Consider the following 54,109-nt stretch of genomic DNA (forward strand, 5'->3'; position numbering starts at 1 on the left):
TAAAGCCGGCAGCTCCCCGGGATTTAGAGGCTCCCGGAGGCTTTTTGTTTTTGTTTTTTGTCATGGGGCGCGTCAGCGGCCCAGCCAGTCGCCCCGGGGGCGGTATACCCCGGCGCCTTTTCACCCGCGATACCCGTTCACCACCAATACAAACATCTGGAGACAAGACATGAAACGCAGAACCCTTTGCAGCCTTGCGGGCGCAACGCTCCTGGCGCTGGCCGGCACGCTGGGCGCGGGCGGCGCCGCCGCGCAAACCAAACTCAAATGGGCGCACGTCTACGAGACGTCGGAGTCCTTTCACAAGCAGGCCGTCGGGGCCGCCGACGAAATCAAAAAGAAGACCAACGGCCGCTACATCGTCGAAGTCTTCCCGGCCTCGTCGCTGGGCAAGGAAACCGAAATCAACCAGGGCCTGACCCTGGGTACCGTGGACATCATCTACACCGGCGCCGCTTTTGCCGGCCGCGCCTACCCGCCGCTGTCCATCGCCGCCGCGCCTTTTGTGTTCCGCGACTACAACCACTTCCAGGCCTTCCGCAACGGGCCCATCTTCCAGGAACTGGCGCAAGGCTATGCGAGCAAGACGGGCGGCCAGCACATCGCGGGCTACACCTATTACGGCCTGCGCCACATGACCTCGAACAAGGCCATCTTCAAGCCCGAGGACATGAAGGGGCTCAAGCTGCGCGTGCCCGACGCGCCGCTGTTCGTGATGTTCCCCAAGGCGGTGGGCGCCAACCCGACGCCCATCGCGTTTGCCGAGGTCTACCTGGCGCTGCAGAACGGCACGGTCGACGCGCAGGAAAACCCGCTGCCCACCATCGAAGCCAAGAAGTTCTATGAAGTGCAGAAGTACATCACGCTGACGGGCCACATCACCGAATCGCTGGTCACCGCCGTGTCGGGCTCGGTCTGGTCCAAGCTCAGCGACGCCGACAAGAAAATCTTCGACCAGGTGCTGTGGGAAGCCTCCAGCCGCGCCAGCCAGGACATCGTCGATGCGGAAAACCGCCTGGTCGCCGAGTTCGAGAAAAAGGGCAAGACAGTCAACAAAGTCGACCGCGCGCCCTTCGCCGCAGCCGTGCTGCCTTCGCTGACCGCCGCCGATGCGCCCTGGCCCAAGAGCCTCTACGAACGCATCCAGGCCATCAAGTAAAAGCCAGCGAACAAGCGGGAGGGCTGCGCAGGTTGCCCTGCCCTCCCCATCCATTCGCCTTTATTTCCGCATCGCGTTCAGAAACCAGCAGCCGCTCACTTGCGGCCGGCACCCACATCTCGAACAAGACATGCCTCCACTTCAATCCCAACGGTTGCGCATCGCCGTCATAGGCGCGGGCCTCGGGTCCGCACCCCATTTCAGCAGCCTGCGGGACCTGGCCGGCGAAGCCGAGCTTGTGTGCGTCTACGGCCGCAGCGCCGAGCGGCTGGCGGGTGTGGAACTGCCGCCGGGCGCGCGCAAGACCGCGCGTCTGGAAGACATCCTCGAAGACACCAGCATCCAGGCCGTACTGGTGCTGACACCGCCCAACACGCACCTGGACCTCGTGCAGCGCGTTGCGCGCGCGGGCAAACACGTGCTGGTCGAAAAGCCGCTGGAGATCGACCTGAACCGCGCCAACGCGCTGGTGGAGGCTTGCGAGCAAGCCGGCGTCACGCTGGCCGTCATGCTGCAGCACCGCCTGCGCGAAGCGGCTGTGGCGCTGCGCGGATTGATTGTGTCGGGCGAACTGGGGCAGCTGGTAAGCGCCACCGCCGCCGTGCGCTGGTGGCGGCCGCAGAGTTATTACGACGAGCCCGGGCGCGGCACCCTGGCGCGGGATGGCGGCGGCGTGCTGATCACGCAGGCCATCCACACCCTGGACCTGCTGCTGAGCCTCATCGGCATGCCGGCGCGCGTGACGGGCGTCGCGAGTACCAGCTCAGTGCACCGCATGGAAGGCGAAGACACGGTGGCCGCACTGCTGCACTATGACAGCGGCGCGGTGGCCGTGGTGCAGGCCACGACGGCCGCCTACCCGGGCTTTCCCGAGCGCATCGAACTCAACTTCACGCGCGGCACGGCGACACTGGAAGGCGGCGAGATGCGGGCGGCGTTTCAGGACGGCCGGACCGTGAGCGCCGGCGCGCGCCAGGCCTCTGGCGGCGGCGCCGACCCGATGGCCTTCGACCACGCGGCGCATAGAACAGTGCTGCAGGATTTCATACGCGCGGTGAAAACCGGCACGGCGCCCGCTGTCACAGGGCGCTCGGCGCTGGGCGTGCAGCAGGTGATAGAAGCCGTCATGGCATCGTCACAGTCGGGCGGCACGGTGCCCCTGCATCCGGCGGCCCTGCTTCCCGTGATGTAAGGCGATAGTCCCTCGTCCAGACGTGGCGGGCATGTTCAGCTATAAAACTCGTAGCAGCCAGGAAATTGCGTTATATTTGGTTCCCGCCGATAGAGCTTTTTGCTTAATAAACACCTGTGACCGAATCGTGACCGAGGAGACGAGCTGATGAGTGCCAAAGAAAATGCAGCGGTAGGTCAACTACTTGAACTGCTGGAAGCACGCTATGCATTGCGCGTGCTGTGGGCTCTGAAGGACGGCCATCCCCAGACCTTTCGCCTCTTGCAAGACAGCGTCGGCAACATCACGCCCAACACCCTCAACACCCGCATCAAGGAATTGCGCGCCGCCGGCCTGATCGGCCATGGCAGCGACGGCTACATCGTCACCACATTGGGCGCCGACCTGCTCAAGCGCCTGAACGACCTGCAGGCCTTCGCCGGCAAATGGGTGATCAGCCAAACGAAAAAACCCAAGCCCTGAACAGCGGATTGGCCGGTTGTCCGTCCAGGCAAAAAAGAAGCGACCACCCCGGTCGCTTTTTTTATAGCCCGACCAGGCGCCCTAGTCCACCGCGGCGCCCGAACGTTTCACCGCATCACCCCACAGCGTCATGTTGCTCGCGATGTGTTTGGCGAGTTCTTCCGGCGTGCCGGGCGCGACTTCGGCGCCACGCGACTGCAGCTGTGCGCGCAACTCGGGATCGGCCAGCGCCTTGTGGATCGCCTCGTTCAAACGATTGACGATGGGGCGCGGTGTTCCGGCCGGCACAAAAATGGCGTCCCACGCGCTGACGTCGAATCCGGCCAGGCCGGACTCCGCGATGGTGGGCAGGTCGGGCCAGCCCGCGACCCGTGTGGCCGTCGTCACCGCCAGCGGCTTGACGCGGCCGCCCTTGGCCTGCGGCGCGGCATTGGGCATCACCTCGATCATCATGTCGATCTGCCCACCCATCAGGTCGGTCATGGCCTGCGCGCCGCCGCGATACGGAATGTGCACCACCGCCAGGCCCGCGCGCGATTTGTAGATCTCGCCGGCCAGGTGTGAGGTCGTGCCATTGCCGGCCGAGCCGAAGGTGTACTTGCCCGGATTGGCCTTGAGCAATTTGGTGAGCTCGGCCATGGAGTTGACCTGCAGCGTGGGCCGCACCACCACCATGGCCGCGATGCGCGTGAGCTGGGTCACGGGCTCGAAGTCGCGCACGCTGAACCCCGGCGATTTGTAGATCGCATGGTTGATGGCATGCGTGCCGTTGGTGCCGTAGAGCACGGTGTAGCCGTCGGCCGGCGACTTGGCCGCGGCCGCGCTGCCGACATTGCCGCCGGCGCCGCCCAGGTTTTCGACCACGATGGGCTGGCCCAACTCTTTGGCCGCGCGCAGCATGACCAGGCGAGCCAGCGTGTCACCGCCGCCGCCGGCTGGAAAGGGCACGATCAGCTTGATGGGCTTGTTGGGATAGGCCGCGGTTGGCTGGCCGTGGGCGGTGGGCGCGATCAGGGCTAAAGCAGCCGTCGCGGCAAGCAACATGCGGCGGGCTACGGCAACCGGCCGCAGGTGGGGAAAAGGCGAATTCATCGTGTCTCCTGGGGGAAGGGGGCATGCTCGATGGCATTTAAAATTCTTAGTGATCTTATTTTATTGCACGCAATAGCACCAACAATCCTCTAGTTAACCCTTATTAACCAAAATATTGCATGCAATAATCAATCAACTTTACATCTACCGCATGTCCTCACAGATCGACTACACCACAAATGAATTAAGGCGACAAATCCTCAGCGGCCAGGCGGCGCCCGGCGAGCGCATGGTGGAGCTGGAGCTTTCGGCCCAATTGGCCGTGTCGCGCACACCCATACGCATCGCGCTTGGCGAGCTTGAAAAGGAAGGCCTGTTGGAACGCCTGCCGACGCGCGGCTTTCGCGTGCGCCAGTTCAGTGTGGACGAGATCGCCAATGCGGTCGACGTGCGCGGCGTGCTCGAAGGCATGGCGGCACGGCAGACGGCCGAGCGCGGCCTCAGCCCCGACACCCGGGCCGAACTGCAGGCCTGCATTGATGAAGGCCGCTTGCTGCTGGAGAAAGCCGAGGCCGCCGGCCACGTGATCGACGCGGCCCGCTGGGTGCCCATGAACGCGCGCTTTCACACAGCGCTGGTAGAGGCCGCCGGCAACAGCACGCTGGCCTCGGCGCTGGCGCATGTCAGCAAGACCCCGATGGCCGGCGCCGGCGCGCTGAGCCTGAATGGCGCCTTGCCATTGCTGGAGTTCGGCTATATCCAGCGCGCCCAAAGCGACCATGAAGACGTGCTGGCCGCGCTGCTGGCCGGCGAAGGCGCACGCGCCGAAGCGCTGATGCGCGAGCACGCCCACCGCAGCCGCGACAACAAGCGCGAGCTGATGGCGCGCATGCAGAAACTTCCTGCGGCCTGAGCTTTTTGATCAACGCGGCCAGCGCGCCGCCCAGGGCTCCAGCGGCACTCGGGCCGCATTGCACACATAGCTGATCGCGTGGTACCAGCCGGCCAACATCAGCAGCTCAATCAGTTGCGGCGCCGACCAGAGCCCAGCCAGTTCCTGCCACAGCGCATCGCTGACCGTGCTGCTGTCGTGCAGCTCATCCACCAGCCGCAGCAACAGGCCGTCGCGCTGCTCCAGGCCCTGCCCGCCCGAGGCCGGGTCGGCAATCGCGGCGTTGTCGGCGTCGCTGAAACCCGCGGCCCGGCCGAAGGCGGTGACGTGCACGCCCCATTCATACTCCGCCCCGCAGCGCGCGCAGACGCGGTTGATCACCACCTCGCGGTCCCGCAGGGGCAGGCTGGCGCTGGAGCCGAGCAGGTAGCCGCCCCATGAGGGCATGCGCTCCAGCAGCCTGGGGTTGACGGCGAGCACCCGGAAAAGCGCCAGCACATTCGGCGCCGCGGGCGGCGTGATTTTCTTGAGGAGCTCATCCTGCTCGGGGGTGTAAGGCGGCTGCAGGGGCGCGATGCGGGGAAGAGGTGCTGTAGTTGCCGTGGTGTTTGTCATGGTGTCAAAGCTTTCGGGTGGATTGAGGGGATTCCAATCGCTACGGATTTCGTAGCGATTGCCCACTATATCGCTACGCATTCCGTAGCAATCGTCGCCGACACGACAGGCGCAGCCCCTACAATCCGGGGCATGACGTCCACGCTCCCCCTTCCCGGCAAACCGGTTCGCGGCTCCACCACGGGCAGGCCCGTGATGGCTCTGCTGGACCTGCTGGGCCGGCGCGGCACGCTGCGCCTGCTGTGGGAACTGCGTGATGGGCAGGCGCAAAGCTTCCGGCAATTGGCAGCAAATGCCGGAAACATGTCGCCTTCGGTCATGAACGACCGGCTCAAGGAGTTGCGCGAGGCGCGGCTTGTGGAACTCGCAAGCGGCGGCTACATCCTCACCGCCACGGGCAGCGGACTGCTGCACAAGCTCAAACCGCTCCACCAGTGGGCAGAAGAATGGGCCGCCCAGGACGCATAAGCCAATCCGGCCGCCGTACCTCGCGCTGCCAAAAATTTCGTAATCCAAACCGAAGCCCTTGTCTTGAAAAGGGCTTTGCCATCCCCAGTTGGGAACCTTACCAACACCAACCCTGTTGCTTCGCATGTCTGAAAACAAACAACCCGAACAAAATCAACCCCTTAGCGGCGAACCCAGCCCCGAGGAACTCGAAGCGGCGCAAGCCGCCAACGAGTTTGACGCGCTGACCGTGGCGCAGGCCGAAGTCGCCACCCTGCAGGCCAAAAACACCGAGCTGTCCGACAGCTACCTGCGCGCCAAGGCCGAGACCGAAAACGCCCGCCGCCGTGCCGACGAGGACGTGGCCAAGGCCCGCAAGTTCGCGCTCGAAAGCTTCGCCGAAAGCCTGCTGCCCGTGGCCGACAGCCTGGAAGCCGGCCTGGCCATCAAGGAAGCCACGCCCGAGCAGATCCGTGAAGGCGCCGAAGCCACGCTCAAGCAGCTCAAGAGCGCGCTCGAGCGCAACCGGGTCGTGGCAATCGACCCCGCCGCCGGCACCAAATTCGACCCCGCCCAGCACCAGGCCATCAGCATGGTGCCGGCCGACCAGGAAGCCAACACCGTGGTCAGCGTGCTGCAAAAAGGCTACCTGATCGCCGAGCGCGTACTGCGCCCCGCCCTGGTGACGGTGGCAGCCCCCAAATAATCCACAACAAACTGAATGCAAAACCATGTTGAGGCCCTTGAAGCCCACCAACTTACCCACAAGTTATCAACATAGTCGTTCACAGCGGCCAGGGGTCTGAAACCCCGGCCACCCCACTTTCAATCTTTCACGAATCAAAAAAGCAGGAGTAAATCATCATGGGAAGAATCATCGGCATTGACTTGGGCACCACCAACAGCTGCGTGTCCATCATGGAGGGCAACACGCCCCGCGTCATCGAGAACTCGGAAGGCGTGCGCACCACCCCTTCCATCGTCGCCTACCAGGAAGACGGCGAAGTGCTGGTCGGCGCATCCGCCAAGCGCCAGGCCGTGACCAACCCCAAGAACACGCTCTACGCCGTCAAGCGCCTGATCGGCCGCAAGTTCAGCGAAAAAGAAGTCCARAAGGACATCGCGCTGATGCCCTACGCCATCGTGGCCGCTGACAACGGCGACGCCTGGGTGGAAGTGCGCGGCAAGAAGATCTCGGCCCAGCAAGTCAGCGCCGACATCCTGCGCAAGATGAAGAAGACCGCCGAAGACTACCTCGGCGAACCCGTCACCGACGCCGTGATCACCGTGCCCGCCTACTTCAACGACGCACAGCGCCAGGCCACCAAGGACGCCGGCCGCATCGCCGGCCTCGAAGTCAAGCGCATCATCAACGAGCCCACCGCGGCAGCCCTGGCCTTCGGCCTGGACAAGCAGGAAAAGGGCGACCGCAAGATCGCCGTGTATGACCTGGGCGGCGGCACCTTCGACATCTCCATCATCGAGATCGCCGACGTCGACGGCGAAAAGCAGTTTGAAGTGCTGTCGACCAACGGCGACACCTTCCTGGGCGGCGAAGACTTCGACCAGCGCGTCATCGACTACATCGTGGCCGAGTTCAAGAAGGACAGCGGCATCGACCTGTCCAAGGACGTGGTCGCCCTGCAGCGCCTGAAAGACTCCGCCGAGAAGGCCAAGATCGAGCTGTCCAACAGCCCGCAGACCGAAGTCAACATTCCCTACATCGCGCACGACCCCGCGACCGGCCCCAAGCACCTGCTGGTCAAGCTGACCCGCGCCAAGCTCGAAAGCCTGGTCGACGAACTGATCGAGCGCACCATGGCCCCCTGCCGAATGGCCATGAAGGACGCCGGTGTCAGCGCGGCCGACATCCATGACGTGATCCTGGTCGGCGGCCAGACCCGCATGCCCAAGGTGCAGGAAAAGGTCAAAGAACTGTTCGGCAAGGAACCGCGCAAGGACGTGAACCCCGACGAAGCCGTCGCCGTGGGCGCCGCCATCCAGGGCCAGGTCCTGTCCGGCGACCGCACCGACGTGCTGCTGCTCGACGTCACCCCGCTGTCCCTGGGCATCGAAACCATGGGCGGCGTGATGACCAAGATGATCAAGAAGAACACGACCATCCCGACCAAGTTCGCACAGACCTTCTCAACCGCCGAAGACAACCAGCCGGCCGTGACCATCAAGGTATTCCAGGGCGAACGCGAAATCGCCTCGGGCAACAAGGCGCTGGGCGAGTTCAATCTCGAGGGCATTCCGCCGGCATCACGCGGCACGCCGCAGATTGAAGTGTCCTTCGACATCGACGCCAACGGCATCCTGCACGTGGGCGCCAAGGACAAGGGCACCGGCAAGGAAAACAAGATCACCATCAAGGCCAACTCGGGCCTGTCCGAAGCTGAAATCCAGCAGATGGTGAAAGACGCCGAGCTGAACGCCGAAGAAGACAAGAAGAAGGTCGAGTTCGTGACCGCCAAGAACAACGCCGAAGCCATGGTGCACAGCGTGAAGAAATCGCTGGGCGAATACGGCGACAAGCTCGAAGCCGGCGAGAAGGAAAAGATCGAGACTGCTATCAAGGACATGGAAGAGGCGCTCAAGGGCGACGACAAGGCCGCCATCGACGCCAAGAACACGGCCCTGATGGAAGCCAGCCAGAAACTCGGCGAAAAAATGTACGCCGACATGCAGGCTTCGCAGGCGGCAACCGGCGGTGACGCGGGCGCCGCGGGTGCCGCGCAGGCCGAGGCCAAGCCGGCAGACGACAATGTCGTGGACGCTGAGGTCAAGGAAGTCAAGAAGGGTTAAGGACCTGTTGGCAACAAGCCCTGCATTGGCGCGATAACTGCATGCACGCGCAGACGGCACAATCAGGTGCACAAGGCGGAAACCGGGAGCCATCCCGGCTTTCCGCTTTTGTACATCTGCCGATACCGCCAATGCCAGCGCCTGCCGGCTGACGCCGACCCGATCAACGACGAAGACCCTGAGCTGCCATGGCAACAAAAAAAGACTATTACGACACACTGGGCGTCCCCAAGAACGCCAGTGACGAGGACATCAAAAAAGCGTATCGCAAGCTCGCGATGAAGCACCACCCCGACCGCAACCAGGGGGATGCGTCCAAGGTCGCCGAGGAAAAATTCAAGGAGGCCAAAGAGGCCTACGAGATGCTCTCCGACGAGAACAAGCGCGCCGCCTACGACCAGTACGGCCACGCGGGCGTGGACCCCAACATGCGCGGCGGTCCCGGCGCGGAGGGCTTCGGCGGTTTTGCCGAGGCCTTCGGCGACATCTTCGGCGACGTGTTCGGCGGCCAGCGCGGCGGCGGCCAGCAGCGCGGCGGCCGCCAGGTCTACCGCGGCGGCGACCTCAGCTACGCCATGGAGATCACGCTCGAGGAAGCGGCCCACGGCAAAGAGGCACAGATCCGCATCCCGAGCTGGGACGACTGCAACACCTGCCACGGCAGCGGCGCCAAGCCCGGCACCAAGGTGGTGACCTGCACCACCTGCCACGGCCACGGCGTGGTGCAGATGCGCCAGGGCTTTTTCAGCGTGCAGCAGACCTGCCCGCAGTGCAAGGGCACGGGCAAGCTGATTCCCGAACCCTGCGTGACCTGCCACGGCGTGGGCAAGACCAAGAACAACAAGACGCTGGAAGTCAAGATCCCCGCGGGCATCGACGACGGCATGCGCATACGCTCCACCGGAAACGGCGAGCCCGGCACCAACGGCGGCCCGCCCGGCGACCTCTACATCGAGATTCGCCTGAAGAAGCACGACATCTTCGAGCGCGACGGCGACGACCTGCACTGCGCCGTGCCCATCAGCTTCACCACGGCGGCGCTGGGCGGCGAGATCGAAGTGCCGACACTGGCCGGCAAGGCCGCCATCGACATCCCCGAAGGCACCCAGGCCGCCAAGCAGTTCCGCCTGCGCGGCAAGGGCATCAAGGGCGTGCGCTCCAGCTACCCCGGCGACCTGTACTGCCACATCACGGTGGAAACGCCGGTCAAGCTTACCGAGCACCAGCGCAAGCTGCTCAAGGAGCTTGACGAGTCGCTGAAAAAAGGCGGCGCCAAGCATTCGCCGAGCGAAGAAGGCTGGGCCGACAAACTGAAGAGTTTCTTCAGCGCCTGATCGTGCGCACCCTTGCGCCCCCCGGGACTGCCAGTCTCGACGGGCCGCGCAAGGGGCGGCGATTCCTGAGGATATCGCCGCCCAGCCCTGTTACGAAGGCCCGCAGGGCTTCACGCGGAGCCCGCCACCTCCGTATAGCCCTTGCGCAGCTTCTCCGCGACCAGCTTCTGCACCTCGCGCTCCGCGCGCGACTCGCTGTCGAAACATTTGATCTGCGTCTGGCCCCGGGTATCGATGCGGCCATAGCAGACCACAACGTCCATTTCCTTTCGGCCTATCGACCAGAACTTGCGCGAGCCGCCCTCCGTGTGCTCGAACCGCCGCATCACCGGCCCACCGGAGGGGACTGAAGGCAGCGGCGAGGCAGCCGGCGCCGGTTCGCCGGCAAGCGCCAGCGCCACGGCTGGCAAAGCCTGTCCCTCGGCCGCGTCCGCCGGCGCCGCCGTGAGCGGCTGAAGGTCCGCCTCCGAATGCGCGCTGGACGGCCCATCACGCAGCGCCCGCTGAATCTGCTCGATCACGGCTTCGGGTTGGTGGAACCAGTCCTTCGAGAGAACCTGCACGGTGTGCCAGTTGAACGAACCGAGAATCCGCGGCCGCGAGACATAACGCTCATGCACGTCGCCGCTGCCGTACTGCGCCTCGGTGTCGACGAGCACACCCAGGCGATAAAGCCCGCTCTCGCCGTCGCGCAGCGCCAGCTCGCAGCGAAACCGCGACTGCCCCACATGCGTGTCCACCACATGCCCGCGCTCACGCAAGGCCTGCGCGAGCTGCTCGATGACATCCTCCGGCTGGCGCCGCCCGCCGAGCGCGCTGCGTGTCGCCGGGTTCATCGCCTCGAGCACGCTCTGCGCGAGCTGCGCCTGCCCGTGCGACAAATGCTCCGCATACCGGAGAAACTGCTTGAGTGCCGCGGCGCCATCGTTGTAATCGTTGGTGATCGACTCGTGCCGGATCGACGTGACGACCGCCATGTGGTGCCGCGCCCGGCTGAAGATCACGTTCAGGCGCTTCTCGCCGCCGCGCTGGTTGATCGGGCCGAAGTTCATCAGCATCTTGCGCGCAGGTGCCGGGCCCGGTCCGTAGCAAATGCTCAGGATGATGATGTCGCGCTCGTCGCCCTGCACATTTTCGAGGTTTTTGACAAAGAGTCCGCAGAACTGGTCGTCTTCCTCGCGGACATACTCGGCTTCGAGCCGCGCGGCGAAATCCGCGTCGACGGCGGACAAGGCCTCGAGCGCCGACTCGATCTCGCTCTGTTGCGCCTCGGAGAAAGCCACGATCCCGATGCTCGGATGTCCCTCCCGCGTGAGCAGCTCGCGCGTCATGCGCGCGATGTAGCCGGCCTCGTCGAGGTTGGAGCGCTCGGCGTACACGGCATCGGGCAGATGGTGAAAGCTGACCGGACGCGAAAGCAGCGCGGCCGCGCCGGCTTGCGCCACGTCCGCTGACGAGGTGTCACGCACGACCACATCCGACTGGCCCGCGGCGGTGTAGGCCCGGTCGGGAATCGTGTACAGGTTGCCGCCGTAAAACGCCGCGTTCGAGAAACCGATCAGTGATTCCGAGCGGCTGCGGTAGTGCCAGGCAAGCAGCGTCGCGGGCAGGTTGCGCGCGCCCTGGTTGAGCAGGCTGTCCGCGTCGAGCACGACCGAGAGCCGCTCGCCTTCGTCCCCATCCACCGAAATGCTTTCATCCTGCTCGTCCCGGTTCGAGGAGAAGAAGCTCGTGGGCGGCAGTTGCATCTCGTCGCCGACGATGATCACCTGCGGCGCGCGGTACAGCGCCGGCACCGCCTCCTCCACCGGAATCTGGCTGGCCTCATCGAAAATCACGACGTCAAAATCCTTGCCCGACATGGGCAAGGTGTCGGACACCGACAGCGGACTCATGAGCCAGATCGGCTTCATGTCGCGCACGACACGGCCGGTGTCGCCGCTCGCCAGTTCGCGAATGGACTTGTATCGCATCGTCTTGCCGAACTCATGCTCCAGTTCGCGGCGGCCGGCGGAGTACGACTTCTTGAACTGCTTGCCGCCCTCGTCGAGCTGCGAAGCCGCAAGCATCGAGCGCCGCACGTTCTCGCGAAAACGCTGGCGCACAAGCGCCCGGGCCACGTCGGCGTTGAGCTCCAGCAACTGCTTTTCGCCGAGGCCTATGCGTTCCGCATGGCGGGCCAGCGCGGCGGCGTCGAAGCGCGGCAGCCAGCGCTCCTTGCGGTAAATCCGCTCAAGGCTTTCGCGCGCGATGACGTACTCGATGCCGGCGGGCGGCAACGCGACGAGGTGCAAGGCGGCGGCGAACGCCGGGTTGGCGTCGGTCAACTCGCGCAGCAGCGGCAAGACTTCGGGCAGGCTGTCGGCGCACTCGCGCAGGTCGCGCACCAGCTCGCCGAGTCCGTCGAGCGGCAGGGCGTCGATGTCGCGCAGGGATGAAGCCAGCACCGAGCCGAGCCCGTCGATCTTCGCCACCAGGTCCGTGAGGCCTTCGGGTGAGATCCGCGAGCCGGTGGCTGCCAGCGCCTGCGAGAAACCGCGCAGCGACGCATGCGCCTGCATGTCCGTGCGCAGCGCCTGCAATTCATCGGCGTAGGTGTCGGCCTCGGGCGTGCCATAGTGCCCGGCGAAGCGGGCGCGAGCGGCATCCAGTTGCTCTGCCGCCTCATGCTCCTGGGAGAGCTCAGTCAACAGCCGCGCGAATTTCGGCTTCACCGCATGCGCGCTGAAGTCGTAGTGCGCGTTCAGCACACCGCGCAAGCGCCACCACGACGGCGAGAGCCAGCGCAGCGCGGAAGCTTCCTGCGCGCTCGCCTGGGCCAGCGCCTGCGCCGTATCGGCCGATGTGAGTTTGCGCCGCCAATTGACTGTCAGCGCCTGCGCCTGAGCGAGTTTCCGGGCATGCCCATTGATGCCGGCGCGTTCGCTCTCGAAGGCCTTAGCCGCGTCGCTTTGAGCATCCAGCAAGCCATGAAACGCGCTGTCGCCGAGCGCCGTCAAGCGGCGCGAAAAATCCGCCAGCCGCTTCAACGCCGCCCACTCGAGGCTTTCCGCCTCGGGCCATAGCGAAGCCAGCGCATCGGCAATCGCGTCGATCATCGGCTCGGCCGTGTCGACGAAGCGCAACACCGTGCCCAAAGGCTGCTCCGCACGCACCAGCCCGTCGCTCAGGCGCGCGAACACATGGTCCGCCAGCGCGGATACGCCAAAAACCTCCTGCAGCACCTGGCCGATTCGCAACGCCAGCCCGGCATGGGCCTGCCACGCCGCGTAGTCCGGCAGCGCCTCGGCGGCCGCGGCGGGCAGTTCGGCCGCGTACGGCGCGAGCGCCACCAGGCGCCGCAGCAGCGCATGCGCCGAGAGGCTTGCCGGATCGCCGCCCGAGCGCATCGCGGCGTCGAAACGTTCGAGTGCCGACAGATCCTCCTGCACCAGCTCCGCGACCCGCGCGCGCTGCCGCATCAGCTCCTCGGAGACATCGGCATTGGCGAGCCACTGCTCGTAGGTCTGCTTGAGGTCGAGCACAAAGCCCTTTTTGTCCGTCTGCGAGTCGTGGATCATGCAGCACAGCTCGTCGAGCCGTTGCTGCCGCAGCCGGTGGAACACCACGTCGATGGCGGCGCGCTTCTCGCAGACAAACAGCACGCGCTTGCCGCGCCCCACCTGGTCGGCGATGAGGTTGGTGATGGTCTGCGATTTTCCGGTGCCCGGCGGGCCCTGGATGATGTAGCTCTCGCCCGAGCGGGCCAGCGCGACGGCGGCCATCTGCGTCGCATCGGCGGGCACCACCGTCCAGCGGTCGGGCAGCGGAATCGGCTCGACGGGCCGGTCTTCCAGGGCGCGCGGCTTGAGCGAGAACACGCGCTTGAATGCTTCGTTGGCGATGTCGCCTTCGACCAGTGCGTTGTAGTCGCGCACCAGCGACATCTTCCGGTAGTTGAAGTTGCCCAGCGTCACCGAGGTGAGGTCAAGGTCCCATTCATAGGGATTGCCGGTACGCTCGCGCAGCGCGAAGGTCGTCCGTTCGTCCTCCCCGGCGGCGGCCGGCGCCACGTTAGGGTGGCGCGGAACCGGCGCGGCGCCGAGCGCATCGCGCAGCGGCAACGCGGCGGGCCGCACGCGTTCGTGGAAAAGCTTGAGCCCGAGCGGGCGGAAGTCGTCCTCGGCATAGCTGTAGTCGGTATCCAGCGCGGACGGCGCCGCGGCACGCGCGGGCACGTTGCGGCGCCGGCGGCGGAATTGTTCGAGCCGCTGGCGCGCCCGCTGGTGGATCAGTTCAATCTCCGGCTTGTCGACCAGGTTGAGCCGCACCCCCGGCTCGCTGGCCGCGATGCTGGCCTGCAGCGAGCGATGAAACGCCGCGAGGGCCTCATCGGTCAAATCCACGGTTTCGGGCAGCTCTATCCCATAGACCAGGCGCAGCTGGTGGCGCAGCACCGGGTTGACCTCCGCGTCCGGTGCTTGGGCCTGCAGCACGTACTGGTCGCGCACACCCTTCTTGCGCGTCAGCTCGACCGGCAACAGCAGGAGCGGGGACATGATGCGCTCGTCCTTCGCCTCCTTGAGGTTGTGCCAGCGAAAGAAAGCGAGCACCAGCGAAAGCTGCGAAAGGCCGAATTCGGTGCGGTCCCGGCGGTCCTCCTGCATGATGCGGTCGAGCGCGCTCGGCAAGTAAGGCTGGTCCTCGAAGCGCAGCCAGTTGGCCAGCAACACCTTGTCGCCGCCGCCGACGGCCGCGGCGAACTTTCCGCCCCAGACGCAGAGTTGGTCGAGCCGGATATTTTTCATGTCGACCACGAGCGGCACACTCGCGACCGTGAGGTTCACCGAAGACTGCGTCGGCCGGAAATGCAGCAGGCGGTTGCGCCGCGAAAGGTCGAACAGGCGGTCACGCAGGTGCGCCTGCACGGCGCGCTGCTGGCGCGCCTCGCCGGTCTGGCCCGCGAGCACCCGCACGATCGCCAGGTCCTGCGGTTGCTCGCGATAGGTTTCCAGGCGGGTGATCAGCGAGGCCAGGTCCTTGGCGCGCCGCCGCCGGTCGAGCTCCGTCATCTCGACGATGATGCTTGCGACCACCGGGTGCAGCCGAGGCTGGAGCTCGAACAGGTTGTTCCGGTGGCGCGCGAACGAGCGCACATCGTCCTCGTCGGTGAAGTCGAGGTCGCAGGAAAGGCTCGCGAGCACCTGCCCGAGGCAGAAGATGTCGGTGACGGCGTCGTGATGGCCCACCACCTGCTCCCAGCAACGGTAGCCCGGCAGGTACACCGGCCGGGTCAACGCTTCAGCCGTCGGCGCATTGGCGACGAGGAGGTCCTCGGACGTGTAATCGACCGGGTCCTGCGTGACGCGGCTTTCCCCGACCACTTGCAGCACGGAGGACACCGGTGCCTGCAACTTCTCCACGGCGTCGCGATGTTCGCGAGCGGCATGGCCTTGCGGGTCGCGCAGGCCCAGCGTGCCGACTTCACTTACCGCCACGCTGCGCGGGTCGCCCAGGTCGGCTATTTTTTCGTCGGCATGGAGGCCGGCGACTTCCCGAAACAGGGGCAGCACGAGCGCGAGCACGTCCTCGGTCTGGAGTCCGCCACGCGAGGCGCCCGCCTCGAGCAACTGGATAAAGGGGAGGTCATCCGACATGGTTTTTTTCGGTCTTGTCCAGCAGGGCACGCGCGCCCTGCCTGAGTTTGTTGATTTGCCGCTTCGGCATCCTGAGATCCTTCAGCATGCGTGCCTGCAGCTGGTCGCCGACCTTCCAGGCGTCGCCCAGTTCGAGCACCCAGGCGAGCGCGACATCTTCCATCGCGCGGTCGCTGGTGGCGATGTCGATCAACAAGGCGCTGACATAGCCGGCGCACCCCGGGGCCGCGGCCAGCTCCTGCGCGAGGGAGTCGTCCGCTTTGTCGTCAGCCCCGAAGTCGGGAAAAAACCTGCGCGCATGGGCCAGGGTGGCTTCGGTTCGCATCCAGGCCGGCCGCAGCATCGCCGCGAGCGCGCGGCGCGTGAGCGATTCGAGTTGCAACTGGGCAACCCAATCGGCCTGGTCCAGGCTCAGCGGGCCACGAAGCGCGGCATCGAGCCAGGATTCGGCCTGCGCATCGCCGCCGGCCCAAAGACCCAGCGCATGGGCGCGCAGAAAGGATTCAGGGTGGCTGGCCTGCGAAGACGCGGCCGACTCCCTGGCGACCACCTCGGCCGCTTGCGCGAGATAGCTCGCGCCGCTCACCGTGCTGAGGCCCGTCGCCGACTTCACGAGCGCGGCAACGGCCGCTTCGACCGAACCGCTCGCGACCACCGCGCCGCGGTCGGCATAGGCTTCGGTGAAAAGGCGGAACAGGCGGTTGGTCTGCAGTTGCGCGGGCGTCGCACCGGGGTGGGCGGCGGTCGCCTCGAGGACGCGGTCCGCCGCGTGGTAGATGCCGCCGTCTTCGCTCCAGAGCTTGTAATGCGCCAGCTCGTGTCCCAGCACCGCCTCGACCTCAGAGCCCGTGAGACGGTCGAGCAGCGGCCCGGAGAACACCACATGCGCCTCGCCGACCAGAAAGTAGAGGCAGGCATTGATCTGGCCGTCACTGCCCTGGTAGAGCGTGATCGGCACCTCGAGCCCGAGCCGGGCCGCCGCCGCGGTGGCGGCCTGGTGCAAGTCGGGGTAGGTGGCGGCGTCGAGGCGATAGGCCTGCTTGAGCAATTCTTCGCGGACCGCCTGGGCATGCTCTTCGCGCGACCTGGCGGAACGGGCCCAGGCCCAGACTTCCGGCTCGTGCGCCTTGAGGTAGCCGACCACCGCCTCATGGTAGGGAAGAGGCACGAGTGCGCCAGCTCCCGGCGAGATATTGATTGAACTCTCTTGCTGCATCCCTGACCTCCGTGGCTATTATTGCAGCAGAAGGGCTTCTTCAGCGCCCGATCCCCTCCTCCTTCAGACGCCAAAATACCGACCTGTTTGGGCTTTTTTGCCCAGATGAAGCGAGGCCGGTGTTGTTTTGCGAACGTCGCCGAACACCTTGTCACATGGATGTCGTCATCGCGTGCCTACGATCAGCCTTTTAACTCAGGGAAGCACCCATGACCGTATCGACCCGCAAGGCCTTCAACTTCAAGCAAGGCGCCTTGCTCGCCCTCATCTGCAGCAGCGTGCTGCTGGCCGCCTGCACCTCCTCGGGCACGCCCTCGCAAGCCGGCCTCTCCACACTCGACGGCAAGGCGCCCCTGGTCATCGCCCACCGCGGCGCTTCCGGCTATGTGCCGGAAGAAACACTGGAAGCCTATGTGCGCGCCATCGAGCTCGGCGCCGACGTGATCGAGATGGACTTGATCGTCTCCAAGGACGGCGTGCTGATGACGCGCCACGACCCCAACCTGGCCTTCAGCACCGACGTGGCCAAACACCCTGAATTCGCCTCGCGCAAAAAAACCATCAAGGTCGACGGCGAGACACAGACCGGCTGGTTCAGCGATGACTTCACGCTGGCGGAAATCCGCACCCTGGGCGCCATCTCGACCGATGCCGAGCGCCCCCAGCAGTTCAACGGCCAGTACAAGGTACCGACCTTCCAGGAAGTCGTGGACCTGGCCAAGGCCCAGTCCATCAAGACCGGCCGCAGCATCGCGATCTACCCCGAGACCAAGAACCCGACCTACTTCCGCGAACGCGGCCTGCCGATGGAAGACAAACTGATCGCCATCATCAACGCCGCCGGCTGGAACAGCAAGACCGCGCCCATCTACGTGCAGTCCTTCGAACCCGGCAGCCTCAAGTACATGAAGAGCAAGGGCCTGAACACGCGCCTGATCCAGCTGATCGACGGCGACGGCATAGACCCCAAAACCGGCCGCGTCACCTTTGCGCTGCCCAGCGACCGCCCCTATGACTGGACCATCGCCGGCGACAAACGTTTCTTCGACGCCATGGTCACGCCCGCAGGCCTGGCCGAGATCAAGACCTATGCCGACGGCATAGGCCCGTGGAAGCGCTACATCATCAGCACCAAGGGCACCATAGGCACCGACGGCAAGCAGGTCGACATCAACCGCGACGGCAAGCTCAACGATGCGGACTCCAACTCCCAGCCCGCCACCAGCCTGGTGGCCGATGCGCACAAGGCCGGCCTCTTCGTCCACCCCTTCACTTTCCGCAACGAGTCGCGCCGCCTGGCCACCGACTACCAGGGCGACCCCAAGGCCGAGTACCTGGCTTTCTACCGCGCCGGCGTGGACGGTGTGTTCACCGACTTCACCGATACCGCCATTGCCGCGCGCACGCAGTACCTGAAAGAAGCCGGCCGCTAAAAGCCTGCCGCGCTTTCAAGCAGCGCCAGTCGCCTGCGCTCTTTTCGGGGAGCCAGGCGGCTTTTTCATTCGGGCCGGCGCCCCGGGGTTTTCTCAAAATGAAACATCTTCCGGGCCGCGGGCGAAGGGACTGGCTTATAGTGCCTTACGCAGCGCGCAACGCCCTTTCGCCCACCCCTAACGCAAGCACCCGCACCATGAAAACCAAAGCCGCCGTCGCCTGGAAATCAGGCCAGCCCCTGACCATTGAAACCGTGGACCTGCAAGGCCCGAAATTCGGGGAGGTGCTGGTCGAGATCAAGGCCACCGGCATCTGCCACACCGACTACTACACGCTCTCGGGCGCCGACCCCGAAGGCATCTTCCCGGCCATCCTGGGCCACGAAGGCGCAGGCATCGTGGTCGACGTCGGTCCCGGCGTGACGACGCTCAAGAAGGGCGATCACGTCATTCCGCTCTACACGCCCGAATGCCGGCAGTGCAAGTTCTGCCTGTCGCGCAAGACCAATTTATGCCAGCTGATACGCGGCACGCAAGGCAAGGGCCTGATGCCCGACGCCACCAGCCGCTTCAGCCTGGATGGCAAGCCCATCTTCCACTACATGGGCACCTCCACTTTTAGCAACTACACCGTCGCGCCTGAAATCTCACTTGCCAAGATCCGYGAAGACGCGCCSTTCGACAAGGTCTGCTACATCGGCTGCGGCGTGACCACCGGCATAGGCGCRGTGMTCTTCACCGCCAAGGTGGAAGCCGGCGCCAACGTCGTGGTGTTCGGCCTGGGCGGCATCGGCCTCAACGTCATCCAGGGCGCGAAGATGGTGGGCGCCGACAAGATCATCGGCGTCGACATCAACCCCGCGCGCCAGGAGATGGCACGCAAGTTCGGCATGACGCACTTCATCAACCCCAAGGAAACCGAGAACGTGGTCGACGCCATCGTGCAGCTGACCGACGGYGGTGCCGACTACAGCTTTGARTGCATMGGCAACACCAAGGTSATGCGCCAGGCGCTGGAATGCACGCACAAGGGCTGGGGCCGCAGCATCATCATCGGCGTGGCCGAAGCCGGCGCCGAGATCAGCACCCGGCCCTTCCAGCTCGTCACCGGCCGCAAATGGGAAGGCTCGGCCTTCGGCGGCGCGCGCGGCCGCACCGACGTGCCCAAGATCGTCGACTGGTACATGGAAGGCAAGATCAACATCGACGACCTGATCACGCACACCATGCCGCTGGAGGACATCAACAAGGGTTTCGATCTTATGAAAAGCGGAGAGTCCATCCGCGGTGTCGTCTTGTATTGAGCGGCATGGTGAGCACTCCTGAACTCCTCAGCGAACACGGCTGCTTCGGCGGCCTGCAGCGCTTTTACCGGCACGATTCGCGCGAGGTCGGCCTGCCCATGCGCTTTTCGGTCTACCTGCCGCCGCAGGCCACCGCCGGCAACAAGGTACCCGCGCTGGTCTACCTTGCCGGCCTGACCTGCAATGAAGAAACCTTCATGATCAAAGCCGGCGCGCAGCGCCTGGCAGCTGAGCTGGGCCTGGCCCTGATCGCACCCGACACCAGCCCGCGCGAGGCAGGCATTCCCGGCGAGGCCGACAGCTGGGACTTCGGCGTAGGCGCCGGCTTCTACCTCGATGCCACGCAAGCCCCGTGGACGCGGCACTACCGCATGGAAAGCTACATCACGGGCGAACTGCTGCCGCTGCTGGCGGGTGCATTGCCGATTGATGCAAGCCGCATCGGCATCTTCGGGCACTCGATGGGCGGCCATGGCGCGCTGACACTCGCGCTCAGGCATCCGGATCTTTTCAAGTCGGTCTCGGCCTTCGCGCCCATCTGCGCGCCCAGCCGGTGCCCCTGGGGACATAAAGCATTCACCGGCTACCTGGGAAGCGATGAGTCGCAATGGCTTGAGCACGACGCCACCGCCCTGATGGCCCTCATGCCCGCGGCGCCCTACCCTGGCGGCATACGCATAGACCAGGGCCTGGCCGACAAATTCCTCGCCGAACAGCTGCACCCCGAGCTGTTTGAGGCCGCATGCGCCAAGGCCGGCCAGCCGCTGGCGCTGCACCGCCATGCGGGCTACGACCACGGCTACTATTTCATCGAGAGCTTCATGGCCGAACACCTGCGCCACCATGCACGGCAGCTGGGCCTGGCCGCGGCAGTTTGAGGCCATAAGCCCGCCCTAAGGCACGGCAAATACAATGCAGCGCTATGCCGCTGCAACCCGCGCCCGACGCATCCACCTCTCCCCGTCCTTCCGACCAGCAGCTTCGCGGCATGCGGCCCCTGTGGCTGGTGGTGCTGGCCAGCCTCTGGATCGCCACGGTGTGCAATGTGGCGCTGTGGCGCGAGCTGGCTCGCCTGCCCGGCCTGAGCGCAGGCCAGGTCGCCGTCATCAGCGTTGCCCTGGTGCTGGTGATCGCGCTGGCCGCCGCCGCCCTGCTGAGCCTGCTGGCCTGGCGCTGGACGCTCAAGCCGGCCATCACCCTCTTCCTGCTGTCCGCGGCCTTTGGTGCCTACTTCATGATGGCCTACGGCGTGGTCATCGACAAGACCATGATGGTCAACACCTTGCAGACCGACGTGCGCGAGACCCGCGACCTGCTGAACTGGCGCCTGCTGGCCACGGTGCTGGTGCTGGCCGTGCTGCCGTTGGTGCTGCTGTGGCGGCAGAAGGTCAGGCGCGCCAGCGCCGCGCGCCAGCTGCTCGGCAACTTCGCCACGCTGGCCGGCGCCTCTGTGCTGCTGGTGCTGGTGGTCTTCCTGTTCTTCCAGAGCATCGCCTCGGTCATGCGCAACTACACCCATGTGCGCTACCTGATCAACCCGCTCAACTCTTTTTACGCGCTGGGCTCCATCGCGGCCAAACCCTTCCAGCGCGATGAATCCATCGTGCTGCCGCTGGGCGAAGACGCCAAACTGGGCGCCAGCTACACCGTGCAAAACAAGCCGCCGCTGCTGCTGCTGGTGCTGGGCGAGACGGCGCGCAGCGGCAACTTCTCGCTCAACGGCTACGGCCGGCCCACCAACCCGCTGCTCGCCAAAGAGAATGTCGCGAGCCAGCGCAACGCCTGGTCCTGCGGCACCAGCACGGCAGCCTCGGTGCCTTGCATGTTCTCCAACTTCGGGCGTGAGGCCTACGACGCGCGGCCCGCCAACTACGAGGGCCTGCTCGACGTGTTGCAGCGCGCCGGCCTGGCCGTGCTCTGGATAGACAACCAGTCGGGCTGCAAGGGCGTGTGCGACCGCGTGCCCAGCGTCAACACGGTGCAGCTCAAGGTGCCGGGCCTGTGCGACAGCGGCGAGTGTTTTGACGAAGTGATGCTGCACGGCATCAACGAGCGCATCGCCGCGCTGCCGGCCGAACGGCGTGCCAAAGGCGTGGTCGTGGTGATGCACCAGATGGGCGGCCACGGCCCGGCCTATTACAAGCGCTCGCCACAGGCCTCCAAAAAATTTCTGCCCGAGTGCACCGACAACGCACTGCAAAGCTGCAGCCGTGAAGGCCTGCTCAATGCCTACGACAACAGCATCGTCTACACCGACCAGCTGCTGGCCTCGTCCATCCAGTGGCTCAAGGCGCAGGAAGCGCACAGTGCGCCCGCCCTGCTCTACCTGGCGGACCATGGCGAATCACTGGGCGAGAACAACCTCTACCTGCACGGCATGCCCTACGGCATCGCGCCCGACGTGCAAAAGCGCGTGCCCTGGATCACCTGGCTGTCGCCCGGCTTCGAGCAGCGCGGGAAGCTGACAACAGCCTGCCTCAAGCAGCAGCTCGATGCGCCCGTGAGCCACGACAACTACTTCCACTCGGTGCTGGGCCTGATGAATGTGCAGACCGGCGTCTACAAGCCAGCGCTCGACATCTACGCGCACTGCGCCAAGCCCTGAGCCTTAGGAAGCCCGGCCGGGAGCACCCGGATGCGACGTAGGGCTTTTTTGGGGCGGCATGCACCAGCATGGCGAACAGATTTAATATTCAACCTGCATCTCAATAACAACTCTCTTATGCAAGGGCTGAATATGAATATCCGCAAGGCTCTGGCCTCCACGCTCCTTCTCACACTCGCTTTCAGCGCCGGCGCAGCCGACCTGCTGGACACCGTCAAGCAGCGCGGCACCCTCAAGGTGGCGCTCGAAGGCACCTATCCCCCGTTCAATTACAAGGAAGGCGGCCAGCTCGCCGGTTTTGAAGTGGAACTGGCCAATGCCCTGGCGCAAAAGCTGGGCGTGAAGGCCGAGTTCTCGACCAGTGAATGGAGCGCCATCCTGGCCGGCTTGCAAGCCGGTAAATACGACGTGGTGATCAACCAGGTCGGCATCACCGACAAGCGCAAGGAGACCTTTGATTTCTCCGAGCCCTATACCATCTCCGCCCCGCAGCTGATCATCCGCAAGGATGAAAAGCGAGAGTTCAAGTCGCTGGCCGACCTCAAGGGCAAGAAGCTGGGCCTGGGCCAGGGCACCAACTACGCCGACATCGCCAAAAAAGTCGGCGGCATCGACGTCAAGACCTATCCCGGCGCGCAAGAGTATCTGCAGGACCTGGCCCTGGGCCGCATAGATGCGGCACTCAACGACAGCCTGCTGATTCCCTACATCGTCAAGCAGACCAAGCTGCCGCTCAAGCCCGGCGCGCCTGTCGGCGAGCTCGAAAAATCCGGCATCCCCTTCGTCAAGAACAACCCAAAGTTCAAGGCCGCCCTCGACAAGGCGCTGGCCGACCTGCAGGCCGACGGCAGCTTCGCGAAGATCTCCACCAAGTGGTTTGACCGCGACGTGAGCAAACCGCCCGTGGCGAAGTAACATCGATCCAGCCGCGCGCCTCTTTCGGCAGGCGCCTGACACCCCGGCTCGCGAGCCGGGGTTTTTATTTGTGGAGACCCTTATGGACTTGTCCGGCTTGACCTCCCTGCTGCGCGATGCCTTGCCCTTGATGCTCAAAGGTGCGGCGTGGACGCTGTTGCTGGCGGTGGCGTCTGTTTTCTTCGGCGCCATTATCGGCACCATCGTGGCCGTCACGCGGCTGGCCAAGGTGCCCGGGCTTTCACAGTTCGCGACCCTGTACGTCAGCTGCATGCGCGGCACGCCGCTGCTGGTGCAGCTCTTCGTCATCTACTTCGGCTTGCCCAGCATAGGCATACAGTTCGACCCGATCAGCGCCGGCATCCTGGGCCTGAGCCTGAACGTGGGCGCCTACCTGTCGGAAACGATTCGCGGCGCGATCAACGGCGTGGAGCACGGCCAGTGGAACGCGGCCCGCAGCCTGGGCCTCACGCAGGCACAGACCCTGCGCTACGTGATAGGCCCGCAAGCCCTGAGGCTGGCCGTGCCCAGCCTGTCCAACAGCCTGATCAGCCTGATCAAGGACACCTCGCTGGTCTCGGTGATCGCCGTCGGCGAACTGATGCTGGCGACCAAGGAAGTGATCGCCACCACTTTCCAGCCCTTTCCGCTTTACCTGGCGGCTGCGGGGATTTATTGGGCCATGAGTGCGTCGTTTGAGACGCTGCAGAAGAAGCTTGAGATACGCTTGAACCGCAGCTATTTACGTTAGCGTGAGGGCCGGCGGCCGCGCGTTTATTCCCTCTCCCCGCTTTGTTCCCTCTCCCCCTGGGAGAGGGTCAGGGTGAGGGCCAGCGGCCTTAAGCAAGCCAGCGAAATATCCAGCGCCGTCAGCCCCCATCCCTGCCTTCCCCCAGAGGGGGAAGGAGCAAAACCAATTCAGTCGCCGCTGATCAAACCGTTTTTCATCGCCTGCTCCTGGTTCGCAAAAATCGCCATCGCAGTCAGCATGCGCCGAAAGCCCAGCTTGCGATAAAACGGCTCCTTGCCGGCCACCGCATAAAGGATGATCTTCTTGTGCCCCTTGGACAGGCCGACCAGCGCGGCCACAATGTCCTTGCCCAGGCCCACGCCCTGGTGGTCCGGATGCACCGCGATATCGCAGATGTAAGAGCAGTCCATACCGTCGGCCAGTGCGCGGCCGGCACCGATCAACTGACCGCCGTCATACACAAAACTTTTGAACAGGCTGTTGGAGAAAACAACCTTGAGGTCTGCCGGTTTCTTTTCGCCCAGGGGCGCGATGCGGTACAGATGCGACAAGGCATCCCAGTCCACATCGTCCGATGAATATCTCCATTCGAATGCCACGCTGAACTCCTTGGGAATCTATTTACGATCTAACGGCTTGCACTATACGTTCAGAACAAACTACCCTGCCCCGCGGCACCCGGCGGCCTGAAGCGGCTCAAATCCAGCTCCACACGCTCGCGGTTAAAGCCCAGCCGCCTGCAGGCTTTGACAAAACGCTGGCGCACCAGGTCGGACCACAGGCCCGAGCCCTTCATGCGCGTCGCGAAATCGCTGTCGTAATCCTTGCCGCCGCGCATTTCATGGATGTGCGCCATGATGCGCGCCGCGCGCTGCGGGTAGTGCAGTTCCAGCCACTCTTTGAAGATGGGCGCAAGCTCCCAGGGCAGCCGGATCACATGGTAAAACGCCGAGCGTGCGCCGGCCTCCCAAGCCGCTTCCAGCACCTGCTCCATGTCTTCCGTGACGAAAGGAATGTGCGGCGCCAGGCTCACACCGACCGGCACGCCGTGCTCGGCCAACGTGCGTATGGTGCGCAGGCGCCGGTGCGGCGCGGCCGCGCGCGGCTCGAGTTTGCGCGCCACTTCACCGTCCAGCGTGGTAATGGTCACGTAGATCGCGGCCAGCTTTGCGGCCGCCATGGGCGCGATCAGGTCCAGGTCGCGCTCCACGCCGCTGGACTTGGTGACCAGGGAAAACGGCTGCCCCACCTCTTGCATCAGCTCGATCACGCTGCGCGTCAGCTTGAGCTCGCGCTCTATCGGCTGGTAGCAGTCGGTCGCCGAGCCGATATTGATCAGCTTGGGAACGTAGCTGCGCTTGCCCAGGTCGGCGCGCAGCACCTCGACGATGTTGCGCTTGGCGATCAGCCGCGTTTCAAAATCCAGGCCCGGCGAAAGGTTCAGGTAGCTGTGCGTGGGCCGCGCATAGCAGTACACGCAGCCGTGCTCACAACCACGGTAAGGATTGACCGAATAGTCGAAATGGATGTCAGGCGAATCGTTTTTGCTGATCGCGCTGCGCGCGGTCTCAAACGTGACCTCGGTCTCAGGCCGTGGTGCCTCGCCTGCCGCCTCTTCTTCGAGCGTGCCCCAGCCGTCGTCCCAGGCCGCACGCACGTCTTTCTCAAACCGGTGCGCAATGCGCGTGGCAGTGCCGCGGCCCTTGATGGCGTGGATGGGGATGATAGCGTCGGACATGGGGTGGAAACAGCCGGCCGACAAAATGGGATCGGCCCGAAATACTGTATTTACGTACAGTATATTCAGACCGCCCACTTTCATCAAGCACTTCGTTTCCCGCCCCCTCCTGCCCCTGGGGCGATGGGTCCCACACTGCTTAGCCGAGGCGGATCAGCCCTTCCTGCAAACTCACCGTCGGGCTTGATCGCGCATGGAACTGATTTGATTGAGTTCCTCTGTTGTAAGTTTTGTCATTTTTAAGCTCTCTTGATTAACTGAAGGATGCGGGTGATTTCAAGATATATCTCGGGCCAGTCGGCACAATGCTTTTGATTCATGCGCACGCCGGCCCAGATTCCGGGCTGCCACATGAATCCAGTACCCCCACCATTGCGGGGATCTGCGTGGCTGCAGCCCGCGACAGGTGGCAACCCATCAGGGCCTTTGAGTTGGGTGGCTACGTAATAAGTAAGGTGATCGATGTAATGGTCGCCAGGACCGATCACATGTTTCATGGTGATGGCCTCCAACCCCGGCCGCAGCGTTCTGCGCTCTGCAATCCAACCGTTTAACTCCGCCAGCTTGATAAGCTGGTAGCCGCGTGGCTCAGCCGGAATATGGCTGGAGCGCAGAAAAATTTCAATCGCTACTTCGTAGAAGTTTTTCCCCTGCTCCGGGTAACTTTGCCGATCCGCTCGGCCCGTCAACGGGGTCTTGCTGGGCCAGTAAAAAGTAATGCCGCGAAGGTTGGGACTGCCATACTCCCACGGCCCGGAAAACCATTGCCCGTTGACTTTGAACAACTGCCTCCCAGGTTCAACCGCAGGCTGGACATCGCCGTCGCAAATCTTGTCCAGGCAGGCAACACGTTTTTCCTCGGCCAGTTCGGCCCGCCGTTGGTCATCAGGACCGCAGCCTATCAGCGCGGCCACAGCAATCAAGACATAGCTCAGACGGTACATGCGATATCTCTCGGCAGTTCTTGGTTCACTTGAGATGCAAATTGCAAGAAGCGTTTTTCGTGCTCAATCGTCCTTACCTCCTTCACATCTCCCTCCCCGACTCCTGCACCGCCTTCTGCACAGGCGACAGCAAATACTCGAGCACCGTCCGCTTGCCCTGGTTGATCCCGGCCACGACCAATGCCGCGGTAGCCAGAACCTCGCGCAGAGCCCGTGTCATACCCATTAGCCCAAGCGAACCAGGCCGTCCTGCAAACTCGCCGTCGAATGGATGGCCTGCGCCTGCACACCAAATTGCGCATTCGTCAGCACGTCCTGCGCCTTGCCCAGGCCCATGCCGGCCAGCGTGCCGTCGGCTCCATAGTGGTAGGCCAGGTCGCCGCCAAGCGCTTCGCTGTCGCTGCCCGCAAGGTGGAACTGTGTGAGCCCGTTGCTCAGCGCCCAGCTGCTCAGCCCTGGCGTGGCCGTACGCGCTGCATCAAACGCGCTGACCAATCCCTGGAAGTCAAAGGTCTGCACCTTCTTGTTAAGCAGCGGGTCGCTGGAGTTCGCATCAAAGGCGGCCATGGCTTCTGCCACCAGTTGCAGGTTCAGCACGCTCTGGTTGGCCGTGCTGCCGTACCAGTAGCTGAAGGTGAGCTGGTCGGTGTCGCTGATCTTGAGGATCAGGTCGTTACCGCTCTTTTGCAGGCTCAGCTTGGCGTAGTCAAGGCCGACGCCGCCAAGGCTGACGGTGTCGTCCGGGCCCACGGAGGCGCCGCTCGCATACACCGTATCCTGGCCGTCACCGACATTGAAAGCGATGAGGTCTTTCCCGTTTCCGAGGTTGACCACGTCGTTTCCGGTGCCACCTATAAAGAGGTCCGCAGCGGCGGCGCTGCCGCTCAAATGATCGGCGCCGGCTCCTGCATTGAGGTAATTGCTGCCATTGCCATCCGCGAGCTGGTCGTTTCCTGCATCGCCTTCAAGCACATCGAAGCCACCGGCGCCATCGAGCATGTCGCTGCCGCCAAGCCCTCTCAGCATGTCATTGCTGGTGGCGCCAAGCATGTAGTCATCACCCTGGGTTCCGCCAAACACCACCGCTGCCGCCATCGCGGCGAAGTCGGCTTTGTTCCACAGCGTGCCATCAGCAAATTCGACCTGCTCGATCTTGTAGCCATCGTTCAGATACCAGTGGTACAGCGTGATCACGTCCGTCGTRCCGTCTATGCTCAGGTAAAGATCCCAATTGTTGCGGTTGAGCTTGATGTCGCCGGCCGTCACGGAACTGTCGAAGCGGAGGGTATCGATGTTGCCAGCGGTGGTGTCGTATTCGGCAATGATGTCCGAACCGTTCCCGCGCCTATACAGGTACACGTCGTTGCCGATATTGCCGTTGAGCGTGTCGTTGCCGGCGCCGCCATCGATCACATCACCAAGAATCGATCCCATCACGAGATCATCGCCCGCCGTACCCGCAAACACCGCCATCGCCGCAAGCGCCGAAGTGCCCCAGATCGTGCCGTCAGAAAATTCAACCTGCTCGACCTTGAAGCCATCTTGATCAAACCAGGCTCGCAGCGTGATCCGGTCTGAGGTGCCGTTGATGTTCAGATACAGATTTGAGGCGTCACGAGTCACTTTGACGTCTGCCATGACCACCGAACTGTCAAAACGAAGGGTGTCAATGTTGCCGGTCAGGGAGTCGTAGTCGCTGATGGTGTCCGATCCGTCTCCACGCTTGTAGAGGTAGACGTCGTTTCCGATGCCCCCGTCCAACAGATCGTTACCGCCTTGCCCTTGCAATATGTCGTCGCCTCCAGTGCCCGAGAGAGAGTCATCCCCCGCGGTACCGCGAACAATGCTCAAGTCCAGCAAGTCGCTTTGGTTCCACACCGTGCCGTCGGCGAACTCGACACGCTCGACCTTGTCGGCATCCCCGTCAAACCAGTTGTTCAGGTTGATGCGGTCCGTCGTGCCCGCTATGTTGAGGTACAGGTTGTACTGATCGCGGCTGACATGGATATCCGCCACGGCCACCGAGCCGTCGAAGCGGACTGTGTCTATATTGCCGGCCGACACATCATGGTCCGTGATGGTGTCCCTGCCGTCGCCTCGCTTGTACAGGTACACATCGTTGCCCGCCAAGCCGCGAAGCTGGTCGTCTCCACCGCCGCCCTCCAGCACGTTGTCGCCCCCCGTTCCCTCGATGTAATCATTGCCGTCAGTGCCGCCGAACACCGTAGCATTCGCCATCGCGGCGAAGTCGGTTTTGTTCCACAGCGTGCCGTCGGCAAACTCGACCTGTTCGATCTTGTAGGCATCGTTCAGATACCAGTAGCCCAGTCTGATCACGTCCGTTGTACCGTCTATGCTCAGATAGAGATTCCAGCCGTCGCGATTGAGCTTGATGTCGCCGGCCGTCACGGAGCTGTCGAAGCGGAGGGTATCGATGTTGCCAGCCGTGGTGTCGTATTCGGTGATGATGTCCGAGCCATCCCCCCGCTTGTACAGGTACACGTCATTGCCAATATTGCCGTTGAGCGTGTCGTTGCCGGTGCCGCCATCAATCACGTCGCCGAGGATTGAACCCATCACGAGGTCATCACCCGCCGTCCCGCCAAACACCGCCATGGCGGTCAAGGCCGGGATATCCCACACCGTGCCGTCGGCAAATTGGACCTGCTCGATTTTGAAGGCGTTGTTGTTGTTGCCGTCAAACCAGTATCGCAGCGTGATCCGGTCTGTTGTGCCGTTGATGTTCAGGTAGAGGTTGTACTGGTCACGGGTCACCTTGATATCTGCAACGCCCACCGAATTGTCGAAGCGCACGGTATCAACGTTGCCGGTCTGGGAGTCGTAATCGCTGATGGTGTCCGATCCGTCCCCACGCTTGTAGAGGTAGACGTCGTTGCCGATGCCCCCGTCCAACAGGTCGTTACCGCCTTGCCCTTGCAATATGTCGTCGCCTCCAGTGCCCGAGAGAGAGTCATCTCCCGCGGTCCCACGAACAATGCTCAGGTCCAGCAAGTCACTTTGATTCCATACCGTACCGTCGGCGAACTCGACGCGCTCGACCTTGTCGGCATCGCCGTCAAACCAGTTATTCAGGTTGATGCGGTCCGTCGTGCCCGCTATGTTCAGGTACAGATTGGCCTGGTCCCGGCTGACTCGGATATCCGCCACGGTCACTGAACTATCGAAACGGACTGTGTCGATATTGCCGGCCGACACATCGTGGTCCGTGATGGTGTCCGTGCCGTCGCCCCGTTTGTACAGGTACACGTCGTTGCCGTTATCGCCTCGAAGCGTGTCATTGCCGGCGCCGCCCTCCATCGTATCTGCGTCCCCGGTCCCCCACAGATAGTCATCACCACTGGTGCCAGTAACCACCGCGGCAGCCACCAAGGCCGTCACCTGGGCCTTGTCCCACACCGTGCCGTCGGCAAACTCGATTTGCTCAATCCGGTACCTGTCGTTGAAGAACCAGTTCTTCACCGTGATCACATCGGCCGTGCCCTCTATGTGCAGATAGAGGTGCCAGGCATCACGGGTGATCTTGACATCACTTGCCAGCACCGCATCGCCAAAGCGAATCGTGTCGACATTTCCCACGGTATCGTCGGACTCAGCAATGGTGTCCGAGCCGTCTCCTCGCTTGTAGAGGTAAACGTCGTTGCCCGCGTTGCCGTAGAGCGTATCGTTGCCGGCGCCGCCATCGAACACGTCGCCAAGCATGGATCCCATGATGACATCATCACCCGCCGTGCCCATAAATACAGCCATCGCCGACAGGGCCGAGGTGCCCCATACAGTGCCATCAGCAAATTCAACCTGCTCTATCCTCCTGTCGCCGTTGCCGAACCACTCGGTCAGCGTGATCCTGTCGGCGGTACCGTTGATGCCGAGGTACAAGTTGTTGCCGCTACGCGTCACCTGGACGTCAGACACGGCCACCGTGCTGTCGAAACGGAGCGTATCGACATTGCCGGCCAGGGGGTCGTATTCGTTGATGGTGTCCGAACCGTCTCCGCGCTTGTACAGATAGACGTCGTTGCCGGCACCGCCATTGAGGGTGTCGTTGCCAGCCCCACCGTCGATCACGTCGGCGCCATCGGTACCGGCCAGCATGTCATCCCCGTCGGTGCCCGCAAATACGATGGGGAGCGCATCCACGTCGGCCCTGTGCCAGACCGTTCCGTCGGCGAATTCAATGATCTCGACCTGATGGGCTTCGTCCAGAAACCAGCCATCAAGCGCTATCCGGTCGCTGGTTCCCTCAATCGTCAAAAAGAGGCTGGAACTGTCGCGCGTGAGCCTGATGTCGCCAGGCGCAACCGTTGCGTCAAAACGGAGCGTGTCGATGTTGCCGGCTGTTTCGTCGTAGTCGGAGATCTCGTCGTTGCCACTGCCGCGACCGAAGAGGTACACGTCGTTACCCGTTCCGCCCTCGATTTCGTCGTTACCTTCGCCGCCATCGAGGGTGTCATTACCTGTACCGCCGTTGAGGTAGTCGTTGCCCGCACCACCGTCGAGGATGTCGTCACCGCCGTTGCCAAGCAGGTCGTCATCGCCACCGAGCGCATTGAGCGTCTCGGAGGCCTCCGTGCCATACAGGACATCGTTGCCTTCGGTAGCCGGCGCCAGGGTAACCAGGCTTTCCATCATGGCTGCATCCCAGACCGTGCCATCGGAAAATTCAACCCGCTCAATCCGGCTCCCCTCGTCGCCGAACCAGTCATTGAAGGCAATCTTGTCGCCCGTGCCCTCAATCTGCAAGTACAAGTCAACGGCACTCCGGGTCACCTTGATGTCCGAGGCCGTGATCGTGCCGTCGTAAAACCGCAGCGTGTCGATATTGCCGACGGTCTCGTCATAGTCACTGATACGGTCTGAGCCGTCGCCCCGGCTGTACATGTACACGTCGTTGCCGGCGCCGTCGTTCAGGCTGTCGTCACCGGTCCCGCCGGCCAGCAAGTCGTCGCCCTCGCCACCTTCCAGGTAATCGTCGCCGCTGCCGCCATCGATGACGTCGTTGCCGCCGCGGCCGTACAGGAGGTCGACGCCGCCCAGGCCCAGCAGCAGCTCACCATCCTCAGTTCCTTCCAGGTAGTCGTCGCCTTCCGAAGGGCCGAACACCGCCATGGCTTCCAGGTCTACCTGGTTCCACACAGTGCCGTCGGCAAACAGGACACGCTCGACCTGGTAGGCCTCACCCTGCAGCCAGTAATTGAGCTGGATGCGGTCCTGGGTGCCGTCTATGCTCAGGAACAAATGGCCAGAGGAGTCAAAGGTGACCTTGACATCGGCCACTGAAATGCCGCTGTCGAAGCGCACGGTGTCGATGTTGCCGAGAGTCTCGTCATACTCATCGATGATGTCCTGGCCGTCGCCGCGCTTGAACAGGTAGACGTCATTGCCTGCGCCGCCGCTCAGCAAGTCGTTGCCGCCCTGGCCATCCAAAATCTCGAAGGCATCCGAGCCGTCCAGTACATCATCCGCTTCGGTTCCGGTGATAAGCACCGGCAACCTGGCTTCCAGGTCCGCCTTGCCCCACACCGTTCCGTCGGCGAACTCGACCTGTTCCACCGTGTCTGCGCCGTCGGCAAACCAGTTGCTGATCTCGATGCGGTCCGTGCTGCCGTCCATGCTCAGGTAAAGGTTGAGCCCTTCGCGGCTGACCCTGACGTCCGCCACGCTGACGGAGTCGTCGAAACGCACGGTGTCTATATTGCCGGCCATTTCGTCGTACTCGACGATGACGTCGGAGCCGTCTCCCAGGCTGTACAGGTAGACGTCGTTGCCTTTACCTCCGTACAGAATGTCGTTGCCTTGCATGCCTTGCAGGGTATCGTTGCCTATGTCGCCCGAGAGGTAGTCGTCGCCTGCCGTGCCCACCACATTGAGGCTAATGACGCTTGCCGAGGCGGCCAGGGTTTGCAGGTCCCACACGTTGCCATCGGTGAACTGCACCTGCTCGATCTTGAACTGGTCTCCCACGAACCAGTTCCTGAGCTTGATGCGGTCGCCGCCCCCTGAGATGTTCAGGTACAGGTTGTCCTGGTCGCGTGTGAGCGTGACGTCGCCAGCCAGCACGCTGGCATCGAAACGCACGGTGTCGATGTTGCCTGCGGTGGCGTCCAGGTCGTACAGGTAATCCGAGCCGTCTCCGCGCTTGTACAGGTACACGTCGTTGCCGCCTGCCGTGTCGAAGATGTAGTCGTCTCCGCCAGCGCCGTCGAAGGTATTGTTGCCGGCACCTCCGGTGATAAGGTCCATGCCTTCGGTGCCGACAAAGTTGGACGTGGCCGCCAACGTGGCCTCGTCCCACACGCTGCCGTCAGCGAACTCGACACGCTCGACCCTGTAGGCGCTGTCAAGGAACCAGTTGGCCAGGGTGATGCGGTCGGTCGTTCCGCGGATGTTGAGGTACAGGTGCTGCTGGTCGCGACTGGCGATGACGTCGCCGGCCAGCACCGTGCCGTCAAAGCGCACGGTGTCTGTGTTGCCTGCAGTCTCATCGTATTCAATGATGCTGTCGGAGCCATCTCCCCGGCTATACAGGTACACGTCGTTGCCCTCACCACCGTACAGGGTGTCGTCTCCAGTTCGCCCTTCGAACACGTCTGCTGTGCTTGTGCCCGCCAATGTGTCGTCTGCGCTTGTGCCGGATACGGTGACCACCGTGGCCTCCCCTGCGCCGATAGCCAGACTGAACCCAGCAGAGGTGCTGGCGCCGAAACTATCGGAGACGGTGATCTTCAACGACAGTGAGCCGCGATCGCTTGAACCGGGTGTACCGCTGAAGCTCCGCGTTGCGATATCGAAGGCCAGCCACGCGGGCAAGGCATCCCCGTTGTCCAAACTGGCGCTGTAGGTCAGCACGTCGCCTTCATCCATGTCAAGGAAAGTGCCGGCCGGCAACGTGTAACTCCAGACCGCCTCTTCAGTCACACTTTGGTTGCCAATGGCATTGACAATCATGGGCGCATCGTTCGTATTGGCAATCGCCAGGACAAAGGCACTCGAAGCGGTCGCGCCACCAACATCGGTGGCCGTGACGCGAAGCGTCAGGCTTCCAACGTCCGCGTTCAGAGGCGTTCCGCTGAAGGTGCGCGTGACTGCATCAAAACTCAGCCAACCCGGCAACGCATCTCCGTTATCCAGCGTAGCGCCATAACTCAGGCTGTCGCCCGCATCCATATCGGCGAACGTGCCAGCGGGCACCGTGTAGCTCCAGCCGGCATCTTCCTCCGCACCCTGACCGGAGATTGCGATGGCAACCATCGGTGCGTCATTGACGTTGGCCACGTCGATGTTGAAGATGCTGTTCGCGGTGGCGCCTGCCATATCGGTTGCAGTGACTTTCAGCGTCAGGCCGCCCGCGTCCGCGTTTTGCGGCGTTCCGCTGAGCGTGCGCGTCAGCGCATCAAAGCTCAACCACGAAGGCAGCACATCACCATTGCCCAGCGTGGCGCTGTAGCTCAGGCTGTCACTCGCATCGATATCGGAGAACGTACCGGCAGGTATCGTATAGCTCCAGGCCGCATCTTCCGTTGCACCCTGCGCGGAAATCGCGGTGGCCACGATGGGGGCGTCGTTGGTATTGGCAATCGCCACGGTAAATTCGCTCGACACATGGGCGCCGCTGGCATCCGTCGCCGTGACGCGCAGATTCAGATTTCCGACATCCGCGTTCAACGGTATGCCACTGAATGTCCGCGTGCTTGCATCGAAGCTCAGCCAGCCCGGCAAAGCGTCTCCGTTTCCCAGCGCGGCGCTGTAGACCAGGCTGTCTCCGGCGTCCGGGTCGGAGAAAGTACCGAGCGGCACCGTGAAACTCCATGCGGCATCTTCGCCCGTAGCCTGGTCGGCAATGGCACTGGCTTCGGTGGGCGCATCGTTCGTATTGGTCACGGCCACGCTGAAGATGCCGCTGGCGGTGGCGCCGGCCGCATCTGTGGCATCGACTTTGAAGCTCATGTTGCCGACGTCGGCGTTGCCGGGTGTACCGCTGAAGGTACGGGTCACCGCATCAAAGCTCAACCAGGCCGGCAGCGCATCGCCATTTCCGAGCGTGGCGCTGTAGCTCAAACTGTCGCCCGCATCCGCGTCAGCAAACGTGCCGGCCGGCACCGTGTAAGTCCAGGCCGCGTCTTCCGTCGCGCTTTGCCCGGAGATCGCGCTTGCGACGGTCGGTGCATCGTTGACATTGGTCACCGCTACGCTGAAGGTGCTGCTGGTGCTGGCGCCCGCCGCATCGGTGGCGGTCAGCTGGAGATTGAGGATTCCCACGTCGGCATTGCCGGGTGTTCCGCTGAAGGTCCGGGTCGCCGTATCGAAGCTCAGCCAACTCGGCAAGGCATCTCCGTTTTCCAATGTTGCGCTATAGCTCAAGCTGTCGCCGGCATCCGCATCGGCAAAGGTTCCCGCAGGCACGGTAAAACTCCAGGCCGTGTCTTCCGTGAGGCCCTGGCCCGAGATCACGCTGGAGACGATCGGGGCATCGTTAACGTTGGCCACCGTCGCGATGAAAACGCTGCTGGCGCTGGCGCCCGCCAGATCGGTGGCCGTGACCTTGAGGCTCAGGCTACCGACTTCGCTGTTGCCAGGTGTTCCGCTGAAAGTGCGGGTAATGGCATTGAAGCTCAGCCAGCCCGGCAACGCATCGCCGTTGGCCAGCGTGGCGGTGTAGCTCAGGCTGTCGCCCGTGTCCACATCGGCAAACGTGCCTGCTGGCACGGTGTAGTTCCAGGGCGCGTCTTCCGACGCCGGCTGACTGGCAATTGCCAGGGCCACGACAGGTGCATCGTTGGTGTTGGCTATGGCCAAACTGAAGGTGTTGCTGACGCTGGCGCTGGCAGCATCTGTGGCGGTCACCTTCAAGCCCAGGTTGCCGACGTCGCCGTTCAGCGGCGTTCCGCTGAAAGTACGGGTGGTGGCATTGAAGCTCAGCCAGCCCGGCAATGCATCTCCGTTAGCTAGCGTGGCGCTGTAGCTCAAGCTGTCACCCGCATCCACATCGGCAAACGCGTCCGCTGGAACCGTAAACGACCATGCCGCATCTTCGGCGGCCGACTGGTTCCCAATGCCGGCGGCCAGTGTGGGGGCGTCGTTGGTATTCGTGACCGTCACCGTGAAGTTGCTGAAGGCGCTGGCTCCCGCGGAGTCGGTGGCGGTGACGCGCAGGCCGACAAGCCCGACCTCCCCGTTCGATGGTGTTCCGCTGAAAGTTCTGGTCACGGCATTGAAGCTGATCCAGCCTGGCAACGCATCGCCGTTGGCCAGCTTGGCGCTGTAACTCAGGCTGTCGCCCAGATCCACATCGGCGAATGCGCCGGCGGGAACCGTAAAACTCCAGGCCGCGTCTTCCGCCGTTGGCTGGTTGCCCAAAGCATTGACAAGGGTAGGCGCATCATTGGTGTTGCCAATGGTGACCGTGAAAGCGCTGGACACAACGGCGCCGCTGGTATCCGTCGCCGTGACGCGAAGATTGAGGTTTCCCACATCCGCATTCGACGGTGTGCCTGCAAAGCTTCTTGTTTGCGCATCAAAACTCAACCAAGAGGGCAACGCGGATCCATCCGCAAGGCTTGCGCTGTAGCCCAGGGTATCGCCGACCACCGCATCGGCGTCGGTGAAAGTGTTTGCCGGGACCGTGAAAGTCCAGGCGGCGTCTTCGTTCACAGCCTGCCCCGCGAGGGGACTGGCCACGACAGGCGCAAGATTGGCCAGGGCGGTAAGCTGAGCCACGCCCCAGCTGCCTCCCTCGGCAAAGCTGACCTGTTCGATCTTCTGCGCGCTGCTCGCAAACCAGTTTTTAACCGTGACGCTGTCGCCGGCACCGTAGCTCAACACCAGATTCTGGCCTGACCGGGAGACCGTGACAGATGCCGGCGCAATGCCGGGCCCAAACGACACGGTGTCGGTATTTCCCACCGTGCTGTCATTCTCTTCAATGGTGTCCGGTCCATCGCCGAGGGAGAACAGGTAACTATCGTTGCCAGCACCACCGCGCAGCAGATCGGCCCCGGCTTTCCCACGCAGGCTGTCCGCACCGGCATCACCGTCGAGTATGTTGTCGCCGCTGTTGCCCAGCAAGCTATTCGCCAGGCTGTTTCCCGTCGCGTTGGTATTGCCAAAGCCCGAGAGCGTGAGATTTTCAAGGTTGGCACCCAGGCTATAGCTAAGAGCACTGACAACGGTGTCAGTGCCTTCGCCAGCGCTTTCGGCAACCGTATCGCCGGCCGCATCCACATAGTAGGTATCGTCGCCAGAGCCCCCGGCCATGGCGTCCGTCCCTACCCCGCCATCCAGCACGTCATTGCCGGCGCCGCCGCTCAGCGTGTTGTTGCCGCTGTTGCCGCTGATCTGGTTGTCCAACGTATTGCCGGTTCCGCTCAGGTTGGAGCTTCCGGACAAGACCAGATTCTCCGTGTTGGCACCCAGGGTGTAGCTCAGGCTGGCGACCACCGTGTCAGTGCCCCCTGCCAGGCTCTCAGTGACGGTGTCGCCCGCATTGTCCACAACAAACACATCATCGCCGGTGCCGCCGCTCATGGCATCCGCCCCTGCCCCGCCGTCCAGCACGTCGTTGCCGGCCCCGCCCGACAGGGTATTGGCCAGGCTGTTGCCCAGCAGCGTGTTGTCAAGGTTGTTGCCTGTCAGCGTGGTGGCCGAGCCGAACAACGCGCCGTTTTCCACATTGGCCTCAAGCGCCAGGTTCACATTGGTATAGACGGTATCGATGCCGGCATCGGCCTCCTCGAACGCGGTATCACCCGCGTTGTCGAAATAGAAGGTGTCGTTGCCTGCCCCACCCGACATGACGTCGGCGCCTTGCGCACCGTCGATGATGTTGTCGGCGGAGTTGCCCACCAGGATATTGGAAACATCATTGCCTGTGGCATTGATATTGCCGGTGCCCGTAAGCGTGAGGTTTTCGAAGTTGTTGCCCAAGGTCCAGGAGACAGAGGACTCCACCTTGTCCGTTCCTTCGTTGAAGTTCTCATAGGCGGTGTCGAGCTGGTCCTCCACCACATAGGTATCGCTTCCCGCGCCGCCCAGCATGCTGTCGGCCTCGGCGCCGCCATCCAGCCGGTTGCTGCCCGCATTGCCCACCAGGCGATTGCGTTGCGCATTTCCGGTGGCGTTGAGGTTGCCTGCGCCAGTCAGCGTCAAGGCTTCGACGTTGTCGCTGAGGGTGTAGTTCACACTCGACTGCACACTGTCGTAGCCGCCGCCGGGAAGCTCGTTGATCGTGTCACCCACGTTGTCGACGATGTAGCTATCGTCGCCTGTGCGCCCTGTCATGCTGTCGGCTCCAGCGAGGCCGTTGATGGTGTTTGCCCCGGCGTCGCCGGTCAGGGTGTCATTGCCGATAGTGCCCGTGACCGCACCGGGCGTCGCCGGCGCAAAGACAAAATGGCTGGCATTGAGTTGCGAAGGCGAGACACCCCGTATATTGAGGTTGAGCGACTGTGCGCCGTTACTGACCGAAATGCGCGCGAACTGCACACCATTGATGCTCAGATTCTGGATGCCCAGGTCAGCCAGGCTGGTGATCCAGCCAAAGGCGCGCAGGTCGATTTTTTCGCCCACCTGGTTGGGATCAAAATCTGCAATCAGGTTGGATGCGCTGAAAGTGCCACCGGCAGCGCTGAAGCCCGCATTGCCACCGCCATTGGCCAGCACTTTAAAGACATCCGCGCCGGCCCCGCCGACACGCGTTCCGTAGTAGCCAAACGTCGTGCCGTTGACCGTTCCCACATCGCCGTCGAGGGTAATGAGGTCGTCGCCGGCTCCCCCATCCAGGTGATCAACGCCCGTATTTCCAATCAGGTAGTCATTGCCGTCTTCGCCGTACTCGACATCATTGCCGCTGCCACCGACCAACCAATCGCCTCCACTGCCGCCGTACAACGTGTCGTTGCCCGAGCCACCCTCGATCCAGTCGGCGCCAGGCACAGGGGTGTAACCAGGATAGTCCCCCCAAATAGTGTCGTTGCCGTTGCCGCCGTCAATAAGGTCATTCGCGCTGGTAGCACCCACCACGTCATCTCCCGCAAGGGCTGTAGCTCGCAGGTCCCCGAAAGTCGAGGTGATCAGCTGGTTGTCCACGCCGGTGGTACCCAGCCAAAAACCCGGATTGTTCCAGCGGATCGCATATTCGTCGACAAAACTGGCGTCGGACACAAACACGAAGTTCTGCTCAGACACCTGCGCGACCGTCGTGTTGGACAGAATAATGAATTGCCCCTGGCCCAGGCCAATCTGCACGTTGGCGCCAACCTGGGTCAAGCTGAGCTGGGTTGCATCCGTGACGCTATCAAACCCAACGAGCACGATCTTTTCTGCGCCTGAAGCTGTATTGAAATCGACGATCGTGTCGGTGCTGCCCGCGTCTTTTTGCACCACAAACAAATCATCTTCCGTTCCGCCGGTCAAGGTGTCGTTGCCATATCCACCTTCGAGCCGGTCAAGGCCGCCTCCACCGGTGATGTTGTCGTTACCTCTTCCACCGATCAGCACGTTAACGCCGGCACTACCGAGCAATGTGTCGTTGCCATCACCGCCAAAAGCCTTGTCGATGTCGCCATTGAGCGTCAGCGTTTTACCCGCCAGCGTGCTGGTGCTGCCGTTGTTCAGGTTGATGGTGCTGTTGCCGGTGACGGCGCTGGCGTTGATGATGTCGCTGCCACCGTTGGTGTCCGTCAGCGTCGTGCGACCAGCCGTGCTGGCAAATTCATTGGTGTAGACGTACACGTCATCGCTGTCGGAAGTCGCGCCATACAGGTCCAGCTTCCAGTTCTTCAGTGTGCCCGTGCTGCCCGTTGCCGCATCAATGACCTGCAGCGTCCAGTTTCCACCGCTGGTCTCACCGCGCACATGGGTGGTATTAAAGCTGAAGCTCAAAGTACCCGAGGTGGCATCGCCCAGATCACTCGCGGCGCTACCCGGCGCCTTGCCTGGGCGATTCACCAGGATGCTTTCGGTGCCGGTGGGCGAGATCAGCTTGATGATCAGGTCGCCCCAGCGCTGGTGAGTCAGCTCCAGTGTCACCTGCGCGGTTTCCACGTCCAGGCCTGCCGCCATGGTGAGCGTCTGCGTCAGCACTCCAGCCCCATCGGGTATGGCGGCATTCAGCGTAGCGCTGCTGGCCGTTTTTGTTTGCTCGTTCCAGGTGGTAGTCTGGCCATACCAGGTCTCAGCCAGGCGCACCGCCGCACGCGCGTCAACCTTGCCGAAGCCGTAGTCGTGGCTGGCGTGCATGCCGCCGCCGTTCCAGTTCTTGGCCGTGTTGTAGGTCCAGTCCGTGCCGTTCGGGTCGGCGAACTGGGTGGCGCTCATGGCCAGGATGGTTTGAATGTCCCGATAGCCCAGCTTCGGATTGGCTTCTAACATCAAAGCGATCACACCGCTCACGATAGGCGCGGCAAAGCTGGTGCCCTGGCTCGTGTTGTACTGGCTGCCAAAGGTGGAGCCATTGTCGGCAATCAGCTCGCGGCTGGTGGAATCGATATTGCTTCCGGGAGCCGATACCAGGATGCTGGAGCCGGGGTTGCTGAAGGGCTTGCTGCCCATCTGCAAGGTGCCCAAGTCACCGGGCGCGTTGATGCTGCCCACCGTGACGACCGCGCGGTTGGCGGTGAGCGCGTTGTAGTTCGTGTTGGCGCCATGTTCGCGGTCGTTGCCGCCCGCCATGACGATGGCTGTTCCCAGGCCGCCGCGGCCGTTGCTCACCGCGTCCAGCATTCCGTTTTCAAGCAAACCGACAGGCGTCACATTGAGCAGAAAGTTGGCCGTGGGCCCCCAGCTGTTGTTCACGACGTCGTAGTTCTTGAACTTGGCCAGAGCAGCAGTGATCTCCTGGTTGAGCTGGGTCACTTCCAGCCCTTCACCCTGGATGTAGTGGCCTGCCAGGCTGGCGTTATAGGCCACGCCGACACCGCCTTCGCCGTTTCTGGCAGCGACCATCACCCCTGCGACCATGGTGGCGTGGTTGCTGAAGGTTTGCGGTGTGCCGTTGTTCCCATTGGCATCCAGGGTATTGAGCCAAGCTTTGTCCGCATTGGGGGCCAAATCAGGATGGCGGTAGTCAAAAACCTCCGGCCCTGTGCTAAAGGGCCCGCCGGGTTCGAATTGCCCTATCTTGATGCCTTTGCCGCTGTAACCCCGACCCGCAGCCTGCTCGGCAACCGTGCCCCACGCGGCGATGACATTGGTGTCCGACAAGTACCACTGTTCCACGACCAAGGGGTCACTGGGCAGGTCTGCGGTTTGCAGGTAGACCGCCGCCTTCATGGGCTCGGTTTGTCCCGTGCCGGAGGTAACCTGGGTGTAGTTACCCTGGGCATCCTGCACCTTGTATTTAAAGCTCATCACGCCGGTGTAGTTGGCATCGGGCGTAAACAGCACGTCACCCTGTGCGGTCAGGCTGACGGTACCGCCTTTCGCCTCAAGCACCGCGGTAATGCTGAGTTGGGATATATCACTGTCCCAATCCCTGTCATTGGCCAGCAACTGGGTTCTGGAAAGCAGGTGTGCAGTGGTTCTACTCAACGCAGCTCCGCTGCTATTTACCGTGAGGATGTCTTTGACAGGCAGCGGGGCGGCCAGTGTCAGGTCGACACGGGAAACATCCGAGAAGCTGAGCTTCTCAATATTGGTCAAAGTATCCGCACCGTCCTGGCCAGTCCGGGTGTCGACGACGCGAAAGGTCGTACCGCCCGACGCTTCGTCCCTGATCCTGGTGATCCGGTAGTCGGCGTAAGACCCTGAGTACTCAGCCACGTCAATGCCGTCACCGCCGTTGAGCTTGTCATCCCCTCGGCCGCCTATCAGTACATCGTTGCCGGCGCCGCCACCTAAAGTGTCATCTTCCAGACCGCCGTCGAGCACGTCGTCGCCCTGCCCGCCGAGCAATTGATCTTGCCCGCGATGGCCGCGTATCAGGTCATTGCCGGCGCCGCCGTCAATAAAATCTGCGCCGTCTTCGCCGCTCAGCACGTCGTTGGCCGCGCCACCGATAATCATGTCATCTCCAGCGCCGCCGCGCACGAATACCGTGCTTCGGCCGCCCCCGATGAAGACGTCGTTGCCGTCGCCACCGACGGCAATCTCAATATTGCTCTGGCTCAAGTTCAGCGTGACGCTCTGGCTGCCTATAACCTGAGCGATGTCCAGGCCGTCACCACCATTGATGCCGGTATCACTGGCATCGATCAGCAGCACGTCGTCGCCTGCGCCACCATTGAGGTTGTCGGCACCCAGGCCACCTGCCAGCCAGTTGTTTTGTGCATCGCCGGTGAGGATGTCGTTGCCTGCGCCGCCCGTGATGTTCTTGACACCCAGTGTCGTGGCCGACAGCGATTCAGACACGGCGGCAATAGTGTTCTGCGAAACAAATGCCGCCGTGGCGGCGCCACCGTTCACCAGGTTCTCTGTAGAGACGATGATGCCGCTACCGGACTGGGTGATGGTGCTGCCGGCCGGGTTGGCCAGGAAGTTGGCGGCGACGGCCTCCCGCGTGATTCCATCTTGAGTAAAGTTTCCCTTGGCCAGTACTTCGTTGCCATCGCGCACTTCACCACTTTGGGCCGTGGTGTTCAGGTTAATGGCGGTGATGCCGAGATCAGAAAAGGTCTTGAGTTCACCCGCGTCTGTCTTGCCGTCGTGGTTGGCATCCACCCACACACGGAGTTCGCTCCAGGCCGCGTCGGCGCTGGTGAATTGATTGTCATGGTTGGTGTCCAGCGACTTCAACGCGGCGAAACCATTGGCAAACGGTTTCGTTCCCGCCATGCCGTTGCTGCCCGCAACGCCGTTGTAGTACTCGCTGAGCGTCTCGCTGATGTTGTTGATTTTTCCATCGTGGTTGATGTCGTGCACCACGATTCCATCCTGGGACGAAACCCAGCCGGTTTGTTCCAACGAGCCACCGTCGTTGTCCGCATCAAAAAGAACGGGGGAGTCGGTGTAGTTGGTGAGCCTGACGCCGTCGCCGTTGAGATCCAGCACCAAGGGGTCGACAGGGATTTGGTAGAAATTGCTGGCGGCGGCGTTATTCAAGCTGCTGCCGAACAGGCTGTAATTAATCGCACCGGCGCCTGGGTCGGTATTGCCGGTGGGGGCCGGCACGTTAAGGCCGATGCCGGTTGAGGCATTGATATTTAACCCTATGTTGCTATTACCAGGCCGGAAGCCATCGGTGATCGCGTAGCCCGCTGCCGCCTGGTTACCGCCTGCGGTGTTGACATCCCAGAAATTTCCAATGCTTACGGTGTAGCCGTCCGTGCTCACCACGTTGTTGCTTGTTCTGCTGGGGCCGCCGCTGGTGCTGTCGGGGGTCGGGGTTTGGCTGGGAGTGGCATTCGTCGTGGCAGTAGCGACGTTGACCAAATTGGTCGTGCCGAAGTGTTCGGTGGTTTGTCCACCAGTAGTCGCATTCAATACACCGCTGTTGGTGTTGTAGCTTAGTTGGCCTGCGGTATATGGGATTTCGGTCCCGCTTGGTTCATACACGAAACCGCTTCCGTCGCCATTGATCTGGGCAATCAGTCTTCCTGAGCCGAACTCGTAAACGTGCTTATGGGTATCAAGATCGGATACGGAATCAAAGGCGATGGTGTTGTTTTGTGCGACGGTGTAGTTGGTACCGTTGGTAACGAAGTTACCTCCCGCATCTTTGAGTTGATAAGTAGCGACACCTGTTGAAATGTTGGTGGTTTGTGTGATGCTGTAACCAGCGGACGCGCCTTCGTTTGAGAGAGCGAAAGTCTCAAAAGCGAAGGTTTCTGTCGTTAGTTTTACCTTGGAGGTAGCACTAACAACCATCTTGTTTGGTGCTGCCTTGATGATGTCTACGAACGCATCACCTGTTTCGACACGAGTTCCAGTTGTCGTTTCTGTGATCTTAATTTTCGTATTTGGTGTACTGCCAAAGAACACATCTGATATGGACTGTATGATTTGCGATGTCCAGGGCACCTTCTGATCAGTTCGAGAAAACGATCCATTGATTACTTGAGAGGAAAACTTGCCGAACTGCGGCAACATTTGATTTATTTCTACGTCAGCGCGCGCCATCTGGCGATTCAAAAAATAACCCACAGAACCCGGCAACGAATCGACAGGTATATTGGCATCAACAGCCCTGTTGTATGAGGTCATGAAAACATCTGCGTACCAGCTCAAACTTTTCGATTCGGCCACGGTCCTGTAGCCTGACGTGTCAACCCCCAAGTAGTAGTCGCCTAAGCTGAATGGTGTGCTTCCAGCCCAGTCACCCATCGTGCCGCCAAAAATCTCCATTACGCTTCGTGCATCTCTGGGCGCCAAACCGCTCTCTCCCGCCGCCTCACTAATTTGACCGGGGAGGACGGTTCCGAAGCCTTCGAGAATTAGCTGTGTTATTCCTTGTCCGAGCTTGTTTGATCCATACGTGAAAAACTCATTCGAAATGGGAATTTTTTTTTCACCAAGAGCGGTCTGCGTTTCAGTTCGAACATACTGAAAAACTAGATCCTTCGGATCTCCCGTATTGACGTGAATAGCAATATCTAACCAATTCTTTGTTCCTTGACTAACATCACTGCGATTCTTTAGGTCGTTGTAAATGATTTGATAGATTGGAGCGTATTGGCCGGGAGTAGTGCTTGGTTGTGTTGGTAATCTGTTTGCAATCAGTCGAATCTGCGCAATCGCGTCATCCGAAAGCGTATACCGCACTTGAGGTGTATCTATGGCCATTGAATATCTCCTGATTTTTTAAATGAAAATTAACGGATTAAAAATGAATCCAGCCTTGCTATCAGCCTGCTGTGGATGGTTGACCAACGCTCTAGTTCCTTGTGATCAAACCAATAGAACAAATGCAAGCCTTGCCACATAGAGCTAACTTCGCAAATAGGGTTCGGCAGACCAAAACCCGTGCACTTGATACTTGTAATTCCATTGGGGGCGTTAGAAACAATGTATTGCCTGTCAATCCGGTTGATGTCGGTTCCAGGCGTGATTTTTAGTCGAGTGTCTTGATATGCTTCCAACTGGTAGATATCGAAGATTGGCGCTCTAACCCAGCTCGCCGGTAAAGGCTGCGTAATATCTGGCGACGTCTGTCTGCCAGGCAGCCAAACAGTCGCATAGCTTGGTTTAGGAGTCTTATTGGTATCCGAATGCGTCAAACCGGACATGGTTTCGAGGCTCAATAGCATAAAGAGGCCCGATACGTCCCAACCGGGTGCCGTCTGCGCGAGGCGGCGCGCCTCCTCTGCATATTTGCGATGAGAAATTTCGCTAGATTCCAAATAAGAAGCGGGTACTTTTAGTCGAACTCCCTGAATTTTTAGGTAGTACGGGTCAATTGGCATGAGGTCTTTCTCAGATTTGCAAGCTACGACCGCGATCATCAAAAGTAGCATCGCTATGGATAAATCGATCGTGCGTTTGAAGTGTGTCATCAATACCCCATGCCAACGATTGGCACCTCGTTGCTATAAATCAGCCTTGCATCAACAACACTAGTGCTGATTAAGAAGTTGAGAGAGAAAGAAAAATGAACCGGACTTTGGCCGATACCAGACTTGGCAGTAGAAAGTTAGAGCCTCTTTTTTGTGCATCGAGTGTGCATTTCTCAGGAAATTTCATGTACGTATCGTTCTTCCGTATTCAATTTGGAATCTTCTGCGTTACACCACTTGGCAGTTCCGTCACCACGGTCACGGCATAACAACGAGACATTTGGACTAATCATCTTTAGCATCTCTACGTCCTTCTTAAACACCAGTGCTGTATTTACACCCCCTATCACTTATCTCTCCCTCCCCGACTCCTGCACCGCCTTCTGCACAGGCGACAGCAAATACTCCAACACCGTGCGTTTGCCCTGATTAATCTCAGCCACCACCTGCATACCCGGCGTGATGACCAAGGCTTTGCCCTGCGGGTCCTTGAGCACCTGCTCGTCGAGCTTGACGCGCACCTTGTAGGTCGCCATGGCGGCTGCGGCCGCTGCTGCGGCATCAGCACTGCTTGAGCCGGTGCTGCCTGATGACGAGCCATTACCGCTCTGGTTGTTCTGCGTGGCATCAGCACTGATATGGATGACCTTGCCCATCAACATGCCGTATTTTTGAAACGGATAGGCGGCGAGCTTGACCTGGGCCGACTGGCCTACCTGCACAAAACCCACGTCGTCGTTCTTGATGGACACGTCGGCAAACAGCTGTTCGCCCTGGGGTACTAAAGTCAGCACCACGGTGCCGGGTTGCACCACGGCGCCCACGGTGGTGGTGGCCAGGTCCTTGATGACGCCGTCTTGCGGGGCGCGCAGCTCCATCAGGCCTTCCTTGTAAATGCTTTTATCCAACGTCGGTTGCAGCTGCGCGGTTTTGGCGCGGACGTCGGCGAGTTCTTTTTGCAGTTCGCTTTTGTAGGCGCTTTGCAGCTGGCTGATTTTTTTGGTTTGGGCGGCAATGGTGGCGCTGAACGCCGAGACGGCGGATTGCTGGGCGTCGAGGTCTTTGCCTTTTTCAATCGCTTCACGCTGCTTGTCTGCGGCGGCCAGGCTGCCCATAAAGCCTTCTTTTTCGAGCTTCTCGTAGGCGGCTGCCGTGCGCTGGTAGGTCGGCAGTGTTTGTTGCAGCTTGGCCAGCATTTCGGCCGCGCCTTTTTTCTCATGCTCGGCTTTGGTGAGCATGGACTTTTCCTGGTCCAGGCTGTCGAGGAAGGCTTTGCGGTGCACGATGTACTGGCTTTGCACGTGGGCATAGGCCTGCGGGTCGTCGCCGGCCTTGGGCAGCATGGGCTGGTCGGCCAGCTCGGCCTCGAGGCGGCGCATCTGCAACTGCTGTGTCGCCAGGTCGCTGCTGATGCCGGCCTTGTCGGCGCTGGCCAGCGTGGTGTCGAGCCGCGCCAGCACCTGGCCGCGCTTGACGGTGTCGCCTTCGTTGACCAGCAACTCCTTGACGACGCCGGGCTCGGCGGGCTGCACGATCTTGACCAGGGTTTGCGGCACCAGCTTGCCTTCGGCAGTAGCGATGATGTCGAGCTTGCCGATCGCGGCCCAGATCAGCAGGATGAACACCAGGGCCGACACGGCCCACAGGACGATACGGCCGAACTCGCTGGGCGCTTCGTTCTGGATCAGCCTGAGCGGGTCGTGCCACTGGCTGGGTGGGCGCAGCGGGACGACCTTGGCGGAAGCTTGTGCGGTGGCCTGCTGCGCGGCGGCGACCGGCGCTTCTGCCTGCGGTGAACCGTCTTGCGGCATGGTGGGGGGCACGGCGCTCATACCTCGCCCTCCGCCTTGGGCACGGTGCGCAGCGCGGTGCCTCCGGTATGGCTGCCGTGGTTCATGGGCGTGACCTTGGCAGCGGGGCTTTGTGCGGGCGACATCAGCTGGGCGCCTGTGGCCGTGAGGCGGAAGACCGCGTCTATCTTCAGGCCCTTGGGCAGGCCGTGGGTGATGAAGAGCATGGTGACCTTGCCCTTGAGGGAATTGATGGTTTGCGCGAAGTGCTCGGCCGTAGGGCCGTCGAGCGCGCTGGTGGCTTCGTCAAACACCAGGATGCTGGGGCGCTTGAGCAGCGCACGCGCAATCGCGATGCGCTGCTTCTGCCCGCCCGAAAGGCCGGCGCCGCGCTCGCCGATCTCGGTCTGGTAGCCCTGCGGTTGGGCTTCGATGACGCTGTGGATCTCGGCCATCTTGCAGGCGGCGGTGATCTGCTCAAAGGTGGCGTTGGGGCTGGCCATCTGCAGGTTGTCGTAGATGGTGCCGCTGAACAGCATGGTCTCCTGCGGCACCACACCGAAATGGCTGCGCAGCTCGTTGGCCGAGAGGTAGCGTATGTCGATGCCGTCGATCAGGATGCGGCCGGCGCTGGGCTGGTAAAAGCCCTGCAGCAGTTTGGCCAGCGTGCTTTTGCCGCAACCCGAGGGGCCCATGATGCCAATCATCTGGCCGGGCTTGATGGCCAGCGACAGGTTCTCATACACCAGCGGCAGGTGCTCGGCGTATTTGAAGGCGATCTCATGGATCTGGATTTCGCCCTTGCGCGCGGTGTCGCGCGCGGGAATGACYGAATAAGGCTCGATCGGTGCGTTCATCAAATCACCGAGGCGCGCGACCGACAGGCTGGCCTGCTGGAACTGCTGCCACAAACCGACCAGGCGCAGCATGGGCTGCGAGAGCCGGCCCGAGAACATCTGGAAGGCCACCAGCATGCCGATGGTGAACTCCTTGCTGTGCATGACGGTGTATGCGCCTATGCCCAGGATGAGCAGGCTCATGAGCTGCTCGAGCAGGTTGGAGGCGGTGTTGTAGCTGTTGGCCAGCTGCTTGGTGGCAAAGCCGGCCTGCAAATAGCTGGCGAGGTAGCCGCTGTATTTGCTGTTGAGCTGGGGCTCGAGCTGCAGCGACTTGACGGTTTCCAGGCCGACCACGTATTCAGTGAGAAACGCCTGGTTGCGCGCGCCCATCTGGAACTGCTCCTGCAGCCGCGCCTGGAACAGCGGCGCGACCACCAGGCTCAGGCCGACGATGACGGCCAGGATGGCCAGCACGATCAGCGTCAGCGTGACGCTGTAATAAAACATGATGGCGACAAAGATCAGCAGGAATGGGAAATCCAGGATCAGCGTGACGGCCGCGCTGGCGATGAACTCGCGAATGGTTTCCACCCCATGCAGGCGGGCCGCGATGACGCCGGTGGGCCTATGCTGGAAGTACAGCGGCGGCAGCTTGAAGAGGCGCTCGAAGACGGAGGAACCCAGCACCGCGTCGACCCGGTTGCCGGTGTGCAGCACCAGGTACTGGCGCAGCCACGACAGCGCCGCGGAGAAGATCATGAACACCAGCATGCCGATGGCGATGACGATGAGCGTGCTTTCGGTGCGGTGCACCACCACCTTGTCGATGATGGCCTGGGTGAACAGCGGCGTGGCCAGCGCGATGAGCTGGATGACGAGGGAGGCCAGCAGCACCTCCTGCCAGAGTTTTTTGTGCTTGAGCAGTTCGGGCACAAACCAGCTGAAGCCGAACTTGCGCGCCTGCCGCGCCTGGGCCTCGCTGTCGGGGTCGGCGGCCGGGTCGGCCTGCGGCGTGACGCGGGTGATGTGGCCGCTGTAACGCAAGGCAAATTCAGACAGCTCCAGCGTGCGCGGGCTGGCGTCGCCGGCTTCGACCAGCAGCAGCTTGGTGGCGTCGGCTTGCAGGATCAGGGCCGGGACCGCCTGCCCGGAAGCCGGCTCTTGCCCATCTTTTTTTTCCTGCCCGGCTTCGGCTGTTTCAAACGCTCCAGCCGTTTCAGCCGTTTCAGATGCCTTGGGCTGAAGCCAGGCAATCAGCGGAAAGGTCTCCTTGTGCAGCTTGTCCGCTTTGGCCTTGTGGTGGACGGCGTCAAAGCCATAAGCCTCCATCGCGTCCACCAAAGAACGCGTTGTATAGGGTGCCGCCAGTTGCTGGCGTGCCAGCGCGTCCGAAAATGGCTTGCGATGCAGCGCGCAAATCCCCTGCAATGCCCAGAAAAAGGCATCCCCCGATATTTTCTTGTCCATCATCCCGAATCCACCCCGCCGGAGGGGCTTGCTTTATTTTGAACCATCTCGCGCCATCGTCCCTTGTCGATGCGCCACCTGCAAAGCCACCCGGTGATGTCAAAGACATGCCGCATGGCCCGAGCCAGTTTAGATTTAAAACAATCGCCGGCCCGGGCATTTTTTTGAGGTGTTGCTTTTGCGAAGCAATTTCTTTTTCGCGCGAAACATACCTGTTTGAATGGGCGCGGCATGTGAATCCATTTTTACTACTACCTCCCCCTCCAAACGGAGGAGAAGAGATTTCGCCTGATGGATAAACACGGGCAAGCTGCCGTTGAAAAACAGCGCCCCAAGTTTAAAAATTGAGCTAGAAAACCCTGGCCGCAATGCCGGCTCCACCAAACCGCAATAATGGTGGCCTCGCTGGAGATTTCACCATGGCACATGTACTGGCAAAGCTCAAAGGCGCGCCCCTGGCCGCCGTCAAACAACAGCTTGAACACGATGCAGCGGAGCATGCGGAACACGGCATGTACCTCGAGCACCTGTGGCAGAACGCGGAAAACCCGGACGAGGTGTTATTCCTGTTTCAAGTCAAAGACCTGGACCATTGCCGGCAGCGCATGCGCCAGGTGCATGCCCAGGCCCTTGCCGAGCACCCGGACGCACCCTTGCCCGAGATGACTTTTCTCGATGACTTTTAAAAACCTGTGTTTTCATCCCTGAACACCTTTGGCTGACATGACACAACGCCCTGCAAATATTCACAGCCGCTACCACGCACACATTTATTTCGGCCCCGACACCGTCGAGCAGGCGCGCGCGCTGGCCACCCGGGCCGGTGAACTGTTCCATGTCGGCGTGGGCCGCGTGCATGAGCGTGAGGTGGGGCCGCACCCACGCTGGAGTTGCCAGCTGTCGTTTGACAGCGCGGAGTTCGACCGCATCATTCCCTGGCTTGAAAACGAGCGCAAAGGCCTGGATGTGTTTGTGCACGGGCTCACGGGCGACGACCTGGCGGACCACACCACACACGCCTCCTGGCTGGGCGAGCCGGCAGAGTTGAAGCTCGAGATGTTCAGGCGCTGAGTTTGCGCCCTAACTGCGTCAGCGGCTGAACAAGCGGCGAAAGCGCCCCGGCGCGAAAAGCGCGGGCGCGGATTCCACCCATCGGTACAGCGCCTGCCCCGCGAGCAATGACAGCGCGAACGCCAGCAGCATGCCCAGCACATTCGCGGCCAGTTGCGTGGGCCAGAAATGGCTGACGACCGCGTTGGCCAGCAGGCAGGCCGGGAAGTGGATCAGGAACACCGAGTAAGAGATGCGGCCCAGATGCTGGAGCGGGCGCAGCCGCAGCCCGCGCAGCAACCAGTGGTCTTGCGCAAGGCCTGCCAGCCATACCAGGCCGAAGGCGCTGGCCAGGGCCACCACGAGCCGGCCCCTGAAATCCAGCGCCAGAGCCAGTGCGCCCAGCACCGCCATGGCGGCGAGCCAGTATCCGCGTTGCGTACCTGCCGCACGCGAGGCCCAGAAGGCCAGCATGCCCAGTGCGTAGGCGCCGAAAAAATACAGGGCGGTGATGTCAAAAAGCGGATTCCGGTTGAACATCCCCAATGAGAGCAGCGCAATCAACAGCACAGCCATGGCACCCGCCGACACCGCCGTGCTGCCACGCAGCGGCCGCGCGGCGGCAAACACCAGCACGGCCATCGCATACAGCTGCAAGTCCATCGCCACATACCAGACGCCGGCCGACAGCGCCTCCTGGCCCAACACATCCTGCAGCAGCAGGCCATGCGCCAGCAGCTGGAACAGCGTGGGCGCCGCGGGTACCGAGGGATGGTCGAACCAGGGCCTGAGCAGCGCGGCCACCAGCACGCTGACGGCGAGCGCGGCCAGGTAGGGTTTGACGAGCCGCGCATATCGCCGGAAAACCAGGGGGCCAGGCGCCTCGAACACGGCGACGCCCTGCGGCGCGAGCGACGCGGCGGCCAGGAAACCAGCCGCGACCAGGAAGAACTGAACCGCCATACGGCCGTAGTCGTAAAGCCAGTCCATGAGGCCGGGCGCGGATGAATACACCACGTCCGACATGGGTCCGTAAAAAGCCAGGTGGTGCCAGACGATCAGCACGCAGGCCAGGCCTTTGAGGGCGTCAAGGCCCTGAAGGCGCTGGGGCGTGGTCATGGCTTCGTGCGGCCGGCTGTCAGGCGCAGACGCGCTGGCGCGCATCAAGGTATTCGCGCTTGAGCTGTTCCACAAAGGCGGCGGCGCTTTGCACCTTGCTGACGGCGCCTATGCCCTGGCCGCAGCCCCAGATGTCTTTCCAGGCCTTGGACTTGCTGCCTTCGCCACCGCCGAAGTTCATGGTCTTGACGTCGCCCTCGGGCAGGTTCTCGGGGTCCATGCCGGCCGCGCGTATCGAGGGCGCAAGGTAGTTGCCATGCACGCCGGTGAAAAGGCTGCTGTAGACGATGTCGTCGGAGTTGCCGTCGACGATGGCCTGCTTGTAGGCGTCGGTGGCGCGCGCTTCATCGGTGGCGATGAAGGCCGAGCCTATGTAGGCGAAGTCGGCGCCCATGGCCTGCGCGGCCAGCACCGCACCGCCGGTGGAGATGGCGCCGGACAGCGCCAGCGGGCCGTCAAACCACTGGCGGATTTCCTGGATCAATGCAAAGGGGCTTTTGACGCCCGCATGGCCGCCCGCGCCGGCGGCCACGGCGACCAGGCCATCGGCGCCTTTTTCAATCGCCTTGCGCGCGAACTTGTTGTTGATGATGTCGTGCAGCACCACACCGCCGTAGCTGTGCGCTGCCGCGTTGATGTCTTCGCGCGCGCCCAGGCTGGTGATGTAGATGGGCACCTGGTACTTCACGCACATTTCCATGTCGTGCTCCAGCCTGTCATTGGACTTGTGCACGATCTGGTTGATGGCGAAAGGCGCGGCCGGCTTGTCGGGGTTGGCCTTGTTGTGGGCGGCCAGCGCCTCGGTGATCTCGGCCAGCCACTCGTCGAGCTGTGACGCGGGGCGCGCATTCAGCGCGGGCATGGCGCCCACCACGCCGGCCTTGCACTGCGCGATGACCAGCTTGGGGTTGCTGATGATGAAGAGCGGCGAGCCGATGATGGGCAGGGGCAGCTGGTTCAATGCGCCGGGCAGTCTGGACATGATGGCTCCGAAGTTCAGGGATTCAGGAAAACACGCTGCCCACGCGAGGGCAGCTGGAGATGGAAGACCGGGAAGGCCGTGCCGCCTTAGAAGGCTTCCAGCGCCAGCGCGGTCACGCTGTCGGCACCTTCGACGATGCTGTCACGGAGGCCGGGGGCTTTGGTCAGCAGGTGGTCGGCATAGAAACGCGCGGTGGTGATCTTGGCCTGCATGAAGGCCGTGTCCACGCCTTGCGCGATCTGCTCTTGCGCGACCAGCAGCGAACGCGCCATCTGCCAGCCGGCGACGACGTTGCCCGCGAGCATCAGGTAAGGCACGCTGCCGGCGAAGACCGCGTTGGGGCTGGCCTTGGTGTTGCCCGCGACAAAGTCGACCACGTCGATGAAAGCTTCACGCGCGGCCTTCAGGCGTTTGGCCACGGCCAGCGCGTCGGCGCTGCCCTGCTTCACGAGTTCTTTTTCAGTCACTTCGATCTGGCCGGCAATCGCCTTGGCCGTCTGGCCGCCGTCGCGCGAGGTCTTGCGGCCAATCAGGTCGTTGGCCTGGATGGCGGTGGTGCCTTCGTAGATGGTCAGTATCTTCGCGTCGCGGTAGTACTGGGCCGCGCCGGTTTCCTCGATAAAGCCCATGCCGCCGTGCACCTGCACGCCCAGCGAGGTGACTTCCAGGCTCATCTCGGTGCTGTAGCCCTTGACCAGCGGCACCATGAATTCGTAAAAAGCCTGGTTCTGCTTGCGCACCTCGGCATCGGGGTGGTGGTGCGTCGCGTCATATGCCGCGGCGGCCACGGAGGCCATGGCGCGGCAGCCTTCGGTGTAGGCGCGCATGGTCATCAGCATGCGTTTGACGTCGGGGTGGTGGATGATGGGCGCGCTGGCCTTGATGGAGCCGTCGACGGGGCGGCTCTGCACGCGGTCTTTCGAAAAGGCCACGGCCTTTTGGTAGGCGCGCTCGGCGATCGCGATGCCCTGCATGCCGACGGCGTAGCGTGCCGAATTCATCATGATGAACATGTATTCGAGGCCGCGGTTTTCCTGGCCGACGATGTAGCCGACGGCGCCGCCGTGATCGCCGTACTGCAGCACGGCGGTGGGCGATGCCTTGATGCCCATCTTGTGTTCAATGCTCACGCAGTGCACGTCGTTGCGCGCGCCCAGGGCGCCGTCCTTGCCGACCATGAACTTGGGCACGACAAACAGGCTGATGCCCTTGACGCCTTCGGGCGCGCCGCTCACGCGCGCCAACACCAGGTGCACGATGTTCTCGGCCATGTCGTGCTCACCATAGGTGATGAAGATCTTGGTGCCGAAAATCTTGTAGCTGCCGTCGGGCTGCGGCTCGGCGCGGCTGCGCACCATGGCGAGGTCGGAGCCGGCCTGGGGCTCGGTCAGGTTCATCGTGCCCGTCCATTGGCCGCTCACGAGTTTTTCAAGGTAGACCGCCTTGAGCTCATCGGAGCCGGCCGTCAGCAGCGCTTCAATCGCGCCGTCGCTGAGCAGCGGGCACAGCGCAAAACTCATGTTGGCCGAGTTGAGCATTTCACCGCAGGCCGCGCCTATGGTCTTGGGCAGGCCCTGGCCGCCAAAATCCGCCGGGTGCTGCAAGCCCTGCCAGCCGCCTTGGACGTATTGTTTGAAGGCTTCCTTGAAGCCGGGCGTGGTGGTGACTTCGCCATTCTTCCAGCTTGAGGGATTGATGTCGCCCTCGCGATTCAGCGGGGCCAGCACGCCTTCGTTGAACTTGGCGCACTCCTCGAGCACGGCTTGCGCGGTATCGAAGCCGGCTTCCTCGAAGCCCGGGATTTTTGCGATCTGTTCGATGTTGGCCAAGTGCTGGATGTCAAACAGCATGTCCTTGAGAGGGGCGATGTAGCTCATTTTTTGTCTCCGGGGTACTTCTTGCTCCTTCCCCCTCTGGGGGAAGGTTGGGATGGGGG

The 54,109-nt window shown here is 62.3% G+C and carries 32 protein-coding genes (1 of these 32 cut by a window edge); 17 read left to right on the top strand and 15 right to left on the bottom strand.

Features of this window, described 5'->3' with window-relative positions; genetic code table 11:
* The 4 genes from gudD to AC1D1Y_RS11175 form a co-directional block, all read left to right on the top strand.
* Window positions 1-3, top strand: the 3' end of a protein-coding gene (gudD, locus tag AC1D1Y_RS11160; protein WP_477682403.1) for a glucarate dehydratase. The gene continues 1,365 nt to the left of window position 1, outside the view; only the last 3 of its 1,368 coding nucleotides appear in the window; its start codon lies beyond the left edge, outside the window; the stop codon is at window positions 1-3.
* A gap of 166 nt (window positions 4-169) precedes the next feature.
* Window positions 170-1,159: a sialic acid TRAP transporter substrate-binding protein SiaP gene (locus AC1D1Y_RS11165; protein ID WP_477682404.1), complete on the top strand. Its 990-nt coding sequence runs from the start codon at window positions 170-172 to the stop codon at window positions 1,157-1,159.
* Window positions 1,160-1,289: 130 nt separating this feature from the next.
* Window positions 1,290-2,351, top strand: a complete 1,062-nt coding sequence (locus AC1D1Y_RS11170; protein ID WP_477682405.1) for a Gfo/Idh/MocA family protein — start codon at window positions 1,290-1,292, stop codon at window positions 2,349-2,351.
* A 147-nt stretch (window positions 2,352-2,498) separates the two neighbouring features.
* On the top strand, window positions 2,499-2,813 hold the full coding sequence (locus AC1D1Y_RS11175) for a winged helix-turn-helix transcriptional regulator (protein ID WP_436155132.1): 315 nt from the start codon (window positions 2,499-2,501) through the stop codon (window positions 2,811-2,813).
* Between the two features lie 81 nt (window positions 2,814-2,894).
* On the opposite strand, the gene AC1D1Y_RS11180 is transcribed toward AC1D1Y_RS11175, so the two are convergent.
* The gene (locus AC1D1Y_RS11180; protein ID WP_477682406.1) at window positions 2,895-3,905 is read right to left on the bottom strand and encodes a Bug family tripartite tricarboxylate transporter substrate binding protein; all 1,011 of its coding nucleotides are present in this window, start codon (window positions 3,903-3,905) and stop codon (window positions 2,895-2,897) included.
* Between the two features lie 151 nt (window positions 3,906-4,056).
* On the opposite strand from AC1D1Y_RS11180, the gene AC1D1Y_RS11185 reads away from it, so the two are divergent.
* A complete protein-coding gene (locus AC1D1Y_RS11185) occupies window positions 4,057-4,758 on the top strand; it encodes a GntR family transcriptional regulator (protein WP_477682407.1) in 702 nt (233 codons plus the stop codon).
* Window positions 4,759-4,767: 9 nt separating this feature from the next.
* On the opposite strand, the gene AC1D1Y_RS11190 is transcribed toward AC1D1Y_RS11185, so the two are convergent.
* Window positions 4,768-5,352, bottom strand: coding sequence for a carboxymuconolactone decarboxylase family protein (locus tag AC1D1Y_RS11190; RefSeq protein ID WP_477682408.1), 585 nt, complete (start codon window positions 5,350-5,352; stop codon window positions 4,768-4,770).
* 132 nt (window positions 5,353-5,484) lie between these two features.
* Here AC1D1Y_RS11190 and AC1D1Y_RS11195 point away from each other — a divergent pair, with 132 nt between their 5' ends.
* The 4 genes from AC1D1Y_RS11195 to dnaJ all read left to right on the top strand — a co-directional run bounded on the left by AC1D1Y_RS11195 (window position 5,485) and on the right by dnaJ (window position 9,941).
* Window positions 5,485-5,820 carry a winged helix-turn-helix transcriptional regulator gene (locus AC1D1Y_RS11195; protein ID WP_477682409.1) on the top strand — a complete coding sequence of 112 codons (336 nt, stop codon included), beginning with the start codon at window positions 5,485-5,487 and terminating at the stop codon, window positions 5,818-5,820.
* 124 nt (window positions 5,821-5,944) lie between these two features.
* Window positions 5,945-6,505, top strand: a complete 561-nt coding sequence (gene grpE, locus AC1D1Y_RS11200; RefSeq protein ID WP_477682410.1) for a nucleotide exchange factor GrpE — start codon at window positions 5,945-5,947, stop codon at window positions 6,503-6,505.
* 158 nt (window positions 6,506-6,663) lie between these two features.
* On the top strand, window positions 6,664-8,607 hold the full coding sequence (gene dnaK / locus AC1D1Y_RS11205) for a molecular chaperone DnaK (protein ID WP_477682411.1): 1,944 nt from the start codon (window positions 6,664-6,666) through the stop codon (window positions 8,605-8,607).
* Window positions 8,608-8,795: 188 nt separating this feature from the next.
* Window positions 8,796-9,941 (top strand): molecular chaperone DnaJ, encoded by a 1,146-nt coding sequence (gene dnaJ, locus AC1D1Y_RS11210; RefSeq protein WP_477654160.1) that lies wholly within the window; start codon window positions 8,796-8,798, stop codon window positions 9,939-9,941.
* A gap of 110 nt (window positions 9,942-10,051) precedes the next feature.
* Here dnaJ and AC1D1Y_RS11215 read toward each other — a convergent pair whose 3' ends face one another.
* Window positions 10,052-15,577 carry an AAA domain-containing protein gene (locus tag AC1D1Y_RS11215; RefSeq protein ID WP_477682412.1) on the bottom strand — a complete coding sequence of 1,842 codons (5,526 nt, stop codon included), beginning with the start codon at window positions 15,575-15,577 and terminating at the stop codon, window positions 10,052-10,054.
* A complete protein-coding gene (locus tag AC1D1Y_RS11220) occupies window positions 15,567-16,745 on the bottom strand; it encodes a M48 family metalloprotease (protein WP_477682413.1) in 1,179 nt (392 codons plus the stop codon). The genes AC1D1Y_RS11215 and AC1D1Y_RS11220 overlap by 11 nt, the downstream gene beginning before the upstream one ends.
* Before the next feature lie 257 nt (window positions 16,746-17,002).
* Between AC1D1Y_RS11220 and AC1D1Y_RS11225 the strand changes: the two genes are divergently transcribed.
* The 6 genes from AC1D1Y_RS11225 (at window position 17,003) to AC1D1Y_RS11250 (ending at window position 23,801) form a co-directional block, all read left to right on the top strand.
* Complete coding sequence (locus tag AC1D1Y_RS11225) at window positions 17,003-18,226, top strand: glycerophosphodiester phosphodiesterase (protein ID WP_477682414.1); 1,224 nt, start codon at window positions 17,003-17,005, stop codon at window positions 18,224-18,226.
* Window positions 18,227-18,423: 197 nt separating this feature from the next.
* Window positions 18,424-19,530, top strand: a complete 1,107-nt coding sequence (locus AC1D1Y_RS11230; protein ID WP_477682415.1) for an S-(hydroxymethyl)glutathione dehydrogenase/class III alcohol dehydrogenase — start codon at window positions 18,424-18,426, stop codon at window positions 19,528-19,530.
* A 5-nt stretch (window positions 19,531-19,535) separates the two neighbouring features.
* Window positions 19,536-20,408: an S-formylglutathione hydrolase gene (fghA, locus tag AC1D1Y_RS11235; protein ID WP_477682416.1), complete on the top strand. Its 873-nt coding sequence runs from the start codon at window positions 19,536-19,538 to the stop codon at window positions 20,406-20,408.
* 44 nt (window positions 20,409-20,452) lie between these two features.
* Complete coding sequence (locus AC1D1Y_RS11240) at window positions 20,453-22,135, top strand: phosphoethanolamine transferase (protein WP_477682417.1); 1,683 nt, start codon at window positions 20,453-20,455, stop codon at window positions 22,133-22,135.
* A 132-nt stretch (window positions 22,136-22,267) separates the two neighbouring features.
* A complete protein-coding gene (locus tag AC1D1Y_RS11245; protein WP_477682418.1) occupies window positions 22,268-23,050 on the top strand; it encodes a transporter substrate-binding domain-containing protein in 783 nt (260 codons plus the stop codon).
* An 82-nt stretch (window positions 23,051-23,132) separates the two neighbouring features.
* Window positions 23,133-23,801, top strand: a complete 669-nt coding sequence (locus tag AC1D1Y_RS11250; RefSeq protein WP_477682419.1) for an amino acid ABC transporter permease — start codon at window positions 23,133-23,135, stop codon at window positions 23,799-23,801.
* A gap of 167 nt (window positions 23,802-23,968) precedes the next feature.
* On the opposite strand, the gene AC1D1Y_RS11255 is transcribed toward AC1D1Y_RS11250, so the two are convergent.
* The 8 genes from AC1D1Y_RS11255 to AC1D1Y_RS11290 form a co-directional block, all read right to left on the bottom strand.
* Window positions 23,969-24,400 carry a GNAT family N-acetyltransferase gene (locus AC1D1Y_RS11255; RefSeq protein WP_477682420.1) on the bottom strand — a complete coding sequence of 144 codons (432 nt, stop codon included), beginning with the start codon at window positions 24,398-24,400 and terminating at the stop codon, window positions 23,969-23,971.
* 50 nt (window positions 24,401-24,450) lie between these two features.
* Window positions 24,451-25,539 carry a PA0069 family radical SAM protein gene (locus AC1D1Y_RS11260; protein WP_477682421.1) on the bottom strand — a complete coding sequence of 363 codons (1,089 nt, stop codon included), beginning with the start codon at window positions 25,537-25,539 and terminating at the stop codon, window positions 24,451-24,453.
* A gap of 239 nt (window positions 25,540-25,778) precedes the next feature.
* Window positions 25,779-26,483 carry a hypothetical protein gene (locus tag AC1D1Y_RS11265; RefSeq protein ID WP_477682422.1) on the bottom strand — a complete coding sequence of 235 codons (705 nt, stop codon included), beginning with the start codon at window positions 26,481-26,483 and terminating at the stop codon, window positions 25,779-25,781.
* An 82-nt stretch (window positions 26,484-26,565) separates the two neighbouring features.
* Window positions 26,566-26,703: a hypothetical protein gene (locus tag AC1D1Y_RS11270; RefSeq protein ID WP_477682423.1), complete on the bottom strand. Its 138-nt coding sequence runs from the start codon at window positions 26,701-26,703 to the stop codon at window positions 26,566-26,568.
* 5 nt (window positions 26,704-26,708) lie between these two features.
* Window positions 26,709-44,216, bottom strand: coding sequence for a calcium-binding protein (locus AC1D1Y_RS11275; protein WP_477682424.1), 17,508 nt, complete (start codon window positions 44,214-44,216; stop codon window positions 26,709-26,711).
* A gap of 29 nt (window positions 44,217-44,245) precedes the next feature.
* Window positions 44,246-44,926 carry a hypothetical protein gene (locus AC1D1Y_RS11280; RefSeq protein WP_477682425.1) on the bottom strand — a complete coding sequence of 227 codons (681 nt, stop codon included), beginning with the start codon at window positions 44,924-44,926 and terminating at the stop codon, window positions 44,246-44,248.
* Window positions 44,927-45,276: 350 nt separating this feature from the next.
* The gene (locus tag AC1D1Y_RS11285) at window positions 45,277-46,758 is read right to left on the bottom strand and encodes an HlyD family type I secretion periplasmic adaptor subunit (RefSeq protein ID WP_477682426.1); all 1,482 of its coding nucleotides are present in this window, start codon (window positions 46,756-46,758) and stop codon (window positions 45,277-45,279) included.
* The gene (locus AC1D1Y_RS11290; protein ID WP_477682427.1) at window positions 46,755-49,022 is read right to left on the bottom strand and encodes a peptidase domain-containing ABC transporter; all 2,268 of its coding nucleotides are present in this window, start codon (window positions 49,020-49,022) and stop codon (window positions 46,755-46,757) included. Before AC1D1Y_RS11290 ends, AC1D1Y_RS11285 begins: the two co-directional genes overlap by 4 nt.
* Window positions 49,023-49,441: 419 nt before the next feature.
* On the opposite strand from AC1D1Y_RS11290, the gene AC1D1Y_RS11295 reads away from it, so the two are divergent.
* Together AC1D1Y_RS11295 and AC1D1Y_RS11300 are read left to right on the top strand one after the other, a co-directional pair.
* Window positions 49,442-49,708: a hypothetical protein gene (locus AC1D1Y_RS11295; RefSeq protein WP_477682428.1), complete on the top strand. Its 267-nt coding sequence runs from the start codon at window positions 49,442-49,444 to the stop codon at window positions 49,706-49,708.
* A gap of 37 nt (window positions 49,709-49,745) precedes the next feature.
* The gene (locus tag AC1D1Y_RS11300) at window positions 49,746-50,093 is read left to right on the top strand and encodes a DOPA 4,5-dioxygenase family protein (RefSeq protein ID WP_477682429.1); all 348 of its coding nucleotides are present in this window, start codon (window positions 49,746-49,748) and stop codon (window positions 50,091-50,093) included.
* Window positions 50,094-50,111: 18 nt separating this feature from the next.
* Here the strand turns inward: AC1D1Y_RS11300 and AC1D1Y_RS11305 are convergent, their stop codons facing one another.
* The 3 genes from AC1D1Y_RS11305 to AC1D1Y_RS11315 form a co-directional block, all read right to left on the bottom strand.
* Entirely contained in the window at window positions 50,112-51,191 is a 1,080-nt protein-coding gene (locus AC1D1Y_RS11305) for an acyltransferase family protein (protein WP_477682430.1), read from the bottom strand.
* A 19-nt stretch (window positions 51,192-51,210) separates the two neighbouring features.
* Entirely contained in the window at window positions 51,211-52,173 is a 963-nt protein-coding gene (locus AC1D1Y_RS11310) for an NAD(P)H-dependent flavin oxidoreductase (protein WP_477682431.1), read from the bottom strand.
* Window positions 52,174-52,259: 86 nt separating this feature from the next.
* Window positions 52,260-54,050, bottom strand: coding sequence for an acyl-CoA dehydrogenase (locus AC1D1Y_RS11315; protein ID WP_477682432.1), 1,791 nt, complete (start codon window positions 54,048-54,050; stop codon window positions 52,260-52,262).
* Between the last annotated feature and the right edge of the window lie 59 nt (window positions 54,051-54,109).

It is taken from the genome of Polaromonas sp. P1_G1, from assembly GCF_056405595.1.

What these genes read in the sequence shown, in the direction of transcription:
- AC1D1Y_RS11165 (WP_477682404.1), top strand. Translation starts at nt 170, where the DNA reads ATGAAACGCAGAACCCTTTGCAGCCTTGCGGGCGCAACGCTCCTGGCG.
- AC1D1Y_RS11170 (WP_477682405.1), top strand. Translation starts at nt 1,290, where the DNA reads ATGCCTCCACTTCAATCCCAACGGTTGCGCATCGCCGTCATAGGCGCG.
- AC1D1Y_RS11175 (WP_436155132.1), top strand. Translation starts at nt 2,499, where the DNA reads ATGAGTGCCAAAGAAAATGCAGCGGTAGGTCAACTACTTGAACTGCTG.
- AC1D1Y_RS11180 (WP_477682406.1), bottom strand. Translation starts at nt 3,905, where the DNA reads ATGAATTCGCCTTTTCCCCACCTGCGGCCGGTTGCCGTAGCCCGCCGC.
- AC1D1Y_RS11185 (WP_477682407.1), top strand. Translation starts at nt 4,057, where the DNA reads ATGTCCTCACAGATCGACTACACCACAAATGAATTAAGGCGACAAATC.
- AC1D1Y_RS11190 (WP_477682408.1), bottom strand. Translation starts at nt 5,352, where the DNA reads ATGACAAACACCACGGCAACTACAGCACCTCTTCCCCGCATCGCGCCC.
- AC1D1Y_RS11195 (WP_477682409.1), top strand. Translation starts at nt 5,485, where the DNA reads ATGACGTCCACGCTCCCCCTTCCCGGCAAACCGGTTCGCGGCTCCACC.
- grpE (WP_477682410.1), top strand. Translation starts at nt 5,945, where the DNA reads ATGTCTGAAAACAAACAACCCGAACAAAATCAACCCCTTAGCGGCGAA.
- dnaJ (WP_477654160.1), top strand. Translation starts at nt 8,796, where the DNA reads ATGGCAACAAAAAAAGACTATTACGACACACTGGGCGTCCCCAAGAAC.
- AC1D1Y_RS11215 (WP_477682412.1), bottom strand. Translation starts at nt 15,577, where the DNA reads ATGTCGGATGACCTCCCCTTTATCCAGTTGCTCGAGGCGGGCGCCTCG.
- AC1D1Y_RS11225 (WP_477682414.1), top strand. Translation starts at nt 17,003, where the DNA reads ATGACCGTATCGACCCGCAAGGCCTTCAACTTCAAGCAAGGCGCCTTG.
- fghA (WP_477682416.1), top strand. Translation starts at nt 19,536, where the DNA reads ATGGTGAGCACTCCTGAACTCCTCAGCGAACACGGCTGCTTCGGCGGC.
- AC1D1Y_RS11240 (WP_477682417.1), top strand. Translation starts at nt 20,453, where the DNA reads ATGCCGCTGCAACCCGCGCCCGACGCATCCACCTCTCCCCGTCCTTCC.
- AC1D1Y_RS11245 (WP_477682418.1), top strand. Translation starts at nt 22,268, where the DNA reads ATGAATATCCGCAAGGCTCTGGCCTCCACGCTCCTTCTCACACTCGCT.
- AC1D1Y_RS11250 (WP_477682419.1), top strand. Translation starts at nt 23,133, where the DNA reads ATGGACTTGTCCGGCTTGACCTCCCTGCTGCGCGATGCCTTGCCCTTG.
- AC1D1Y_RS11260 (WP_477682421.1), bottom strand. Translation starts at nt 25,539, where the DNA reads ATGTCCGACGCTATCATCCCCATCCACGCCATCAAGGGCCGCGGCACT.
- AC1D1Y_RS11265 (WP_477682422.1), bottom strand. Translation starts at nt 26,483, where the DNA reads ATGTACCGTCTGAGCTATGTCTTGATTGCTGTGGCCGCGCTGATAGGC.
- AC1D1Y_RS11270 (WP_477682423.1), bottom strand. Translation starts at nt 26,703, where the DNA reads ATGACACGGGCTCTGCGCGAGGTTCTGGCTACCGCGGCATTGGTCGTG.
- AC1D1Y_RS11280 (WP_477682425.1), bottom strand. Translation starts at nt 44,926, where the DNA reads ATGACACACTTCAAACGCACGATCGATTTATCCATAGCGATGCTACTT.
- AC1D1Y_RS11285 (WP_477682426.1), bottom strand. Translation starts at nt 46,758, where the DNA reads ATGAGCGCCGTGCCCCCCACCATGCCGCAAGACGGTTCACCGCAGGCA.
- AC1D1Y_RS11295 (WP_477682428.1), top strand. Translation starts at nt 49,442, where the DNA reads ATGGCACATGTACTGGCAAAGCTCAAAGGCGCGCCCCTGGCCGCCGTC.
- AC1D1Y_RS11300 (WP_477682429.1), top strand. Translation starts at nt 49,746, where the DNA reads ATGACACAACGCCCTGCAAATATTCACAGCCGCTACCACGCACACATT.
- AC1D1Y_RS11305 (WP_477682430.1), bottom strand. Translation starts at nt 51,191, where the DNA reads ATGACCACGCCCCAGCGCCTTCAGGGCCTTGACGCCCTCAAAGGCCTG.
- AC1D1Y_RS11310 (WP_477682431.1), bottom strand. Translation starts at nt 52,173, where the DNA reads ATGTCCAGACTGCCCGGCGCATTGAACCAGCTGCCCCTGCCCATCATC.
- AC1D1Y_RS11315 (WP_477682432.1), bottom strand. Translation starts at nt 54,050, where the DNA reads ATGAGCTACATCGCCCCTCTCAAGGACATGCTGTTTGACATCCAGCAC.